The organism is Kitasatospora sp. NPDC094028, from assembly GCF_049543595.1.
Lineage (GTDB): Bacteria > Actinomycetota > Actinomycetes > Streptomycetales > Streptomycetaceae > Kitasatospora.
The window spans coordinates 258,226-314,470 of sequence record NZ_JBMVFA010000004.1 but is presented as its reverse complement, the minus strand read 5'-3'; the positions used below and the strand labels follow the sequence as shown (position 1 = coordinate 314,470).

The 56,245-nt window shown below is 73.6% G+C and carries 51 protein-coding genes and 1 pseudogene (2 of these 52 running past the window's edge); 25 read left to right on the top strand and 27 right to left on the bottom strand.

Features of this window, described 5'->3' with window-relative positions:
• The 5 genes from ACPC54_RS09235 to ACPC54_RS09215 all read left to right on the top strand — a co-directional run.
• Window positions 1-575 carry the 3' portion of a DUF1349 domain-containing protein gene (locus tag ACPC54_RS09235; protein ID WP_498962896.1) on the top strand. It extends 25 nt beyond the left edge of the window, so 575 of the gene's 600 nt are visible here — the last part of the coding sequence; the start codon falls outside the window, past its left edge; its stop codon occupies window positions 573-575.
• Between the two features lie 130 nt (window positions 576-705).
• A complete protein-coding gene (locus ACPC54_RS09230; protein ID WP_498962894.1) occupies window positions 706-1,320 on the top strand; it encodes a hypothetical protein in 615 nt (204 codons plus the stop codon).
• Between the two features lie 38 nt (window positions 1,321-1,358).
• Window positions 1,359-2,225 (top strand): N-acetylglucosamine kinase, encoded by an 867-nt coding sequence (locus ACPC54_RS09225; RefSeq protein ID WP_498962892.1) that lies wholly within the window; start codon window positions 1,359-1,361, stop codon window positions 2,223-2,225.
• A gap of 98 nt (window positions 2,226-2,323) precedes the next feature.
• The gene (locus tag ACPC54_RS09220; RefSeq protein ID WP_498962890.1) at window positions 2,324-2,986 is read left to right on the top strand and encodes a maltokinase N-terminal cap-like domain-containing protein; all 663 of its coding nucleotides are present in this window, start codon (window positions 2,324-2,326) and stop codon (window positions 2,984-2,986) included.
• A 42-nt stretch (window positions 2,987-3,028) separates the two neighbouring features.
• The gene (locus ACPC54_RS09215; RefSeq protein ID WP_498962889.1) at window positions 3,029-3,616 is read left to right on the top strand and encodes a hypothetical protein; all 588 of its coding nucleotides are present in this window, start codon (window positions 3,029-3,031) and stop codon (window positions 3,614-3,616) included.
• A 98-nt stretch (window positions 3,617-3,714) separates the two neighbouring features.
• Here ACPC54_RS09215 and ACPC54_RS09210 read toward each other — a convergent pair whose 3' ends face one another.
• Together ACPC54_RS09210 and ACPC54_RS09205 are read right to left on the bottom strand one after the other, a co-directional pair.
• On the bottom strand, window positions 3,715-3,969 hold the full coding sequence (locus tag ACPC54_RS09210) for a hypothetical protein (RefSeq protein ID WP_498962887.1): 255 nt from the start codon (window positions 3,967-3,969) through the stop codon (window positions 3,715-3,717).
• A 225-nt stretch (window positions 3,970-4,194) separates the two neighbouring features.
• The gene (locus ACPC54_RS09205; protein ID WP_498962885.1) at window positions 4,195-5,541 is read right to left on the bottom strand and encodes an SUKH-4 family immunity protein; all 1,347 of its coding nucleotides are present in this window, start codon (window positions 5,539-5,541) and stop codon (window positions 4,195-4,197) included.
• Window positions 5,542-5,750: 209 nt separating this feature from the next.
• On the opposite strand from ACPC54_RS09205, the gene ACPC54_RS09200 reads away from it, so the two are divergent.
• Window positions 5,751-8,543 (top strand): penicillin acylase family protein, encoded by a 2,793-nt coding sequence (locus ACPC54_RS09200; RefSeq protein WP_498962883.1) that lies wholly within the window; start codon window positions 5,751-5,753, stop codon window positions 8,541-8,543.
• A 116-nt stretch (window positions 8,544-8,659) separates the two neighbouring features.
• Entirely contained in the window at window positions 8,660-9,883 is a 1,224-nt protein-coding gene (locus ACPC54_RS09195; protein ID WP_498962881.1) for a threonine synthase, read from the top strand.
• Between the two features lie 112 nt (window positions 9,884-9,995).
• On the opposite strand, the gene ACPC54_RS09190 is transcribed toward ACPC54_RS09195, so the two are convergent.
• The 4 genes from ACPC54_RS09190 to ACPC54_RS09175 form a co-directional block, all read right to left on the bottom strand.
• Window positions 9,996-11,060, bottom strand: a complete 1,065-nt coding sequence (locus ACPC54_RS09190) for an ABC-2 membrane transporter-related protein (protein WP_498962879.1) — start codon at window positions 11,058-11,060, stop codon at window positions 9,996-9,998.
• The gene (locus ACPC54_RS09185; RefSeq protein ID WP_498962877.1) at window positions 11,057-11,899 is read right to left on the bottom strand and encodes an ABC transporter ATP-binding protein; all 843 of its coding nucleotides are present in this window, start codon (window positions 11,897-11,899) and stop codon (window positions 11,057-11,059) included. Before ACPC54_RS09185 ends, ACPC54_RS09190 begins: the two co-directional genes overlap by 4 nt.
• Window positions 11,896-12,312, bottom strand: coding sequence for a GntR family transcriptional regulator (locus ACPC54_RS09180; protein ID WP_498962875.1), 417 nt, complete (start codon window positions 12,310-12,312; stop codon window positions 11,896-11,898). Before ACPC54_RS09180 ends, ACPC54_RS09185 begins: the two co-directional genes overlap by 4 nt.
• A 182-nt stretch (window positions 12,313-12,494) precedes the next feature.
• The gene (locus ACPC54_RS09175) at window positions 12,495-13,928 is read right to left on the bottom strand and encodes an NsdA family TPR-like regulatory protein (protein WP_498962873.1); all 1,434 of its coding nucleotides are present in this window, start codon (window positions 13,926-13,928) and stop codon (window positions 12,495-12,497) included.
• 271 nt (window positions 13,929-14,199) lie between these two features.
• Between ACPC54_RS09175 and ACPC54_RS09170 the strand changes: the two genes are divergently transcribed.
• Window positions 14,200-17,406, top strand: coding sequence for a M28 family peptidase (locus tag ACPC54_RS09170; RefSeq protein ID WP_498962871.1), 3,207 nt, complete (start codon window positions 14,200-14,202; stop codon window positions 17,404-17,406).
• A 160-nt stretch (window positions 17,407-17,566) separates the two neighbouring features.
• Window positions 17,567-18,802 (top strand): cytochrome P450, encoded by a 1,236-nt coding sequence (locus tag ACPC54_RS09165; RefSeq protein WP_498962869.1) that lies wholly within the window; start codon window positions 17,567-17,569, stop codon window positions 18,800-18,802.
• Between the two features lie 6 nt (window positions 18,803-18,808).
• On the opposite strand, the gene ACPC54_RS09160 is transcribed toward ACPC54_RS09165, so the two are convergent.
• Entirely contained in the window at window positions 18,809-19,396 is a 588-nt protein-coding gene (locus ACPC54_RS09160; RefSeq protein ID WP_498962868.1) for a DUF1707 SHOCT-like domain-containing protein, read from the bottom strand.
• Window positions 19,397-19,524: 128 nt separating this feature from the next.
• On the opposite strand from ACPC54_RS09160, the gene ACPC54_RS09155 reads away from it, so the two are divergent.
• Complete coding sequence (locus ACPC54_RS09155) at window positions 19,525-20,466, top strand: ROK family protein (protein ID WP_498962866.1); 942 nt, start codon at window positions 19,525-19,527, stop codon at window positions 20,464-20,466.
• A 20-nt stretch (window positions 20,467-20,486) separates the two neighbouring features.
• Here ACPC54_RS09155 and ACPC54_RS09150 read toward each other — a convergent pair whose 3' ends face one another.
• The 5 genes from ACPC54_RS09150 to ACPC54_RS09130 form a co-directional block, all read right to left on the bottom strand.
• A complete protein-coding gene (locus tag ACPC54_RS09150; protein ID WP_498962864.1) occupies window positions 20,487-20,882 on the bottom strand; it encodes a DUF2267 domain-containing protein in 396 nt (131 codons plus the stop codon).
• Between the two features lie 276 nt (window positions 20,883-21,158).
• Window positions 21,159-21,710, bottom strand: coding sequence for an acyl-CoA thioesterase (locus tag ACPC54_RS09145; RefSeq protein WP_498962863.1), 552 nt, complete (start codon window positions 21,708-21,710; stop codon window positions 21,159-21,161).
• On the bottom strand, window positions 21,707-22,006 hold the full coding sequence (locus ACPC54_RS09140; protein WP_498962861.1) for a hypothetical protein: 300 nt from the start codon (window positions 22,004-22,006) through the stop codon (window positions 21,707-21,709). The genes ACPC54_RS09145 and ACPC54_RS09140 overlap by 4 nt, the downstream gene beginning before the upstream one ends.
• Window positions 22,007-22,339: 333 nt before the next feature.
• On the bottom strand, window positions 22,340-23,302 hold the full coding sequence (locus ACPC54_RS09135) for a DUF6528 family protein (RefSeq protein WP_498962859.1): 963 nt from the start codon (window positions 23,300-23,302) through the stop codon (window positions 22,340-22,342).
• A 117-nt stretch (window positions 23,303-23,419) separates the two neighbouring features.
• Window positions 23,420-23,905 (bottom strand): cysteine/serine endopeptidase inhibitor, encoded by a 486-nt coding sequence (locus ACPC54_RS09130; RefSeq protein WP_498962857.1) that lies wholly within the window; start codon window positions 23,903-23,905, stop codon window positions 23,420-23,422.
• Between the two features lie 285 nt (window positions 23,906-24,190).
• On the opposite strand from ACPC54_RS09130, the gene ACPC54_RS09125 reads away from it, so the two are divergent.
• The 3 genes from ACPC54_RS09125 to ACPC54_RS09115 all read left to right on the top strand — a co-directional run bounded on the left by ACPC54_RS09125 (window position 24,191) and on the right by ACPC54_RS09115 (window position 25,581).
• Window positions 24,191-24,394, top strand: coding sequence for a hypothetical protein (locus ACPC54_RS09125; RefSeq protein WP_498962855.1), 204 nt, complete (start codon window positions 24,191-24,193; stop codon window positions 24,392-24,394).
• 77 nt (window positions 24,395-24,471) lie between these two features.
• A complete protein-coding gene (locus ACPC54_RS09120) occupies window positions 24,472-25,125 on the top strand; it encodes a 4'-phosphopantetheinyl transferase family protein (RefSeq protein ID WP_498962853.1) in 654 nt (217 codons plus the stop codon).
• 72 nt (window positions 25,126-25,197) lie between these two features.
• On the top strand, window positions 25,198-25,581 hold the full coding sequence (locus ACPC54_RS09115; protein ID WP_498962851.1) for a barstar family protein: 384 nt from the start codon (window positions 25,198-25,200) through the stop codon (window positions 25,579-25,581).
• 10 nt (window positions 25,582-25,591) lie between these two features.
• Here the strand turns inward: ACPC54_RS09115 and ACPC54_RS09110 are convergent, their stop codons facing one another.
• Window positions 25,592-26,302 (bottom strand): polysaccharide deacetylase family protein, encoded by a 711-nt coding sequence (locus tag ACPC54_RS09110; protein ID WP_498962849.1) that lies wholly within the window; start codon window positions 26,300-26,302, stop codon window positions 25,592-25,594.
• Between the two features lie 460 nt (window positions 26,303-26,762).
• Between ACPC54_RS09110 and ACPC54_RS09105 the strand changes: the two genes are divergently transcribed.
• Window positions 26,763-28,382, top strand: coding sequence for a CehA/McbA family metallohydrolase (locus tag ACPC54_RS09105; protein WP_498962847.1), 1,620 nt, complete (start codon window positions 26,763-26,765; stop codon window positions 28,380-28,382).
• A 235-nt stretch (window positions 28,383-28,617) separates the two neighbouring features.
• Entirely contained in the window at window positions 28,618-29,115 is a 498-nt protein-coding gene (locus tag ACPC54_RS09100) for a hypothetical protein (RefSeq protein WP_498962845.1), read from the top strand.
• A gap of 169 nt (window positions 29,116-29,284) precedes the next feature.
• Here the strand turns inward: ACPC54_RS09100 and ACPC54_RS09095 are convergent, their stop codons facing one another.
• Together ACPC54_RS09095 and ACPC54_RS09090 are read right to left on the bottom strand one after the other, a co-directional pair.
• Complete coding sequence (locus tag ACPC54_RS09095; RefSeq protein ID WP_498962843.1) at window positions 29,285-30,127, bottom strand: hypothetical protein; 843 nt, start codon at window positions 30,125-30,127, stop codon at window positions 29,285-29,287.
• 243 nt (window positions 30,128-30,370) lie between these two features.
• Window positions 30,371-30,919 carry a GNAT family N-acetyltransferase gene (locus ACPC54_RS09090; protein ID WP_498962841.1) on the bottom strand — a complete coding sequence of 183 codons (549 nt, stop codon included), beginning with the start codon at window positions 30,917-30,919 and terminating at the stop codon, window positions 30,371-30,373.
• Window positions 30,920-31,005: 86 nt separating this feature from the next.
• On the opposite strand from ACPC54_RS09090, the gene gltX reads away from it, so the two are divergent.
• Both gltX and ACPC54_RS09080 read left to right on the top strand, forming a co-directional pair.
• Window positions 31,006-32,367 (top strand): glutamate--tRNA ligase, encoded by a 1,362-nt coding sequence (gene gltX / locus ACPC54_RS09085; protein WP_498963214.1) that lies wholly within the window; start codon window positions 31,006-31,008, stop codon window positions 32,365-32,367.
• A gap of 113 nt (window positions 32,368-32,480) precedes the next feature.
• Window positions 32,481-32,807, top strand: a pseudogene (locus ACPC54_RS09080) (transposase domain-containing protein); the annotation flags it as partial.
• A 114-nt stretch (window positions 32,808-32,921) separates the two neighbouring features.
• Here ACPC54_RS09080 and cyaB read toward each other — a convergent pair.
• The 4 genes from cyaB to ACPC54_RS09060 form a co-directional block, all read right to left on the bottom strand.
• Window positions 32,922-33,488, bottom strand: a complete 567-nt coding sequence (gene cyaB / locus ACPC54_RS09075) for a class IV adenylate cyclase (RefSeq protein ID WP_498962839.1) — start codon at window positions 33,486-33,488, stop codon at window positions 32,922-32,924.
• Entirely contained in the window at window positions 33,485-34,576 is a 1,092-nt protein-coding gene (locus ACPC54_RS09070) for an aldo/keto reductase (protein ID WP_498962837.1), read from the bottom strand. Before ACPC54_RS09070 ends, cyaB begins: the two co-directional genes overlap by 4 nt.
• A 12-nt stretch (window positions 34,577-34,588) precedes the next feature.
• Window positions 34,589-36,736, bottom strand: a complete 2,148-nt coding sequence (locus tag ACPC54_RS09065) for a B12-binding domain-containing radical SAM protein (RefSeq protein WP_498963212.1) — start codon at window positions 36,734-36,736, stop codon at window positions 34,589-34,591.
• 133 nt (window positions 36,737-36,869) lie between these two features.
• Window positions 36,870-37,400 (bottom strand): ATP-binding protein, encoded by a 531-nt coding sequence (locus ACPC54_RS09060; RefSeq protein ID WP_498962835.1) that lies wholly within the window; start codon window positions 37,398-37,400, stop codon window positions 36,870-36,872.
• 574 nt (window positions 37,401-37,974) lie between these two features.
• Between ACPC54_RS09060 and ACPC54_RS09055 the strand changes: the two genes are divergently transcribed.
• A complete protein-coding gene (locus tag ACPC54_RS09055; RefSeq protein WP_498962833.1) occupies window positions 37,975-39,261 on the top strand; it encodes a helix-turn-helix domain-containing protein in 1,287 nt (428 codons plus the stop codon).
• Window positions 39,262-39,297: 36 nt separating this feature from the next.
• Entirely contained in the window at window positions 39,298-40,512 is a 1,215-nt protein-coding gene (locus ACPC54_RS09050) for a hypothetical protein (RefSeq protein WP_498962831.1), read from the top strand.
• Between the two features lie 353 nt (window positions 40,513-40,865).
• On the opposite strand, the gene ACPC54_RS09045 is transcribed toward ACPC54_RS09050, so the two are convergent.
• The gene (locus tag ACPC54_RS09045) at window positions 40,866-41,324 is read right to left on the bottom strand and encodes a DinB family protein (protein WP_498963210.1); all 459 of its coding nucleotides are present in this window, start codon (window positions 41,322-41,324) and stop codon (window positions 40,866-40,868) included.
• Window positions 41,325-41,534: 210 nt separating this feature from the next.
• Between ACPC54_RS09045 and ACPC54_RS09040 the strand changes: the two genes are divergently transcribed.
• Complete coding sequence (locus ACPC54_RS09040; RefSeq protein ID WP_498962829.1) at window positions 41,535-42,347, top strand: class I SAM-dependent methyltransferase; 813 nt, start codon at window positions 41,535-41,537, stop codon at window positions 42,345-42,347.
• 280 nt (window positions 42,348-42,627) lie between these two features.
• Window positions 42,628-43,839, top strand: a complete 1,212-nt coding sequence (locus tag ACPC54_RS09035; protein WP_498963208.1) for a polysaccharide deacetylase family protein — start codon at window positions 42,628-42,630, stop codon at window positions 43,837-43,839.
• Between the two features lie 69 nt (window positions 43,840-43,908).
• Here ACPC54_RS09035 and ACPC54_RS09030 read toward each other — a convergent pair whose 3' ends face one another.
• Entirely contained in the window at window positions 43,909-46,038 is a 2,130-nt protein-coding gene (locus ACPC54_RS09030) for a transglycosylase domain-containing protein (RefSeq protein WP_498962827.1), read from the bottom strand.
• A gap of 221 nt (window positions 46,039-46,259) precedes the next feature.
• On the opposite strand from ACPC54_RS09030, the gene ACPC54_RS09025 reads away from it, so the two are divergent.
• The gene (locus tag ACPC54_RS09025) at window positions 46,260-47,075 is read left to right on the top strand and encodes a DUF4389 domain-containing protein (protein WP_498962825.1); all 816 of its coding nucleotides are present in this window, start codon (window positions 46,260-46,262) and stop codon (window positions 47,073-47,075) included.
• 28 nt (window positions 47,076-47,103) lie between these two features.
• On the opposite strand, the gene ACPC54_RS09020 is transcribed toward ACPC54_RS09025, so the two are convergent.
• On the bottom strand, window positions 47,104-48,426 hold the full coding sequence (locus ACPC54_RS09020; protein ID WP_498962823.1) for an MFS transporter: 1,323 nt from the start codon (window positions 48,424-48,426) through the stop codon (window positions 47,104-47,106).
• 591 nt (window positions 48,427-49,017) lie between these two features.
• Between ACPC54_RS09020 and ACPC54_RS09015 the strand changes: the two genes are divergently transcribed.
• Window positions 49,018-49,251 carry a hypothetical protein gene (locus ACPC54_RS09015; protein WP_498962821.1) on the top strand — a complete coding sequence of 78 codons (234 nt, stop codon included), beginning with the start codon at window positions 49,018-49,020 and terminating at the stop codon, window positions 49,249-49,251.
• A gap of 92 nt (window positions 49,252-49,343) precedes the next feature.
• Here the strand turns inward: ACPC54_RS09015 and ACPC54_RS09010 are convergent, their stop codons facing one another.
• The 4 genes from ACPC54_RS09010 to ACPC54_RS08995 all read right to left on the bottom strand — a co-directional run bounded on the left by ACPC54_RS09010 (window position 49,344) and on the right by ACPC54_RS08995 (window position 53,542).
• Window positions 49,344-50,879, bottom strand: a complete 1,536-nt coding sequence (locus ACPC54_RS09010; RefSeq protein ID WP_498962819.1) for a M1 family metallopeptidase — start codon at window positions 50,877-50,879, stop codon at window positions 49,344-49,346.
• A 222-nt stretch (window positions 50,880-51,101) separates the two neighbouring features.
• Entirely contained in the window at window positions 51,102-51,974 is an 873-nt protein-coding gene (locus ACPC54_RS09005) for a sulfurtransferase (RefSeq protein ID WP_498962817.1), read from the bottom strand.
• Window positions 51,975-52,104: 130 nt separating this feature from the next.
• Window positions 52,105-52,431, bottom strand: a complete 327-nt coding sequence (locus tag ACPC54_RS09000) for a hypothetical protein (RefSeq protein ID WP_498962815.1) — start codon at window positions 52,429-52,431, stop codon at window positions 52,105-52,107.
• 166 nt (window positions 52,432-52,597) lie between these two features.
• On the bottom strand, window positions 52,598-53,542 hold the full coding sequence (locus tag ACPC54_RS08995) for a polysaccharide deacetylase family protein (protein WP_498962813.1): 945 nt from the start codon (window positions 53,540-53,542) through the stop codon (window positions 52,598-52,600).
• 184 nt (window positions 53,543-53,726) lie between these two features.
• Here ACPC54_RS08995 and ACPC54_RS08990 point away from each other — a divergent pair, with 184 nt between their 5' ends.
• Window positions 53,727-54,587, top strand: a complete 861-nt coding sequence (locus tag ACPC54_RS08990) for an SAM-dependent methyltransferase (RefSeq protein ID WP_498962811.1) — start codon at window positions 53,727-53,729, stop codon at window positions 54,585-54,587.
• 26 nt (window positions 54,588-54,613) lie between these two features.
• Here ACPC54_RS08990 and ACPC54_RS08985 read toward each other — a convergent pair whose 3' ends face one another.
• Window positions 54,614-55,483, bottom strand: coding sequence for an Fpg/Nei family DNA glycosylase (locus tag ACPC54_RS08985; protein ID WP_498962809.1), 870 nt, complete (start codon window positions 55,481-55,483; stop codon window positions 54,614-54,616).
• A 121-nt stretch (window positions 55,484-55,604) separates the two neighbouring features.
• Between ACPC54_RS08985 and ACPC54_RS08980 the strand changes: the two genes are divergently transcribed.
• Window positions 55,605-56,245, top strand: the 5' portion of a protein-coding gene (locus ACPC54_RS08980; protein ID WP_498962807.1) for a hypothetical protein. The gene runs 37 nt beyond the window's last position; only the first 641 of its 678 coding nucleotides appear in the window; the start codon lies at window positions 55,605-55,607; the stop codon falls past the right edge of the window.

The window sequence follows — 56,245 nt, the reverse complement described above, 5'->3', positions numbered from 1 at the left end:
CCTGGCACGACGGCAGCTGGCTCAACCCGCCCGAGCGGGTCGAAGCCGCGGGCACCGATCTCCTGGTCACCGCCCGTGGCCACAGCGACTTCTGGCGCACCACCAGCTACGGCTTCGTCCGGGACGACGGCCACGCCCTGCTGGCCGGCTTCCCACCCGGCACCGCCACCGAGGTGTCCTTCCTCGCCGACTTCAGCACGCTGTACGACCAGGCCGGCCTGCTGATCCGGGTCGATCCGGAGACGTGGATCAAAGCCGGTGTGGAACTGAGCGACGGCGTTCCGCAATTGGGCGCGGTCGTCACCCGCGGCCTCTCCGACTGGTCGCTCGCCCCCGTGCCCGAGTGGCACGGACGCACCGTCACCATCCGGGCCAGCCGCACCGGGGACGCCGTCACCGTCCGCGCCCGCTGCGAGGACGGCCCCTGGCGCCTCGTCCGCCTCGCCCCGCTCGCCCCCGACGCGGCCGCCACCGCGGGCCCCTTCTGCTGCTCCCCGCAGCGCGACGGCCTGCAGGTGCGCTTCACCCGCTTCGCCCAGGGGCCGGCCGACGCCGGACTGCACCTGGACGACTGACCGGCCCTTCCGGGCGGCCGCGCACCGATCGCCCGGCTGCGGCCGGACAGGGCCTGGGCCCACTAGGCTCTCGGGGGCGGCCCTGCCCGAGCCGGGCCGCCCCGATGTCCGAGCCTCCGTGGAGCACTCCGTGTCCGACGACGCCCTGGAAGTCCGCGCCCTCGCCGAACTGCGGGCGGTCCTGACCGAGTCCAGCACCGGACACGAAGCCGCCGCGCTGCGGCACCTCGAACTCGCCGGGGCCCCGGGGACGGACGCGTACGCCCGCCACCGTGCCCTGGCATTCGTCCACCAGTGGTGCCTCCTGATCGAGCGGCCGAGCGACCAGTCCCTGCTGCGCGAGCTCATCGGGACGCCGGTCAGCCTGCGGCTCTCCGACGGGCGCGAGCTGACCGGCTTCGAGGAGATCGCCGTCTGGCACGACGCCACAGCCCACGCCACGGACGTCACCTCCCACACCATCACCGGCTGGAAGCTCTCCCAGCCCGAGGCGGAACGAGCAGAACGGGCGGAACGGGGGCGCTACGACCTCGCGATCGACTTCGCCTGGCAGGGCATCAGTCCCACCGGCCAACCGATGACCGCCCGCACCCACCACGCGTGGTCGCTGACCGAGGACGGCACACGGTTCCCCCGCCTCCACTCCTTCGTCCCGAACGTCCTGCAGCCTTTCGCCCCGGCCACGGCGGTGGACGCGCTCGCCGACCTGCAGGCCTGCCAGGCCGCCGCCTCCGACCCCGCGTAAACCCGAGCTCCCCCGCGCTCACGTCGAAGGCAGGCCCGATGACCTCACTCCACCTCGGCGTCGACGCGGGCGGCAGCCGCACCCTCGCCGTCGTCGTCGACGCCGCCGGCACCGTCCTCGGGCGCGGCGAGGCCCCCGGCGCCAACCCCGCCGGCCCGGGCGCCGACCAGGCACTGGCCCGGCTCGCGGAGGCCGTCGCGGCCGCGCTCGGGCCGTCCGGGCCCGGGCCGGTCGCCACCTGCCTGGTCGGGCTCGCCGGGCTCCCCGCCCTCGCCGACCCGGACGCCTTCGCCGCACGCTGCCGGACGGCCTTCCGGCTCCGCTGCCCCGTCCGGCTGGTGCCCGACACCGTGCCCGCCCTCGCCTCCGGCGGCGTCGACGACGGCTGCGGCACGGTACTGATCGCCGGCACCGGCACGATCTGCGTCCGCCTCGACGGCTGGCGCACCGTCGCACGCGGCGGCGGACTCGGCTGGCTGCTCGGCGACGAGGGCGGCGGCTTCTGGCTCGGGCGCGAGGCGCTCCGGCACGCCCACGCCGACCCGGGCGGCGCCCTCGGCAGCGCCGTCCGCGCGCGGTGCGCCGCCGAGTCGCCCCAGGACCTGATCCGCTGGGCCTACGCCGGGCCGCCGCGCCGGCTCGCCACGCTCGCCCCGCTGGTGTCCCGCCTCGCGGCCGACGGCGACCCGGCAGCGCTCGCCGTGGCGCACGCGGCCGCCGACCACCTGGCGGTCCTGGTCCGCGCCACCGCCGCGCCCGACCGGCCGCTGGTCCTCGCCGGCTCGGTGGCCGACCGCCCCGGCCCGATCCGCGACCGGCTGCGGCACCTGCTCGCCGACCTGGCCCCGCGGCCGCCCCGCACCGACGCCGCCACGGCCGCGGCCCGGCTCGGCCGCCACTGGTGAGGGAGCCCCGGGACGCCCCCGGACACCCCGCACCCGCGGGGTCGCGCACCGGTGAGAGGGTGTCGGGTACGCCGACCGATCGACGGAGGGAACCCGGCATGGCCATCATCTACCAGACCGAAGTCAAGCCCACCAAGCTCGAACTGCTCACCGCCTGGCTGCCCACCCGCCCCTGGTACGTCGGCGGCGGCGCGGGCCGGCCGGAGCTCGCCAAGGCCGGCGGCTTCCGGCTGGACGACCCGCAGGGCGAGGTCGGGATCGAGTTCATGGTGGCCACCGACACCTCCGGCGCCGAGCCGGTCACCTACCTGGTGCCGCTCAGCTACCGCGGCGCCCCGCTCGACGGGGCGGAGCACGCCCTCGTCGGCACCATGGAGCACGGGGTGCTCGGGCGGCGCTGGGCCTACGACGGCTGCCAGGACCCGGTGCTGGTGGCCGAGTTGCTCGCCCTGATCGAGGGCCGGGCCGAGGCCCAGGCCCAGAGCGTCTCCGACACCCCGGACCGCGACGTCACCCGCTCCTACCGCGGCCCCGGCCTCGCCGGCGCCCGGCTCACCACGGCCACCGACACCAGCGCGGGCACCGAGCTGACCGCGCCGGACGGCGGGACGCTGCGCCTGCACCGCGTCCTGCGCCCGCTCGCGGCCGATGCCGGCCTCCTGCCGCCGCACGCCACCGGCCACCTCGCGGGCACCTGGCAGCTGCCGGACGGCACCCGTGCCGAGGGCCTGTTCGCCGCCCTCGCCCCGGCCGCGGAGTAGGCGCCCGCCGGGGGCGGAGGTCACGTCGTCTACGCTCCGACCGTGCAGAATCCACCGACCGCCCCCGACGCCTTCGCCGACCTGGTGGCGGCTTTCCCTCCCCACCTCGCGGACGACGTGCGCACGGTGGCCGCCAGGCTCCCGAGCGCCTCGTACCCCGGCATGGAGCCGTTCCCGGTCGAGGTGTGCGGCGGGAGCGTCGCCATTCCGTACCGGATCCACGTGGCCGAGCCGCCCGGCGCCCCGGAGCGGTCCCTCACCGGGACGCAACGGGCGATCCTGCACTGCCTCTACACCCGGAACACCGACGGGCGGGTCCGCCAGCGCCACCTGGAGCAGGTCGTCGGCTCCACCGAGCCCTGGGTGGTCCCGTTCGTGCTCCAGCTGGTCGGCGAGTACGTGCTGGAGATCCTGGAGGCGGTCCGGACGGGGCTGCCGGACCTGGCCGACCCGGCCTCCGCCCACCGGCGGCTCTACGGGGCGTTCATCGCCCGCAATCCGCGCTTCTTCGCCCGGACGGAGCGGCGGGTGGTGAGCTACTGGGCCTGCTACCACCGGGAGCAGTACCCGGAGTTCGCGAGCTACCCGGGCAGCCTGCTGATCAGGTCCCTGCGTCGGGCCGCCGCCTGATCCGCACCCGGCAGACGGGACGGGCCCCCGGCCGATGGCCGCCCGGTGCGGCCGCGCGCTCCCCTCGTGGCGCGCGGCCGCACCGGGCGGCCCTGCTGTCAGGGCAGGAAGCGCACCTCCGGCCGGGTGGTGTCGACCAGGTGCAGCGCGACCGTGCCCACCGGGTACGGCCCGGTCGGTGCGGGCAGTAAGAGGCGCACCGGGCCCGACGCGCCCGGGGTGGAGTCGGCCCGGGCCGGCGAGGCGAGGCCGAGCGGCAGCGCCGCCCCGGCCGCGCCGGCCGCCAGCGCGGCTCCCAGCATGCGGCGACGCGTCATGGCGCTGCGCCGGTCGATGAACGGTGTGCTCGTCACGGCCCCTCCCTGGGTCTGCTGAACGGAACCGGGCGCCGGGCCGCCCCAGCGGCGGCCGGGCCCGTGGGCCGCCGCAGCGACCGACCCCCGATCGGTCGCTGCGGCGCCCACCCGGAACGCTGTCACACGCCCGGGCTCCGGATCATCAGCTCTCCGGATGCACTCCGCCGGGGCGGTAGGCCCGGGGATGTACATCTCCGGGCCCACCCGCTCCCCCGCCCGGTGTCACTCCAGCAGGCGGCCCATGTGACCGTCCTCCGCGAGCATCGGCCAGAAGTGGCCCTCGGTGGCCCAGGCCTCCGGGTCGAGCACCCGCAGCGCCTCCTCGGCCGCGCCGTCGAGGAGTTCGACCGGGTCGAACAGCGTCCAGCCCGCCGCGTCCGCCTCGCCGACCCACTGCTCGCGCTCGGCGCGCAGCCGCTCGTACGTCCACTGCGTGTAGAGCAGCGCGGAGAGGTCGCGGTGCAGGTAGGCGGCGGGCTCCTCGTCGTCGTGCCAGTCGGGCAGTTCGAGCCGGCCGGTGGCGCCGTCGAGCGCCACCACCAGGTCGTACGTCCAGCCGCCGAGGTTCACGAAGTCCGCCTGGTACGGGCGCACGCTGCTCTCGTCGGCGTCGTCGTTGTCGGCGTCGTCGTTGTCGGCGTCGTCGTTGTCGGCGCCGTCGTTGTCGGCGCCGTCATCGTCGGAGCCGCCGGCGCCCGCGGGCCCGTCCTCGTCGCCGTCCTCCGGATAGTCCTCCGGGTAGTCCTCCGCCATGAGGGTCAGCGGGCCCTCCGCGTCGACGGCGAGCATGCCCCGCCCGGTGACCGGCAGCCCGCACGACATCAGCAGCCGGCGCGTCGGCTCATGGCTGAGCTCCTCCGGCAGCTCCTCCTCGGTGAAGCGGCGCACCTCGCCACCGGTCAGCTCCGCCAGGTCCTCGACCAGCAGCGGGTCGAGGGCGTAGGCGAGGCCGCCCGGGCTCCCCGGCCGGGCGCCGAAGGCGAGCGTGCGCACCAGCAGCGCCGTCTCCCAGTGCGCGGGCCGGTCGTCCGTGCGCCGGAACAGCTCGGGGTCGGTCTCGCGCATCTGCTCGCCGACCAGCCGGGCGATGATCGGGTGGGTGAGCGGCCCGCGCCGGATGTGGTTCTCGGCCTCCGGGTCGGCGCTCTGCTCGACCAGGCCGGCGACGCCCTCGACGAAGCCGCACAGCTCGAACAGCAGCGGCAGGCCGCTGGCGAGCAGGTCCCGGTCGAGCCCGCCGGAGCCGTCCGGGTAGGCCAGGTACACCTGCCCGTCCGCACCGTCCAGCACCACCGCGGCGGGCGCCCAGCGGTTCGCCGCGTCGTAGCACGTCTCGCCCAGCACGAACAGGCGGTCGGCGCCCGCCATCGTGACGTTCTCGTACCAGGACCCGACGGTGCGCAGCTCCTGCGCCCGCAGCACCCCGAAGTCCAGGTACGCCAGGACGCTGCCGTCCAGCGTGTAGGGCTCGGCCAGGAACTCCCGGCTGGGCCCGTGGGTGAGCCCGGCGGGCAGCGGCCGCCCGCCGGTGCCCGCCGCACCCGTCGTCGTGGTCGTGTCGGTCCCCATGGCCGTGCCCTCCTCCCCCCGCCGTCCGGCAGGTGATCGTCCATCAACGCGGCCGACCATAGCCGACCCCACTGACAACGCCCGCCCCACCGGCCACCACGGTCCGTCAGCCAGGGGCGCCGGGGCCGCAATGGCATGCACGCCACTAGCCAACCGGCCAGTAGCGCCCCTACCGTCGGGTCCCCGTGGCTTCGACGGAGGAGCACGCCATGCGCCTACGCCCCCACCCCCTCCGGTTCCCGGCCGCCGCCCTCGCGGCGGCCCTGTTCGCGACGGCGGCCCCCACCGCCGCCGCAGCGCCGACCGCAACGACCGTGACCGCCGCCCCCGACTACTGCGCCGCCCGCTGCGCCGACATCCTGCCGCCCGGCGAGAACGGCAACGCCACCCTCGCCGAGATCCTGCTCAACCGGGTGTTCGGCTCCCGCCCCGCCCACACCGACGACCAGCTCGGCCCGTACGCCTCCCTCGCCTCCGGCTACCCGGGGCTGACCGAGGCCGGGCTCCACAACTTCTTCAACGACGCCTCCTTCGGCGTCCCCGCCGACCAGGTGGCCAGCAGCACCAGCCCGCGCCCGGACGTCACCATCGTGCGCGACAAGGCCGCCGGCATCCCGCACATCACCGGCACCACCCGCTACGGCACCGAGTTCGGCGCGGGCTACGCCGCCGCGCAGGACCGGCTGTGGCTGATGGACCTGTTCCGGCACGTCGGCCGCGGCCAGCTGTCCGGCTTCGCGGGCGGCGCGGGCGCCAACCGCCAGCTGGAGCAGAGCTTCTGGCAGGCCGCGCCGTACACCGAGGCCGAGCTGCAGCAGCAGATCGACGTCCTGGCGGCGCGCGGCGGCCGGGCCGCCCAGGCCCTCGCGGACGCGAACGCCTACCTCGACGGCATCAACACGTACGCCCAGCAGGCCTACAACGCCCGGACGTTCCCCGGCGAGTACGACCTCACCGGGCACATCGACGCCGTCACCAACGCCGGGTCGATCGAGCCGTTCAAGCTGACCGACCTGGTCGCCCTCGCCTCGGTGGTCGGCGCGCTGTTCGGCGCCGGCGGCGGCGGTGAACTCGCCTCCGCCCAGGTCAAGTCGGCGGCCGAGGCCGCGTACGGCAAGGACGCCGGTGACGCGCTGTGGAAGTCGCTGCGCGAGGCCGACGACCCGGAGGCGGTGCGGACCCTGCACGACGGGCAGCAGTTCCCGTACGCGACCGTGCCGGACCACCCGCAGGGCGAGGCGGTGCCCGACCCGGGCTCGGTCGTCCCCGAGCGGCTGGTGTACGACGCCACCGGCTCGGCCGGCACGGCGGCCACCGCCGCGCCCGGCGTGCTGCCCGGGAACCTGCTCACCGCGAAGCACGGCATGTCCAACGCCCTGCTGGTCTCCGGCGCGCACACCGACGACGGCCACCCGGTGGCCGTGTTCGGCCCGCAGACCGGCTACTTCGCCCCGCAGCTGCTGATGCTGGAGGAGATCCAGGGGCCCGGGATCAGCGCCCGCGGCGCCGCCTTCGCCGGGCTCAGCTTCTACGTGCAGCTCGGCCGCGGCCAGGACTACGCGTGGAGCGCCACCTCGGCCGGGCAGGACATCACCGACACCTACGCCGTCCCGCTCTGCACCACGGACGGCTCGCCGGTCACCACCGCCGCCGACTCCTACCTCTGGCACGGCAGTTGTCTGCCCTTCGACCGGCTGGAGCGCAAGGACGCCTGGGCGCCGACCACCGCCGACAACACCCCGGCCGGCTCCTACACCCTGGTGATGCGCCGCTCGAACTACGGTCTGGTGACGGCCCGCGGCACGGTCGGCGGCGCGCCCGTCGCGTTCACCTCGCTGCGCTCGACCTACCGGCACGAGGCCGACTCCATCATCGGCTTCCAGGAGTTGAACGACCCGGGCGCGGTGCACGATCCGGCGAGCTTCCAGCAGGCGGCGCAGGACATCAACTACACCTTCAACTGGTTCTACGCCGACTCCGCCCACATCGCCTACTACAACTCCGGCACCAATCCGGTGCGCGCCCCCGGGGTCGACGGCGGACTGCCGGTGCTGGCCCAACCCGCCTACGAGTGGGCCGACTTCGACCCGGCGACCAACACCGCCAGGTACACCCCGGCCGCCGAGCACCCGCAGTCCGTCGACCAGGACTACTACGTCTCCTGGAACAACAAGCAGGCCGCCGGCTTCACCTCGGCCGGCTTCGGCAACGGCTCGGTGCACCGCGCGAACCTGCTGGACGACCGGGTCAGGGCGCTGCTCAGGAACGGCGGGAAGGCGAGCCGGGTCTCGCTCACCCAGGCCATGGAGGGCGCCGCGCTGGCCGACCTGCGGGCCGAGGACGTGCTGCCCGACCTGATCCGGGTGCTGCGCAGCGCGCCGGTGACCGACCAGAGCGCGCTCACCGCCCTGCAGCAGCTGGAGGCCTGGCTGGCGGACGGCGCCCAGCGGAAGGAGACCTCGCCCGGCAGCCACGGCTACGCGGACGCGGACGCGATCCGGGTGATGGACGCCTGGTGGCCGCTGGTCGCCGAGGGCGTGATGCGGCCGGGGCTCGGTGATCCGCTGTTCACCGCGCTGACCGGAGCGCTGCAGATCAACGAGTCGCCCTCGGGCGGGCAGAGCGGTCCGGGCGGCGGCTCGACGAGCGTCAACGAGTCCTCGCCGCACCGGGGTTCGGCCTTCCAGTACGGCTGGTGGAGCTACCTCGACAAGGACCTGCGCGGCGTGCTCGGCGATCCGGTGGCGGGGCCGCTGGCCCGCCCGTTCTGCGGCGGCGGCGACCTGGCGGCGTGCCGGGGCGTGCTGCTGGACACCCTCAAGCGGGCGGCCGCCCAGACCTCCGCCCAGGTCTACCCGGGCGACTCGGGCTGCCAGGCCGGGGACCAGTGGTGCGCCGACTCGATCGTCCAGCGCCCGCTGGGCGGCGTGACGGACGCGGCGAGCACCTGGCAGAACCGTCCGACCTACCAGCAGGTGGTGCAGTTCCCGTCGCACCGGTGAGCCGACACCGGTGACGCAGGCCGGCCGGTGACCCGCCCGAACCGGGGCGGGGCACCGGCCGGCCTGCCGACCGAAAACCCTTCAGGTAGCACCTGATCTACCGTTACGATCCTTACATGCTGCCCACGTCGGATTCCCTCGCCACCGCCCAGCGCTCGCTCGGCGACCCCGCCCTCGACTACCCGCTGCTGCCCCCGCTCACCACCGGCTGCCCGCGCACCGGCACCGAGGACGTCTCCTACCCGGTCGAACTCGACTACGCCTACGACAAGCTGGACGCGGCCGCCCTGTTCGCCCCGACCGCCGCCCGCACCGGCCTGGAGCGCTGGGCGCCGCTGCTGCCGCCGCTGCTCGCCCCCGGCCTCGGCGAGGGCGCCACCCCGCTGATCGAGATCGCGCCGAACACCTACGTCAAGGACGAGTCCCGCAACCCGACCTGGAGCCACAAGGACCGGCTCAACCGCTGCACCACCAGCGCCGCCCTCGCGGTCGGCGCCCCCGGCATCGCGGTGGCCTCCTCCGGCAACCACGGCGCCTCGGCGGCCGCCTACGCCGCCCGTGCCGGGCTGCGCTGCGTGGTGTTCGCCGGGCCCGACCTGCCGCCCGCCGTCGACTCCTTCCTCACCGCCTACGGCGCGGTGGTGCTCCCGGTGCCGTGGGAGGCGCGCTGGCCGCTGATGCGCCAGGCCGTCGAGCGGTACGGGCTGCACCCGGTCAGCAACCTGACCGCCACCCACACCGGGCACCCGTACGGGCCCGAGGGCTACAAGACGGTGGCGTACGAGATCTACCAGGACGTGGGAACCCCGGCCGCGGTGTTCGTGCCGACCGGCTACGGCGAGCTGCTGTACGGCGTCTGGAAGGGGTTCGCCGAGCTGCACCGCCTGGGCCTGGCGGACCGGGTGCCGCGGATCTACTCCTGCGAGTCGGCGGCGGGCGCGCCGCTGGCCGCCGCCATCGACCGCGGGCTGCCGGCCGCGCGGGTGGAGGTCGGGGCGACCTCGGCGTACTCGATCGCCTCACCGGTGGGCGGCTACCGGGGCGTGGTCGCCCTGCACGGGAGCGGCGGCCGGGCGCTCGCCCTGACCGACCCGGAGCTCGCCGAGGCCCGCGACGAACTCGCCCGCAGCGGCCTGTGGACGGAGCTGTCCGCCGCCGCGGGCCTGGCCGGGCTGCGCAGTCTCGGTGCGGCCGAACTGCCGGACGACGGGCCACTGGTGTGCATCTCGACGTCCAGCGGTTTCAAGGATATCGGGGTCGGCGGGCGCACCACCGCCCTGGTCGCCCCGGAGTGGCCGGAGGTGGAGCGCCGGTTGCGCGCCGCCGGGATCGCCGACTGACGGCCGCGGGCGCACGGCCCCGGGCAGGCCGACGGACCGCAACGCCCCGGTCCCGCCGCACCTGGTTCACCCTGAAGCGAGCCACCCGCCCCGGGCCGGTCACCCGGGCCGGTCACGCGCCGGCCCGGGCCCGGCGGGCCAGCCACCAGGCGACGGCCAGGGACACCACCAGGACGGTGAGGTTCATCCCGTTCTCTATCAGGTGGAAGGTCCCGAGCCGGTCCGCCGGCTGGTAGCTCTGCTGGATGCCGACCAGCCCGTGCTGCCGCAGGCAGCCGGTGAACGCCGCGTCCCGCCCGTCCTGGATGCTGCCGCACCACTGGCCCATCACCTCGTTGTACGGGTGGACGGCCCCGGCGACGTCCACGAACGGCGCCTTGCCGCCGTCGAGCAGCAGCTCGTTGGGCACCGGCCCGAACGGGTCGCCGCCACCGCCCCGTTCCGGGCCGAGCGGGAGCGTGCGCGTCACCGGGTCGAGCAGGTGCGGGCGCAGCTGCTCCATCAGCGAGGTGCGCGCGCCGAACGCGCCCAGCACCACCGCGAACGCGGGCAGCAGCCGGCGCAGCACCGCACCCGCCGCCACGCCGAACATGCCCCAGCCGAGGGCGAGGGTGAGCGGCAGCCAGCCGCCGGCCTGGAAGAGCGTCCCCTCGAACAGGCTGCGCCGGTCGGCGAGGTGGACGAGCTGGGCGAGGTGCAGGCACTCGGCGGCGAGCGCGGCGGCCAGCGCGCCGAGGACGGTGCCGAGCACGGCGAGCTTCCCGAACAGCCAGCGCTGCGGGCTGACGTCCTGGGACCAGGCGAGCTGCAGGGTCCGCTGCTCGTGCTCCCGGGCCAGCAGCGGCACACCGATGAACATGCCGAGCATCGCGGGCAGGAAGACCACCAGGTTCAGCTGGTAGCCGGCGATGTCGGCGGCGTCCTTGATCCGGCCGAGCCGTTCGTCGGCGACGGCCTTGGCGCAGTCCGGCCCGTGGCACAGGTCGAGCGCGCTCTGCAGCTCGGCGGCGTTGACGGCCATCCAGATCAGCACGACGGCGGTGACGGCGACGGCGCCGATCAGCTGCGCCCGGTGCTGGCGCCAGGTGAGCCAGAGGACGCCGCGCCACAGGTTCCCCCGGGCGGCGGGCGCGGGCCGTACGGCGGCGGGCGGCGGGGTGGTGGCGGGCGCGCTCACAGTCCGGTCTCCCCGATCGAGGTCCTGAGGTAGCCGAGCACGATGTCCTCCAGGGTGACGGGGTGGGCGCTCCAGCCCGGCGCCTCCAGCGGGGTGGCGGGCCCGAGCAGGGTGCGGCAGAGGTAGGTGGACTGCCGGGCGGTGTGGGTCTCGTGGACGATCTCGCCCTCGACCGGCGGCCGTTCGGCGCGCGGGCCGGTGAGCCGCAGGTGCTGGTCGAGCAGGCCGTCGACGTCGCCGTCGAGGAGGTTGCGGCCGTGCGAGAGCAGCAGTAAGTGGTCGCCCACCCCGGCGAGTTCGGCGACGACGTGGGTGGAGAGCAGGACGGTCATGCCGGTCTCGGCGACCTCGCCGAGCAGTTCGCCGGTGACGGCCTTGCGGGCGACGGGATCGAGGTTGGCCAGCGGCTCGTCGAGCAGGAGCAGCGACGGGCAGGCGCCGAGTGCGACGGCGAGCGCCACCTGGGCCTGCTGGCCGCCGGAGAGCTTGCCGCAGCGCCGGTCGAGCGGGATGCGGAAGCGCTCCAGCCAGGCGAGCGCGCGGGGCTGGTCCCAGACGTGGTTGGTGTGGCGGCCGAAGTTGAGCATGTCGGCGACGGAGAAGTCGCGGTAGAGCGGCTTGTCCTGGGAGAGCAGCACCACCCGGCCGTCCGCCCGGTACTCGCCGGCGGTGGGCCGGAGCATGCCGCTGACGATGCCCAGCAGGGTCGACTTGCCGGCGCCGTTGGCTCCGACCAGGGCGACCACGCCGCCGGCCGGGAGGGTGAAGCCGCAGTCGTCGAGGGCGGTGACGCCGCGGTACCGCTTGGTCAGTCCGCGCACTTCCAGGGCCGTGCTCATGCGTCGGCCCCGTGGCGGGCGGTGCGCTGGGCGGCGGCCGGTTCCTCCGCGAGCACGGCGGTGACGAGCGCCTTGACGTCCTCGTCCTCCAGCCCGGCCTTGCGGGCGTCGGAGACCCAGCGGGCGAGCCCGGTGCGCAGCCGCGCCATGTCGTGCGGCTCGACGGCGCCGAGCGAGCCCGTGACGAAGGTGCCGGAGCCCTGCCGGGCCTCGACCAGGCCGACGTGTTCCAGTTCGCGGTAGGCCTTGAGCACGGTGTTGGCGTTGATGGTGCACGCGACGACGACGTCGCGGACGGCGGGGAGGCGGTCGCCGGGCTTGAGCAGCCCGAGCCTGAGCGCCTCCCGGACCTGCCGCACCAGCTGGGCGTAGGCCGGGAGGCCGTCCGTCCGGTCCACATGGAATTCGATCACGGGGCTTCTCCTCGGTGGTTGAGGCCTGCCCCTGAATTGTTATGGTCAACTAGAACACTAGTCAATCACTACAGCGAAACACCTCCGATAGCGACCGTCCATCAGAAATCGGGCAACACGCGGTGCTTGCCGGCCAGCGCCGTCGAGGCGTCGGAGCGTCAGACGGGAGGAGTGCCGTCGCCTCAGAACCTGGCGGCCTGCGGCCGGGCCGCCGCCAGCCGCTCGCGCAGGCCGCGCAGCTCGTACCCGACCAGCGCGGGCAGGCCGGCCACCGGCCCGGCCTCCAGGGCGGGCCCGAGCAGGTCCAGGGCCGTCTGCGGGTCGTGCGCACAGGCATGGCAGTCGGCCACCCGGACGGTGAACAGCAGGCGGCTGGCCGGGAGTTGGGCCGGGCCGAGCAGGTCCAGCGCGGTCTCGGCGGCGACCAGGGCGCACCGGGCCAGCCGTGGGTCGTCGACCGCCGCGGCGAGGTCGCGCAGGGCGGCGGCGGCCGCGGCCTCGACCCGCATCCGCATCGAGGCGATGGTCAGCCAGGGCGCGTCCGCCTCGTCCCGGGCGCCGATGTGCTCCAGGTGCCGCCGGGCCCGGTCGATGTGCCGCAGGGTGCCCCGGACGTCCCCGGTCAGCGCGTGCGCGCGGGCCTGGCCGATCCGCCCCATCGCGCCGGCCCAGTGCCGGCCGGGGGCCGCCCGGGCGATCTCGCGGGCGTAGCCGAGGGCGGTGGCCGGGTCGCCGTCGAGCCGGGCCAGGGTGCTGAGGTCGCTGAGCGTGCCGACCGAGGTGGCCTGGTCCCCGGCGAGTTCGGCCCAGCCGAGGGCGCGGTCGAAGCAGGCCATCGCGGTGGCGTTGCGGCCGTCCTGCATCCGCAGCGCGCCGGCGGCATGGGCGTGCTCGGCGGCCAGCCGGGCCAGCGCGCGGCGCTGCGCGGCGGGGGCGACGGCGAGCCGGGCGAGCACGGCCCGCAGGGTGCGTTCGACGGCGACGACCAGCCCGGGCCGGCCGCCGGTCTCGCCGGCCCGCAGCTGGGCGGCGAGCCGGGCGGCCAGGGCGTGCGCGGTGTCGGCGTCCAGCGGCAGCGCAGCACCCGGGCGGGCCGCGCAGAACTCGGCGTGCAGGGCGGCGACTTCGGCCGGTTCGGGGACGTCGCAGCCCTCGGCGTCGTGCAGCGGGCAGAGCAGTCCGTAGTCCGGCAGCCGGCCGGGGGGCCGTACGGGCGCGGCCTTCCCGGCGCCCGCCGCGGCGGCGGGCGGCAGCGGCCCGTCCGGCAGCGGCGCCCGCAGCAGCCCGGGCGCGAGCGGCTCCAGCACGGGCAGTCCGGCGGTCTCGGCGCGCAGGCAGACGGTCTCGGCGCGCAGGCAGGCGGCTCGCAACTCGCCGCCCGCGCCCAGCAGTTCGTCGATCCGGTCGGCGATCCTCGGGGTGACCCTGCGGGCGCCGTGCTCGATCTTGCTGACGGCGGTGTGGTCGTAGCCGATCCCGGCGCCGAGTTGGGCCTGGGTCAGTCCGGCCCGCCGCCGCCAGTGCCGCAGCAGGGCGCCGAACTCCCGCCAGGCGTCCGCCTCCCGGCCGCCCGGCCGGGGTGCCCGCGGGTCGGGGCCCGTTCGGTTCCGCTCCACGAGCAGGACGGTACTGGACGGTGCGCGATCCGTACATGACATGGTCTCGACCAATTCTTGATCAGGTCTCAACCACTGGAACAAAAGCCCGGCTTGACGGAATTTGCCAACCCTATGCCGAGCGCGCACCAGCCATTGACCCGGGCATGACGCCATGTGAGGGTTCGGGCACCCGAGCGCGGACGGCCCCGCACGGCCGTCCCCGGAAGCGGCCTGCGGCGGATCCGGCATGCCGTCCGCGGTCGAGGACCCCCACGTTCGAGGAGCCTCGATGCAACGCAGAGTGTCCGCAGGACGGTTGCTCACCACGGCGACCACCCTGACGCTTCTGGTCGGCACCATAGCCGCCACCTCCGGGCCGGCCACCGCCGCGCCCACACCCGCACCGGCCCCGCCCAGCGCCCTCGCCGTCGCCGTGAACGCCGCCGACGCGGCCACCGCGGCCGGCCTGGACTCGCTGGCCAAGGGCCCCGACGAGACCTACGAGCGCCGATCCGTCACCCCGTGGCTCGGCGGCCTCTACTCCGTCTCCTACGAGCGCAGTTACCACGGCATCCCCGTGGTCGGCGGCGACGCCGTCGTGCTCGCGGACGGCCAGGGCAAGGTGCACGCCTCGCAGTCGGCCGCCCCCGGGCCGGTCGGCGGCTCGACCACCCCGAAGGTCAGCGCCGCCGACGCCGAGCGGACCGCGCGCGCCCAGCTGCCCGCGGTCGACTCGGTGGCCCAGCGCCGCCTGGTCGTCCGGGTCAAGGACGGCACCGGCCGGCTCGCCTGGGAGACGGTGCTCAAGGGCCGGACGGCGAGCGCGCCGAGCAGCCTGCACGTCTTCGTGGACGCCGCCACCGGCGAGGTCGTCGACCGCTACGACGACGTCGAGGCCGGCACCGTCAACAGCAAGTGGAACGGCCCCGCCCCGCTCACCATCAGCACCACCAACTCCGGCGGCTCGTACTCCCTGACCGACCCGAACCGGCCCGGCCTGAACTGTTCCGACTACGGCACCGGCCAGGTCTTCCGCAAGTCCTCCGACTCCTGGGGCAACGGCGACCCCTCCAGCAAGGAGACCGGCTGCGCCGACGCCATGTTCGCGGCCCAGAAGGAATGGGACATGCTCCGCGACTGGCTCGGTCGCAACGGGCACGACGGCAACGGCGGCAGCTGGCCGATCAAGGTCGGCCTGAGCGACGTCAACGCGTACTGGGACGGCAGCTCCGTCTCGATCGGCCACAGCCAGGCCGGCGAGTGGATCGGCTCCCAGGACGTCGTCGGCCACGAGTTCGGCCACGGCATCGACCAGTACACCCCCGGCGGCGCCAACAACGAGAACGGCCTCGGCGAGGGCACCGGCGACATCTTCGGCGCGCTCACCAAGGAGTACAACAACGAGCCCGCGCCCTACGACTACCCGGACTACCAGGTCGGCCGGAAGATCAACCTGGTCGGCAACGGCCCGATCCGCAACCTGTACCAGCCCTCCCTGGTCAACAACGACCCGGACTGCTACTCCTCGTCCATCCCCAGCACCGAGGTGCACGCCGCGGCCGGCCCGCTGAACCACTGGTTCTACCTGCTGTCCAACGGCTCCACCGGCGCCAACGGCAAGCCCACCAGCCCGACCTGCAACGGCTCCTCGGTCACCGGCATCGGCATGAAGCAGGCCGGCCAGGTCTGGTACGGCGGCATGCTGCTCAAGACCAGCGGCATGACCTACAAGCGGTACCGCACCACCACCCTGACCGCCGCCAAGAACCTCGACCCGACCTGCACCTTCTACAACCGCACCAAGGCGGCCTGGGACGCGGTCAGCGTCCCGGCGCAGAGCGGCGACCCGAGCTGCACGCCGTCCGGCAACAACGACTTCTCGCTCAACCTCGGCCCGGCCTCCGGCTCCGTCCAGCCCGGCTCCTCGACCACCGCGACGATCGGCACCGCGGTGACCTCGGGCACCGCGCAGACCATCGGCCTGACCGCCACCGGCGCCCCGACCGGGGTCACCGCGACCGTCTCACCGTCGTCCGTCCAGGCCGGCTCCTCCGCCACGCTGACCCTGTCGGCGAGCAACTCGGCGGCGGCGGGCACCTACACGATCACCGTCACCGGCACCGCCGGCGCGGCCACCCACACCGCCCAGTACACCCTGACGGTCGGCGGCGGCGCGCCCAACCCGGGCACCCCGCCCACCATCGACGTCGCCAAGATCCAGGCCGACCTGAGCCAGCTGAACAGCATCGCCGGCCAGAACGGCGGCAACCGCCTGGCCGGTAGCGGCGGGCACACCCAGTCCGTGGCGTTCATCAAGGCCAAGCTCCAGGCGGCCGGCTACACCGTCGTCGAGCAGACCTGCACCTCCTGCACCTACCGCTCCAACAACCTGATCGCCGACTGGCCGGGCGGCCCGTCCGACCAGGTCACCATGTTCGGCGCCCACCTGGACAGCGTCTCGGCCGGCCCCGGCATCAACGACAACGGCTCCGGCTCGGCCACCCTGCTGGAGAACGCCCTCACGCTCGCCCAGCAGAACCCGTCCCTGAGCCGCCACGTCCGCTTCGCCTGGTGGACCGGCGAGGAGCAGGGCCTCCAGGGCTCCAACTCCTACGTCGGCCAGCTGAGTTCCGCCCAGCGCTCCGCGATCAAGGGCTACTACAACTTCGACATGGTCGGCTCGCCCAACGCCGGCTACTTCATCAACAACATCTCCTCCAGCGCCGCCGCGCCGATGAAGGCGTACTGGGACTCGCTGAACCTCCAGCCGGAGGAGAACACCGAGGGCGTCGGCCGCTCGGACGACTACTCCTTCCAGCAGGCCGGCATCCCGACCTCGGGCTACGCGGCCGGCGCCGACGCCGTCAAGACCTCCGCCCAGGCGGCCAAGTGGGGCGGCCAGGCCGGCCAGTCCTACGACTCCTGCTACCACCAGTCCTGCGACACCACCGGCAACGTCGACGCGACCCCGCTCGGCCGCAGCGCCAACGGCGTGGCCTACACCATCTGGAAGACCTCGGTCGGCGGCACCACCCCCGCCAACGACTTCTCCCTCTCGGTGAACCCGGCCACCGCCACCGTCAAGCCCGGTGACTCCACCAGCGCCACCGTCTCCACCGCCACCACCTCCGGCTCCGCCCAGACCGTCAGCCTGACGGCCACCGGCGCCCCGGCCGGCGTGACGGTCTCGCTCAGCCCGACCTCGGTGCAGACCGGCGGCTCCTCCACGCTGAACATCAGCACCTCCGCCGCCACCGCCGCCGGCACCTACAGCATCACCGTCACCGGCACCGGGTCGGCCACCCACAGCACCGGCTTCTCGCTGGTCGTGGGCGGCGGCGCGCCCAACCCGGGCGGCACCTGGACGCCCGGCACCACCTACCAGGTCGGCGACGTGGTGACCTACAACGGGGTCGGCTACCGCTGCGTCCAGGGTCACACCGCCCAGGTCGGCTGGGAACCGCCGATCGTCCCCGCCCTGTGGGAGGCGATCTGACCGGCCCGTCCGGTTGACGCCTGACACCACCCGAGCCGCTGCGCCGCGATCCGTTTGAGGGGACGGATCGCGGCGCAGCCGTCTACCCTGCTCACGGACAGTCAGACGGGTGCGGGCGCATCGACCCACCCGCACCCGACCGAGCCGAGGAGCCCCCCAGGTGATCCAGCAGACCCGCGCCGTACCCGAGTTGGCCCCCGAGGCGGTCGAGCAGTGGCGCGCCGCGGGCACCGACCTGGTCGACCTGCTGGACCTCGCCCGGCGCACCCACGGCGGCCTGGCCGGCTTCCGGCTCGGCCCGCACCCGACCGTCCTGGTCACCGACCCGGCCGCCGTCCAGCACGTGCTCGGCCGCCACCCGGACCGCTACGTCAAGCGCCCGCACCGCGCCCGGATGCTGGTCGGCGACGGCGTGCTGTCCGCCACCGGGGACGCCTGGAAGCGCCAACGGCGGCTCCTGCAGTCCCAGTTCACCGGCACCGGGATGCGCCGCTACGAGCAGCGGATCGCCGCCGCCGCCCGCCGCACCGCCGAACGCTGGGCCGGCTACCGGCGCACCGGCGAGACCTTCGACGTCGCCGAGGAGATGCGCGGCTTCGCCCTGGACACCGTCTGGCGCGCCCTCACCGGGCTGCCGCTGGACGACCGCACCGACGCCGAACTGCGCGCGGTGGAACGGGTGGTCGCCGCGATGCCGACCCTGCCCGGGGACGCCGAGGACGCCCGCCGCGCGGTCGCGCCCGACCTCGCGCTGATCGACGCCGTCGCGCAGGCCGCGATCGACGCCGCCCGCACCGCCGACACCCCGGAGCCCGGCGTGCTGCGCACCCTGCTCGACGCTGGCGACCAGTACCCGGAGTACACCGACACGCTGATCCGCGACGAACTGGTCACCCTGCTGGTCGCCGGGCACGAGACCACCGCCAGCACCCTCACCTGGCTCTTCCTGCTGCTCGACCGCTTCCCCGAGGCCCGCACGGCCGACCCGCGGGCGCTGGTCGAGGAGACCCTGCGGCTCTACCCCTCCGCCTGGATCCTGCCCCGGTACGCCGTCGAGGACGACGTGGTCGAGGGCCACCGGATCGCCGCCGACACCGACGTGCTGGTCTGCCCGTACCTGATGCAGCGCGACCCGCGACTGTGGCCCGACCCGCTGCGCTTCGACCCGGCCCGCTTCTCCCCTGGCGCCGCCCGCCCCGCCCACGTCGGCGCGTACGTCCCGTTCGGCCTCGGCGCCCGCGCCTGCCTGGGCACCCAGTTCGCGCTGCGCGAGACCACCGCGCTGCTCGAACTCCTGCTGCCGCTGGGCCGCCTGGAGTTCCAGTCGGTGCCCCGGGGCAACGCCTACAGCATCACCGTCCGCCCGGACGGCCCGACCCCGGCCGTCCTGCGCTGACGGGCCTCATCCTCGGCGGGACTGCTTGATCCGGACGTAGCCGGAGCGCGGGTGCCCGATCACGGTGACGACCGGGAATCCCGGATCGGCCTCGGTCCGGGCCTTGCTGACGATCTGCCCGGTGTTGGTGCTCGACCGGCCGATCCGGACACCCCAGCCCTGGGGGACGACCAGCTTGATCTGGCCCGCGCCGCAGGTCGCCTCGACGGTGACCTCGCGGTGCGGGCAGACGGCCGAGGTGAAGTCCAGCACGATCAGGCCCATCCCGGTCTCGGCGACGATCCGGCGCGGCACCTCCCACACGCCCTTCTGCAGGATGTGCCGCATCCTGGTCCGCAGCACCAGCGGCTCGTCCGCCGCCCCCGCCGGCTCCTCGCGCGGCGCCAGGTCGGCGACCAGCGAGTCGAGTTGGCGGTACGTCCGGGACGCGAAGGCGAGCTCCAGCCGCTCGTCCAGCTCGGCGAGGTCGATCCGCCCCTCACCGGCCGCGATCCGCAACTGCTCGGCCACCGCCTCGCGGTCGGCGTCCCCCGCCCGGGCGTCGACCCCGGCCTCCGGCACCGTCCGGACGGTCGGCAGCTGCTCATCGCTCATGCGCCGACTGTACGGCACACCGCCGACGCGATCACCGGCCTGATCTACGCTGTGCGCGCCGTCCTTGAGCCCGTCCTTGAGTCCGTCCTTGAGCCCCCGCCCCCTTCGAGACCCTGGAGCCCGCCGCGATGACCCCCACCCCCGCCGGCCCGCTGTTCGCCGCCGTCGACATCGGCGGCACCAAGATCGCCGGCGCGCTGGTCGACGGTGCCGGACGGCTCCGGCACCGGCACCGGCTGCCCACCCCCGCCCGGGCCGCGGGCACGGACGTGCTCGCGGTCGTGCACCAGGTCCTGGACCACCTCGCGGCCACGGCCGACTGGCCCGCCGTGACGGCCCTCGGGATCGGCAGCGCCGGCCCGGTCGACCTCGCGGCCGGCACCGTCAGCCCGGTCAACATCCCCGGCTGGCGCGACTTCCCGCTGGTCGCCGAGGCCGCCGCGCACCCGGCGGTGGCCGCCCGCGCCCTGCCCGTCCGGCTGGCCGGGGACGGCGTGGTGATGGCCGCCGCCGAGCACTGGCGGGGCGCGGCCCGGGGCGCCGCGGACGCGCTCTGCCTGGTGGTGTCGACGGGCGTCGGCGCCGGGCTGGTGCTGGACGGCGCGGTACGGCCGGGGCGCAGCGGCAACGCGGGCCATCTCGGCCACATCACCGTCGAGTTGGACGGCGAGCCGTGCCCGTGCGGTTCGCGCGGCTGCCTGGAGGGCATCGCCAGCGGCACCGCGATCGCCCGCCGGGCCCTCGCCGCGGGCTGGCGGCCGGACGGCGAGGACCGCTCGGCCCGGGCGGTGGCGGCCGCGGCGGCGGGCGGCGAGCCGGTCGCGCTCGCCGCCTTCGACCGCGCGGCGCAGGCGCTGGCCGCCGGGATCGCCGCCACGGCCGCGCTGGTCGACCTCGGCCGGGTGGTCGTCGGCGGCGGGGTCGCCGAGGCCGGGGACGTGCTGTTCGCGCCGCTCGCCCGTCACCTGGACCGCTACGCGGCCCTGCCGTACGTACGCGGCCTGGACGTGCGCCGCGCCGAGCTGGGCACCGACGCGGGGCTGATCGGCGCGGCGGCGCTCTGCCGCTGAGAGGACACGCCCTGGGCCCCTCAGGCCCGCTGCGGGTGCCCGAACAGCAGGTCGTAGCCGTCCGGAAGCTGCTCGACCACCCGGTCGACCAACTGCCCGGGCACCAGGTCCGCGAGGGTGCTGAGCACCGCCCCGATGTCCCACTGCGCGGTGGCGACCGTCGCGCCGTCGATCCAGCCGACCACGGCCTGGACGAAGCGTTCGGCGGTCAGCGGTTCGCAGGCGGGGCCGGAGTCGCGCAGCGGTCCGGCGTAGGCCTCCGGCAGGGCGTCGGCGAGTTCGGCGCGCTCGGCGCCCACCAGGTGCTCGCCGAGCAGCCCGAGCACGACCCGGGTGGCGTGCTCCGCCTCGGCCTCGTCCCGGTACTCGCCGCGTTCGACGACGCGGGCGAGGAAGTCCTCCCGGCTGATGGTCATCGCGTCCTCCTTCCGGTCGAGGGCGACCGGCGGGACCCCCGCGTGCCCGACCCCCGTGGGACGCTCCGGGGCCCGTCCTGCTCAGCGTACTGCGGCCCGCCGACGACGAGACCGGTCGAACGGCCCGGGAAGCGGGGCCGGAAGTCGGGCCGGGAGGGGCGACCGGACGGGCGGATCGACGCCGTTGTCGATCGCGCCGCCGGTCCGTGCCGCGGCCGGCACGGGACGCCGCCGGGCCCCGGGGTCCGAGGGGCCGTGGGCGGCCGAAGAGGCGGCTCAGCCCGCCGAGGTGCGGCAGCGCCGGCGCGGGCGCAGCGGCGATGACACTCTGCCACCGCTGCGGGCCGGGACCCGCTGGGCGGGCACGGCGGACGGGGCGGTGGCCGCCGCCTCGGCGGCCCGCGCGTCCTCCGGCATAAAGCCCGCGAGAAAGCGTCGCTCGCTCGGGCTGAGTTTGCGCGACCGGCCGGATTCGCGGTCCCGGGCGACCACGACGGTGCGCGCCCGCATAAAGGTGCGCGGCTCGCGGAGGACATTCACCTCGACGTGCGCGGAACTCCGGCCGAGCCGTTCGACGGTCAACCGCACGGACAACGGCTCGGGCTGGTGGTGCAACTGCTCGAGATAATCGATCTCGTGCCGCGCGATAATGAATCCGGACGGGAACAGGGATTCCCGGACGGCGGTCGCGTGGTGGCGGAACAGGTCGTAAATCCCCTCCTGGATGTAGCCGACCAAGCGGGCGTTGTTGATGTGCCCGTTCTCGTCGACGTCGCTCCAGCGGGTGGAGCAGGACAGCACGTGCCCGACCGGGCTCGACGCGCTCACTGCTCCGTCAGCCCGGCGCCGGCCCCGGCCGGGAGCAGGGCGCGCCGCAACCGGGCGTAGTAGCCGGAGTGTTCGGCCGCCATCCGCGCCGCGGTCCAGCCCTCCTCGGCGGCCTCGGCGGCGGCCTGCACGACCAGGCTGTCGAGCACGGCGTCCACCGACCGGCACAGGTCGGCGACGGCGGCGAGCCGTTCGGTGACGTCCACGCCGCCGGTGGCGGTACGGGCCGGAAATGCGGCGAGCGAGTCCACGGCGAGCTGCAGGTCGTCGATGACCTCCGACCGGCTCTCCGCCACGGAATTCCCGATGCGCCGTTCTGCTGGTGCGTTCTGCCTGTTCCGCATCTTCGACATGATTTTCTCCATGACTGTATTCCGACAGTGACTGCCATGACGGCCCGCTGGCTGGTGAACGAATGCACCGTATCGGCGTTCGGCCCCCCGACGCCTTCGACGCTATCCCAGTCGGCGCGGGTCGGCAGATGGTTTCCGGAGGTGGACCGGAAACTGACTTCCATTGGAGTAGTTTGCCGGGGTACACAATATGCCCCATCAGCCGAATGCCTTCGCCGAATCGGGTGGTATCGCCGACCCGGGCCGCAAAATCGACTACCGAGCGTCACCGATCTGCTAAAGAGCACTCCACCACCTCGCCTTGTACAGCCGCGTGCCGCGCAGCACCCGCAGGCCCTCGGGCCGGTGCAGGGTGATCACCGAGGTGCACCAGTCGCACGGGCCCTCGTGCTCGGGGGCGACGGTCAGCAGCCGGCCGGTGAAGGGCTCGTCGCCGATGCTCTTGACGTCCCGCTCGGCGGCCGGATCGGCCGGCCGGACGGGGGTGAAGCGGTCGGCGGCCGGGTCGTACCGGTACAGGTGCCGCAGGGTGCTCACCCAGAACCGCCCGGGCTCGGCCAGCACCGGCGCGAGGTCGTGCCCGCCCCGGTCGGGCAGTGGTACCCGGCGGACCGGGGTCAGGGCGGGCGCGGCCGGGGTGCCGCCGACCCGCAGCGCGACCAGCGCGTCGTCGCCGAGTGCCCAGAGCAGTCCGGTCCGCCCGTCCCACTGGACGCCGTGCGCGCCCGGCAGCGGGTACCCGGCGTACCGGGCGTCGCGCGGGCCCTGGGAGGCCGCGTACAGCCGGACCCAGCCGCCGGCGCTCGCCACGACGGCGACGTTGCCGTCCGGCAGCAGTTCGATGCTGTGCGGGTTGGCGGCGGCGCCGAGGTCCGCCGCCCAGCGGACCCGGCGGGTCGCGGTGTCGACGACGACGGCGAGGCCGCCGGAGGCGGTGGCGATCAGGTGCCGGCGGCCCTGCCGGACCCGGCTCTTGGCCTCGTCCGGGTTGCTCCAGCTCCGGTCCGGCCGCAGGTCGGCCAGCCCGGGCTCCCGGTCGGCGCTCCAGCTCCACCACACGGGCAGCCGGTCCGGCCCCTGGTAGGCCATCAGCTCCTCGGCGCTCTGCAGCACCAGCACCCGCCGGGAGCCCTGGTCGACGGCCGCGACCGCCCATCCGGGCGACTTCGCGGCGGCCTGCCCGCCGGGCGCGCACAGCAGCAACACGGCCCCCACGGCCGCCAGGGCTCTTCCGCGCACGCCCCCACGCTGCCGCCTCGGCACCGCCCGCGCACCACGGCACGCCGCCGAACGGCCGGACGCCCGCCCGCCCCCGCGGCGCTGCGGGTACGGGCGGGCGCCGGCTCGGCGGCCCCGTCAGCCGAGGGTGTCGGCGGCGACCGGGGCGGAGAGCTCGACGGTCTTCCCGTTCGAACCCGTCTTGACGAACTGCCAGGTGAGCCCGCTGATGACGCCCTTGTCGAGCGGGGCGAGCCTGGCGAAGGCGGGCTGGCTGAGGTCGATGTGGGTGGCGTCGCAGGAGGGGCACTGGTCCTTGACCGGGACGGTGACGGTCTTGCCCTGGTACGTCACCTTGACCGAAATGCCCTTGCAGAGCGGGTCGTTGTTGGGGTTGGCGGAGGTCCACCAGCTGCGCGGGACGGCGACCAGCAGCTGGCTGGAGGCGTTGATCTGGGTGCCGCAGGCGCCGTAACCGGCGTCGGTGTAGTAGGTCGCCTTGCCGGTCATCGGCTTGTTGATCGGGATGGCCGCGCTCGCGCTGCCCGCGGTCAGGGCGAGGAGGGCGGCGGCGGCGAGCGGTGCGCCCGCGAGGATCCTGAGGTTCTTGCTGATGGCGCGCATGGTTCCCCTCCGGTCGGTCAGTCGAATGACGTGCTCATGACAGGGAGAACGCCGATAGCGCACGGGGGTGCCACCGGTCCGGGCCGGCTCGATGCGCTATCGGACAACAGGAACGTATGCAACCGATGCGGACACGGTCCAGACCTCTGCCGTGTTGGCATGAACACAAGGCAGAGATCTTTACCAATGCCCCCGAAGAGGCGAAGATGCGTGACCCCGCGGCAGCCCGACGAGTTGACACCACGTCACACCCGGAACCCAGCCCGCCCCCGGAGGCCCCGCCAGATGCGCACCGCACTCGCCGCCCTGCTCCTCGGCACCGTCCTGCTCCCGGCTGCCGCCGCCTCCGCCGCACCGGCCGCCGCCGACGCCCGGCCCCGCGAGGTCAACCAGGGCTACAGCATCCCGGTCGGCGGCGTCACCGACCTCGGCGCGCTCCCGGTCCTGGGCAGCCTCGGCCTGGACTTCGCCCGGCTTCTGGGGCAGTAGGGGCAGCAGCCGTCCGTCTGGCGATAGGCTCGTCCCGCGCGGCGATCCACCCGCGCGCGAGCCCGAGGGGGGAACGCATGATCGGGGACCTGCTGCCGGACGTGGTCGCGACCGAGGTGGCCTACGACGACCCGCCGGAGGCCCGGCTGGAACCCGCCGAGGCCGCCGTGGTCGCCCGGGCCGTGGACAAGCGCCGCCGCGAGTTCACCACCGTCCGGCACTGCGCCCGCGCCGCCCTCACCCGGATCGGCGTCCCGTACCGCCCGCTCGTGCCCGGCCTGCGCGGCGGCCCGAGCTGGCCGGACGGCGTGGTCGGCAGCCTCACCCACTGCGACGGCTTCCGCGCCGCCGCCGTCGCCCGGGCCGGCGAGCTGGCCTCGATCGGCATCGACGCCGAGCCGGCGCTGCCGCTGCCCGAGGGCGTCCAGGAGGCGATCGCGCTGCCCGCCGAGCAGCGGCGGCTCGCCGAGCTGAGCGCCGCGCGGCCGGACGTCCCCTGGGACCGCATCCTGTTCAGCGCCAAGGAGTCCGTCTACAAGGCGTGGTTCCCGCTGACCCTGAAGTTCCTGGAGTTCAGCGAAGCCGAGCTGACCCTCGACCCGGACGGCACCTTCACCGCCCGCCTGCTGGTCCCCGGCCCGGAGGTCTCCGGGCGGCGCCTGGACGGCTTCGACGGCCGCTGGGCGGTGCGCGACGGCCTGCTCGCCACCGCCATCGCCGTCGCCCCGTAGCGGCCGTAACCGCCGTCACGCCGGGGCCGTTCGGGCGTTCGCCGGACAGGCCCGCGGCATATGCTCGGTCCTGTGACGGTGACTTATGTGATCGACGGCGGTGAGATCCGCACCCTGGACGACTTCTGGGACGCGGTCGGACGGACGATCGGCGTCGACGGCTACTTCGGCCGCAACCTCGACGCCTTCGCCGACTGCCTGCGCGGCGGCTACGGCACGCCCGACGACGGCGACTGGGTCATCGAGTGGCGCGACCACGAGGCCTCCCGGCGCAGCCTCGGCTACCCGGAGACCGTCCGCCGGCTGGAGCAGCGGCAGACCCGCTGCCACCCGGCCAACCGCGAGCACGTGGCCGCCGAACTGGCCGCCGCCCGGGCCGGGAAGGGGCCGACCGTCTTCGACTGGCTGGTCCGGATCATCGAGGACGAGCACCCGGGCGGCCTGCGCCTGGCGTGACGCCCACGCGTCAGAACACCTCCGACAGCCGGACGAACCGCCGCCCCGCCGCCAGCATCCCCGGCACCGCCGCCGCCACCCCGGCGGCGGTGCCGCCGCCCGGGTGGTTCATGTGCCCGATCACGATCGCACCGACCGGGGCCCCCGCCACCTCCCGCCGCACCTCGGCGGCGCTCAGGGTGGCGCCGCCGTCCCCGTTGACGGAGAAGCCGGCCACCCGTTCGCCCAGGTCGGCGACCACCCTGGTGGCCACGTCGTCGTAGTGCGCGGTGCCGGAGCGGAAGAACCGGGGCGGCCGCCCGAGCAGCCCGGTGAGCTGCTGCGCGTTGCCCGCGATCTCGTCGTACACCTCGCCCACGTCGCGGGTGCCGGCGATGCCGTAGGCGGAGCGGCCGGTGACCGAGAGCGGGCGGTGCGCGGTGCCGTGGTTGCCGATCTCGAACAGCGGGTCGGCGGCGAGCCGGGCGAAGACGTCCGGGTTGGCGTCGATCCAGCGGGCGTTCAGGAACAGGGTGGCCGGGACGGCGTGCTCGCGCAGGAAGTCGATCAGCGCGGCGTCGTAGCCGTTGCCGCCCGCGCCCCCGCAGGCGTCGAAGGTGAGCGCCGTCGCCCGCTGCCCGTCCGGCAGCTCGGTGACCACCCCGGGGACCTCCAGCCCCCAGTCGGCCGGGCTCGCACCGCCGTAGCGCCGCACCACCTCCGCCCGGGTCGGCTCCTTCACGGCGGACGGTGCGGCGGACGGTGCGGCGGAGGGCGCGGCGGTGGGTGCGGCGGTGGCCGCCCCGGTCGTCGGCGCGGCACCCGACGAAGGCGCAGCGGTGGCGGCAGCGGTGGCGGTCGGCGACGCCGACACCGGCGCGGCGGCGGACGGACTCCCCGGTGCCGCCGCCGGCCCCGCCCCGCCCCCCGAGGCCCGGCACCCGGCCAGAGCACCCCCGGCCACCGCCGCCAGCAGCGCCCGCCGACTCAGCCCCACACCCGCCTCCGTTCCACGCCCGGCTTCCGGTACCCACGAACCATGTACCGATGAATCGTCACACCGCGCAACTCCGCTCCACCGGCCCACCCCCACCCGGCCCCCTTCACCCGCTCGCCCCGCCCCGGTGGGCCGCGCCTCACCGCCGGTTCACCCCGCGGGGTAGGTCCGCGAGCGACCCGACCGCCGCCCCCCGGAGGCCCCGATGCCCACCGACCCCGCAGCCGACCCCGCAGCCGAGCCCACATCCGCGCCCGCGCCCACCTCCGCGCCCCGGCCCGACCGCCGGACCGTCCTGCGCGGCGCCCTCGCCCTCGCCGCGGCCACCGCCGCCACCACCGCGGCGGCCGGCACCGCGGCGGCCGGCACCGCCGCGGCCGCCGACGCCCCCGCCGACCGGACCTTCACCCTCACCGGCCACCTCCCCACCGGCTCCCCCGACTTCGTCCACCTGCCGGTCGAAGTCCCGGACGGCGTCCGGGAGATCGCCGTCTCGTACGGCTACGACAAGCCGCCGGTCCCGGCCGGCACCCCCGGCAACTCCTGCGACATCGGCATCTTCGACGAGCGCGGCACCGACCTCGGCGGCGACGGCTTCCGCGGCTGGTCCGGCGGCTTCCGCACCGAGTTCAGCGTGGCCGCGGACACCGCGACCCCCGGCTACCTGCCCGGCCCGATCAACCCGGGGACCTGGCACATCGTGCTCGGCCCCTACCAGGTGGCCCCGCAGGGCCTGGACTACCACGTCCAGGTCACCCTGCGGTTCGGCGAGCCCGGCCCGGAGTTCACCCCGCACTACCCGCCGGAGCGCGCCCGCGGCCGCGGCCGGGCCTGGTACCGCGGCGACTGCCACCTGCACACCGTGCACTCGGACGGCCGGCGGCTCCCGGAGGAGGTGGCCGCCGGAGCCCGCGAGGCCGGCCTGGACTTCATCGTCTCGACCGACCACAACACCAGCTCCTCGCACGCCGTCTGGGGCCCGCTGGCCGGCCCTGACCTGCTGATCCTGACCGGCGAGGAGGTCACCACCCGCAACGGCCACTGGCTGGCCCTCGGCCTGCCGGCCGGCGAGTTCGTCGACTGGCGCTACCGCTCCCGCGACGAGGAGTACCCGCGCCTCGTCCGCGAGGTCCACCGCTCCGGTGCCCTGGTGGTGCCCGCGCACCCGTACTGCCCGTACGTCGCCTGCCAGTGGAAGTTCGGCTACGAGCAGGCCGACGCCGTCGAGGTGTGGAACGGGCCCTGGACGTACGACGACGAGTCGGCCGTCGACACCTGGGACTCCCGGCTCGCCGTCGCCCTGCGGCACGGCCGCGGCTGGACGCCCGCGATGGGCAACAGCGACGCGCACAGCGCCCCGCAGGTGATCGGCTCGCCGCACAACGTCGTGCTCGCCGAGGACCTGACCCGGGACGCGATCCTCGACGGACTGCGCGCCGGGCGCAGCTGGCTCGCCGAGTCCGCGGCCGTCCGGCTGGACCTCACCGTCACCGGGCACGGCCGCCAGGCCGGCATCGGCGAGGAGCTGACCGTCCCCGCCGACGCCCCGCTGGACGTCCGCCTCACCGTCTCCGGGGTGCCCGGCGGCACCGTGCGGCTGCTCACCGACGAGGGGCAGATGCACCAGGAGCCGCTGGCCGCGGACGGCTCCGGCACGGTGGTGTGGCGCACCACCGCGTCGCTGGCCGCGTACGTCCGCGCCGAAGTCCGCCACCCGAAGGCGGACGGCACGGCGGGCAAGGGCAACTCGATGGGGCCGGACCTGCCGTGGGGGCCGATGGCGGCCCTCACCAACCCGGTCGTGCTGCGCGTCGAGGGCCGCTGACCGGCACCGCGGCGGCCGCACCGGGCCTCCGCGGCGGGGCGGTGCGGCCGCCGCGGGCCGGGAGGGGGGAGGACTCCGGGCACCCGGTTGGACTAGGTTGATCCCCGAACGCATCAGTCGTAGGGACGAGGCGGTCGGTTGTCCGTATCCGGGCGGACCGGCCGTCCCCCCGTGCTCCGACCGCCTCGCCCCGGCTTCCCGTCCCCGTCCCCGGCCCGCGAAGGGATCAGCAGCTGTGAACCGTACGACCGTAGGTGGGCCGGAACTCGGAGGCGGTCGGGGAGCCGGGGGCGTCCTCGTCCTCGTCGACCCGTCCGGGGACGGGCACAGCCCGGTCGCGGAGCTGCTGGCGGCGCGGCTGGACCCGAGCGTCCACCTGCGGACGGACGACTTCCTGAAGGTCATCCGCACCGGGCAGCTCCCGCCGCACCCGCCCGAGGTCCGGCGCCGGAACGCCACCGCCCTCGCGGCCGCCGCCCAAGCCGCCTTCGCCTACGCCACCGGCGGCTACCAGGTCGTCGTCGAGGCCGCGGACGTCCCGCCCACCCTGGACACCTTCCGCCGCGAGAGCCGCACCACCGGCGCCGCCCTGCACTACGTCGTCCTCCGGCCCGCCGCCGCGGACTCCCCCCTCGCCCGGCACAGCCTCGACGCCGCCGCGCTCACCCCCGAAGCCACCGCCGACACCATCCTCACCGCCCTCGCCGACCGCACCCACCTGCTCGGCTGGTGACGGGCCCCGACCCGCCGCCGGGTGAACACCCGCGCATCATCCCCTTATCGAGTAGCCTCACCACCGTTCCCCACCATCCACCCCCCACCCGCCTGCCGGCGGGTGCCCGCCCCTGCCCTCGCCGCGTGCCGGGCGGCACGCGGCGCTCGGACCGGCGGGACAGCAGCTCTCAGGCGGCCATGTGCGCAGGCCGACCGCCGGCCAGTGCGGAGCGCAAGGCGGTTCGGACTCTGGCAGCACCTGCGGCCGCCACGTCCGCCCCCTGGCCGACCATGGGGGTTCGGGCTGCCAGGCCCGCGCACGGGCGACAGATACCCGGCCGGGGCACGGGGTCGTGACACTTGGCGCACTCGGCGTACCGGGCTGCTGCCGCTGCGGCCGGGGCCGGCGGCATCTTGTGCTCCAGCCGGTAGCGGAGCACCGCCGCCGCCGAGTGCATCGCGACGGGCAGCCCCGGCAACAGGGCATGGGCCAAGTCGGCGGGCGTACTGCCGCGCGCCAGCCACTGCACGACCAGCGGCGCCAACTCCCGCGCCTCGGCCTCGCCCAGGCGCAGCCGCGGCTCGGGCCGGATCACCCGGAACAGAGTGGCCACCGCCGCGCGGACCTGCTCATCCGGGAGGGCGACCGTTTCTTCGGGGTTCTCGGGAGGCTCCTCCCGTCCGCCCGGGTCGCTTTGATCGGCTGGGCCCGTGGGGAGGGCGGGTTCTTGGCGCCGGTCCTTTACAACAGTGCTGCCAGTACAGCCGGTGGCCGCCCGACCGGGCGCCGGACGGGCGGCAGCCGGTGCGAACCATGGCGTGTCGTACACGTGAGTCTCGGTGCGGATAGTGCCGTCCGGCATGCGGATCTTCTCGACGCGGTAGAAGCCCGCGTCGGTCAGCTCCTTCAGAGCCTTGCGGATCGCGCCGCGCCCCTGCGGGCTGGAGTCGGCCATGTGCCGACCGTCCTCCCGCCAGCCATCGGGGCGGGAGAGGAGGTCCACAAGCAGGCCGCGGGCGGTGTAGCTCAAACGCCGGTACTGGAGTAGGGCGTTGGGTAGCACGGTGAAATGACGTGCGTGTTGGGTACGATGTACGCGCATCGGGAGTTGCTGCTCCTGTTGCCGGACCCCGGGGTGTTGCTGCACCGCCGGGGTCGCCTATTTTCTGTTGGAGTACGGAACGTACCACGTCACTTGACACAGCGTGAGGCTTTTGCGGAATTTCGGTGCGGGAGCAGCGATCCCTGCTCCCGCCGGGTCAGGTCCAGCGTTTCACGACCTGCCGAAAAGCCTCATGGCGCGCGCATTCTTCTCGAAGCCGAGCGAACGGTACAACTGCGCTCCGTCCGCGCTTGCGTTGAGGCTGACCAGCCCACAGCCCTGGTCCCAGAACCAGGCCAGGAGGCTGGTCGTGACCGCCCTACCGTTCCCTTGGCGGCGGTAGCCGGGTGCCGTCAGGACAAGGTGCACATATCCGGTCCGGCCGCTGTATGTCGGCCCGGGCGGCGCTTTGTAGATGCTTCCGAGCGCGACCGAGGCGAGAGAATCGGCTGGCCCGTCGACGACGAATCCGGCCATGTCCTCAGCGCGGGCAAGCCCGTCCACCAGGTAGGCGGTGAGGTCCTCGAACCACCGGCCAGTCGGGGCAGCCTTGATCATCTCCGCGCGGAGGCGGGCTATCGACAGCGCATCTGCGCCTGTCGCTCTCCGTACATCCACACCGGCTCGTCCTTCGATCGGATGAACTCGCGATACGCCTCTGGACGCCCCGGCGCCGCTCCTGTCCATCATCAGGTCAACATCGATCACGGTGAACGGCAACTCGAATCCACGGGCGCCGCTACCGTGTTCGCATGACCGTTGCCTCCTCGCCTGTCCGCGTCCGCTTCGCTCCGAGCCCTACTGGCATGTTCCACGTCGGTGGAGCCCGTTCGGCGCTCTACAACTGGGCGACCGCACGACAGCGCGGCGGCAGGTTCGTCCTGCGGATCGAGGACACCGATGCGGCTCGTAATCGCGAGGAGTGGACCGAGGGGATCATCAGCGCGCTCGCGTCCATCGGCATCTCGAAGGCGGACCCGGCGTTCGAAGGCCCCTACTTCCAGTCGGAGAACGAGGCCCGGCACCGCGAAGCCGCCGCCGAGTTGTACGAGGCCGGCCTCGCGTACTACTGCGACTGCACGCGCGAGCAGGTGACCGAGCGCACCGGCTCCCAGCAGCTCGGCTACGACGGGTTCTGCCGCGAGCGCGGCCTCGGCTTCGAAGCCGGGCGGGCGCTGCGGTTCCGCACCCCGGACGGCGGGGTCACTGTGATGGTCGACCTGATCCGCGGCAACCCCGAGTTCCCCAACGCGGCCATCGAGGACTTCGTGGTCGCGCGGGGCGACGGCAGTCCGGTGTTCCTGCTGGCCAACGTGGTCGACGACCTCGACGAGGGCATCACCCAGGTCATCCGCGGCGAGGAGCACCTCTCCAACACCCCCAAGCAGCAACTGCTGTGGCGCGCCCTGGGCGCCGAGCCCCCGGTGTGGGCGCACCTGCCGGTCATCGTGAACGAGAAGCGGCAGAAGCTGTCCAAGCGGCGTGACAAGGTGGCTCTGGAGGACTACCTGACCGAGGGCTACCTGCCGGAGGCGATGGTCAACTACTTGATGCTGCTGGGCTGGGGCCCGAAGGACGACGTCGAGATCCGGCCGTACCCCGAGCTGGAACAGCTCTTCCGCGTGGAAGACGTGAACGGCTCCTCGGCGTTCTTCGACATCAAGAAGCTGGCCTCGTTCAACGGCGAGTACCTGCGGGCACTTCCGGTCGACGAGTTCGTGGCGGCGTGCGCGCCGTGGCTGTCCGCACCTCGGGCCCCATGGCCGGCGGAAGCGTTCGATCCGGCACAGTTCGTCGCCGTGGCCGGCCTGGCGCAGACGCGGATCTCGGTGCTGTCGGAGATCACCGCCTACGTCGACTTCCTGTTCCTGGACGAGCCGCTGCGCGACGAGACGTCGTGGGCGAAGGCCATGAAGGACGGGGCGGCGGACCTGCTTCGGGAAGCGCGGCGGCGCCTGGCCGAGGCCCAGTGGGACACGGCCTCACTCAAGGCGGTCATGGAGGAGACAGCGGCCGTCTTCGGGTTGAAGCTCGGCAAGGCCCAGGCGCCGGTGCGGGTGGCAGTGACCGGCCGGACGGTGGGGCTGCCGCTGTTCGAGTCCTTGGAGGTGCTCGGCCGCGAGAGGACCCTGATGCGGCTGGACAAGGCGCTGGCCGAGCTGGCGTGATGCCCGGGGCCCGCACACCCTGGTGATGGGCGGCTTCGTCAAGTCGCCTGAAAAGGGACGGAGCTCCCTGCTAGAACCGTGTCGGCCAAGATCACTGTTCGGCTAGGAGCTCCGTGGGTGCCCAGCCTGTCATCTCTCGTGAGGTTGTGGTTGCCGCTGGGGCGTTCGCGCCCGGCCATCTCGGCGAGTTGACCCGGATTGTCCCATTCGAGATGGTCGACGAGGCGCTGGCGCAGACCGGCAGGGTGCAGGCCCGGGTCCGGGACCTGCCGTCGCGGGTGGTGGTGTACCTGCTGCCGGCCGGGTGCCTGTTCCCCGGGCTGGGCTGGCGGCAGGTATGGCAACGGATGACCGCCGGCCTGGACGGCCTGCCGGTCGCCGACCTGACCGGCGGCGCTTTCGCCCAGGCCCGCAAGCGAGTGGGGACCGAGCCGCTGCGCTGGCTGTTCGACCTGCTGCGCGGCCCGGCCGCCGGAACCTGGTGGTTGCCCTTCCTCGCAGCTGTCGAGGCGGGGCCGTTGCCTGTGGGGCATGGACCCGCCTCGGACTGCGGATCAGGCCGCGGTCGGCGCGATCCCCAGCGTCAGGTGCGGGTAGCCGGCGTGGATGCGCTCGCCCAACTGGATGCCCAGCCCGGCGACGAACCCCTCGATCTTGGCCGTGGCCTCCTCGACGGTGTCGGCCTCGCCCTTGAACTCGAACTCGATGAACTCACCGAGGCCGACCACGGAGTCGAAGGCCACCGCGACGCCGTCCACCGTCCACTCCTCGCGCACCTTGTCGACCGTGGTCAGCTGGGTGAAGTCGAGCGCCCCCAAGAGGCGAGTGACCGCCTCGGCGTCCTCCACCGTCGACTCGAACTCGTCGCAGTGCGTCTTGATCGGCTCCTCCAGCGGGTACCACCGCTTGAAGTTGAGCGACGCCGCCTGGTCCTCGACCCGCACCCGCAGCCACTCCGAGATGACCTCGCCCGCCAGGAAGTCGCGGTGGGGCGCGTTGTAGTAGGTGTCGACCTGGCGGGAGGCCTCGCCCCGCTTGGCCCCACGGGCCGCCAGCGTGGCCTTCAGATCCTCTGGCGAGCTCAGCAGCTGGAACTTCTGCTCGACCTCGATGTACTTCATGCGCCGTGCTCCTGACGAGTCGCCATCGGGCTGGTGGGATGGGTCGGGGCCAGCATGCCCCGGACGGACGCCATGACGGACTGAACCCAGCCAATGTCGTCCGGGCTCAAGGGCTCACCCAAACAGGTGAGGTTGCTCGTGATCTGCTGGGCGGTGCGAAAGCCCACCAGGACGGCCGCGTTCGGGTCTCGTCCCAGTGCGTACCGCAGGGCCACCCGCGTCAGATCAGCTTGGCTGGGGCCGAAGCGCTGCCGCAGCACCTCCAGCCCCGACTGGATGGCCCGTAGGCCGCCGGTCGAAAACCGCGGGTCGTTGTGGCGGTGGTCGCCCGGCGGGAAACGGGGCGGGGCCAACGGGTCGTACGCGCCAAGGAGCAGGCCTTGGCCCAGTACCTGCTTGAGCAACAGGCCGACCCGGCGCTGGCGGGCAAAGCTGAAGATGTCCGTCTCGCCCGGCCCGCACACCGGGCTGAGCAGGTTGTAGCGAACCGAGAGGAGATGCGGCTGGATGCGGTCGAACAGGGCCAGGAAGCGGGCAGTCTCAGCCGCCCGCGGGTGGCTGGGGTCGGCGGCCCACTCGGCGGCGAACTCGTGGGGCGCCCGCATCCCCACGGCCCGGATCAGCCCCTCGCGCCGCAGCCGCTGGACCAGGTCCACCGCCTCGTCCAGGTAGCGGTCGTCCGGCCCGAAGTCGCCCGAGTGCAGGCAGTACAGGTCGAGGTAGTCCGTGCCGAGGTTGCCGAGGCTCGTCACCAGTTGCCGGCGCATCTGAGCCGCCTGATAGGGGTGGACCGCCGTGCCGGCGAAGTAGCCCACCTTGCTGGAGATCGTCAGGCGGCTGCGGTTGACCTGTCGCAGCAGCCGGCCGACCAGCCGCTCCGACCGGCCCAGACCGTAGACGTCGGCCGTGTCGTACAGGGTGACGCCCAGATCGTGCGCCCGGACCAGGCCTGCGAAGGCCTCGGCCTCATCCACCCCGGCCCAGCCAATCGGCACGCCCCGGTTGGTGGCCAGCCCGCCAATGGTCCAGCAGCCGGCCCCGAGGGCCGACACCGTGCGGTTCAGCCCCGGCAGCAGTCGTCGCTCCATTGGGGTCCCCCTTCACGTGCCGCACGGGGCGGCGGCGTTGATCAACCGCCACTCGCCGGCCTCGGCCCACCGGCCGTGCTCGCGGGCCAGCACCTGCCAGTGATCGGCCGGCAGCGCCCGGCTGACCTCGACCACCACACCCGCCATGCGCTCGGTCAGCGCGGCCAGCTCGGTGTCCAACATCCGGCGCAGCTGCGCACCCAACGTCGCCGTCCGGTCGACCGCGGCCAGCGGCGTCTCCTCAATGGCCCGGATCATGTGGCCGAAGACGGTGTAGGCGGCGTCCTTGAGCACCACTCGGGCGGCTCGGACGACCTGGCGCGGCTGGCCGTCCAGGATCTTCTCCAGCGACTTGAACGTGTAGTCCAGGGCGAAGTTACGGTCCACCCACTCCTGCGCCAGCTCGCTGGCCACACCGATGCGCCAGTCAGCGAATTCGGCGTCCACTCGGCCCATGGAGGGCCGGGCATCGCCCGTCAGGCCGGCGGCCTGGGCACGCTTGGTGTAGGCCGCCCCGATCAGGCACTCCATCGAGACGAGCATGTAGGAGATGCCCGAGTGGAACGGCCGGCCGGTGGTGCGAGCGGCCACCCAGGCCGGGTCCTGGACGCCAGCCACAATCGCCTCGACCGGCAGGTCCGGTTGGGGTTTCAGTAGCAGGTCGGTGCGCCCCTGGAAGGCGTACGTCGCCTTCAGCTCCTCGAACGTCATCAGCTGGTCGAAGGTGATGTAGGTGAACCGGGTCGGTACCCCCAGAGCGGACAGGGTGCGGATGGCCAGGGCGTTCTGCTCGGCCCCCGTCTCCTTGTTGAACCGCTCCAGGATCGAGTCGACGCCCGACTCGACGCCGAACAGGCAGCGGCGTAGCCCCCGCTCGACCAGGCCGCGCCACAGGGCGGCCCGCTCCATGTGCCAAGCGCGGTTGCGGTCGGGCCGGGTCACCTGGTCGATGCGGCAGCTCGTCTCCCACTTGAAGCCGGCCTGGTGCAAGGTGCCGGCCATCTCCAGCGCGCGGGGGACCGCGTCCTCGCCCCGCCCGATGAACTCCTCATCCACCAGGTAGAGCGTGCGCGAGATGTCGGGGTGCTGGTCGAAGACCCGGCCCATCTCGCTCAAGATCCGGGGGAAGGCGTCCGGTCCCGCTCCCGACCAATGGCCCTTGTGCCCCCGGGGACAGAAGGAGCAAAAGTTGGTGCAGCCCCGGGAGGCTTCCAGCTGGGCAACGCCGCGGTGCGCGAAGGTGTCGGGCAGCAGGTCGAGTTCGGGCAGGATGTCGCTGGGGGCGCCGGCGACCGGCTTGGCCGTGTGCCGCTGGATGGTCAGCGTGCCCGTGCCGCGGGCCGTGCCGTTGAAGCCCAAGCCGGGGATCTGCCCGCGGTCGATGTCGCCGTGCCAGAAGGCCAGCACCTGCTGGATCGTCGCCTCGCCGGCCCCGCGGGCGATGAGCAGCTGCGGGTACTGCTCCAGCAGCAGCCGTTCGTTGCGGGCGGTCAGGCTGCCGCCGGCCACCACCAGGGGCGGCTCCGGCAGGGCAAAGGCTGCGTCCAACAGCTCGGTCATGAGGTCGTGCTGGCCGAAGGTGGCCGAGATGCCGAGGATGTCCGGCGGCTCCTGGCCGAGGCGCCGGACCAGGTCGGGCAGCGTGACGCCGAGCTGCATGTCGGCCAGCATCACCTCGCCCGTGAGCGTCGACCGGGCGGCCCGTGCCAGATCGGAGATGCCCAGCGGGAACCGCGGCAGCGGGAAGTACTCCGGGTGGTACAGGGCCGCCAGCAACAGGCGGGGCCGGCTGAACCGTTCGCTGGCGTAGTCGTCCATGGTCGCCAGCGACAACCAGCTGTCCGGCGCCTCCAGCTCGAAGTGCCCCTGGGTCCAGGCCGGCCACCGCCGGCTGTGGTGGGCCTGCCCCGACAAGTCGGCCGCCAGCCACCGGCCGTCCGCCCGTTCGATCAGGACCAGGCGGCGGTCCAGCGTGCCGGTGAGGTGGATCCGCCCCGCCCGGCCGGCCAGGCGCTGGTCGAGGTAGGCCCGCAACGCGTGCGGCGCCACCAGCAGCCGGTCGATCTCAGCCGCGGAGGTGGCCGGCGGATCGGCCAGGGCTGCCCGCAGGGCTTCCTGGAGCCGGTCGGCTGCCAGCGAGGCGGGACGGGCACTGCACATGCTCACGGGTGCCTCATTTCTTCGGTTGGGTTGGTGGGAACGAAGGCGTGCTGGCTCGCCGGCCCGGCGGCGAGGCCGGGCTGGTGCGGTTAGGGGGGCAGATCAGGCGGGGGCGGTAGCCCCAGCGCCGCCGTTACAGGCCCCGTAGACCGACGAGGGTTCGGGCCACCAGCAGTGGCGGCGCCTGGTCCGGCTTGGGCGGATTCAGTTGCTCCGCCGCCGGAGCCGTCAGCAGCAACTCGGCCCAGACGACCTTGCCGTCCGCCAGCCGGGGGAAGTAGTGGCCCCAGCGGGTGCTCATGGCCGCAACCAGGAAGATGCCGCGCCCGCTCTCGGCATCGTCGCCGACCATCTTGAGGACCGGCGGCCGGCGGTCGTAGTCGTGGACGAGCAGCAGCAGCCGGGACGGGCCCCGCTGGAGCGTGACCGTGATGCTCTGCACCTCGGCCTGCTGGGAGTACGGCGACCGATCCTGTCCCTGCCCCGAGTGGCGCACGGCGTTGGAGGTCAGCTCCGACACCAGCAGCTCGGCGGTATCGATGTGATCGGCGGGCACCCGCCAGCGGCGGAGCACGTCAACCACATGCCGCCGGGCCCACGGCACGGCGTTGGGGGTGTCGGCCAGCGCGAGCTGGCTGAATTCGGAGCTGACTGACGTGGGCACAGGGTGCCTCTCTGAGACGGCAGGAGGGTGCTGAGCTCACCGCGGCATCGCGACCACGTCCGCGGTGAGCGAAGACCAGTGTGGGCGCGGCGTCCGAGCCGGGCCATGCCGAAAAGAGGTGCTGCATATACGCGGGATGCATAGATCGACGGGCACGGTCCGCAACGGTCCATATACTGCTGGTCAAGAGCGATTCGGGACCGGCATGGCGGGGATCGGGCGGCCGACAATGGCGACGGCGAACACAGCAGCGGGACAGCAGTGCCACCGGTGCGGAGCCCGGCTTGCTGCCGATCACCCGGGGCGGCTGTGCTCGCCCTGCCAGGCCCTGGGCCGATCATCCCCCGCTCCCCAACCACCCGTTGTGACGGCCGAGTTCTGGAACACCGAGCCTCTGCGTGTCGCCTTCGCCGCCCGCCACATGGGACGCGTGTTGCGTCAGTACCGTGCCCATCCGGACCACACAGGGCGTCATGGTCCGCGAGGCGTCCCCCAGAGCCTGCTCGGTCAGTGGCTGGGCCTAACTCAAGCGCAGATCAGTCGCATTGAGACGGGGCCACCGGTGACTGACCTGGTGAGCCTGGTCCACTACGCCCGTGTTCTCGGGGTGCCGGCCGCGCGGTTGTGGTTCAGCCTGCCGGAGGCCGTGCCCGCGCCGCGGGTGGAGCCACGGGCGGTCGACGATGAACGGCTGGCCGTTGCACCCGACGTGCACCGCAGTCAGGAGGACTGGCGCACTACCCGCCGCTACCTCAACAGCCACCGTGCTCGGCTGGCCGCCACCGCGAGCCAGCTCTACCCGGCAGACGCGCGTCTGGCGAGCGCCCCGCTGCTGACCACCGCCTCGTGGTGGCCGCCCGAGCCGGTGCTGCTTGACCACGTTCGACTGACGTGGACGGGCAGCCCCAAGCTCCCGCTGGTCGACGGCAGCGAGCCCGAGGCCGGCCAGGCCTTGCCGCTGCGCGCGTCCGGCCGCTCCTTCGATCGCTACACCCAGGCCGTGCGCTACATCGACGCGCCGTCCCTGTTCGAGAACCGCCCCAGTTACCGGCTGACCGGCATCGACTGGACGGCAGCCGGCAACGGGGAACTGTCCTTCGGCCTGGCTACCTACTTCGACAAACTCGACGTCTCCGAAGCCCTTGGGCACGAGTTCGCGGCGGCCGCCCAGCGAGCTGACCCGGCGGTGGGTTGGGGCGCGCTTCCGCTGCGCCGGCTGATCAACGACCCGTTCGATCTGGAACTGCGGGCCGTGGTGCCAGCCATCACCACGCTGCTGCTGCGCGTCCGGCCGTCCGGCGAGGCCACCTTCCTGCTCCACTGGCGAGATCCGGAGAAGGTTGCGACCGCCGGGGGTTTGTATGACACCATCCCCGCCGGGGAGTTCCAACCCAGCACCGTCATGGGTGACCCCGCCGGCCCCGACTTCGACCTGTGGCGCAACATCGTTCGCGAGCTCAACGAGGAGCTCCTGGGCGCGCCGGAGTATGACGGCTCCAGCAGCCGGCCGCTGGACTACGAGCGCTGGCCGTTGTACCGGGCGCTCCACCGGGCCCGCTCCACCGGGCACTTGCGGGCGTACTGTTTCGGCGTTGGCTGCGACGCCCTGACGCTGGCCGCCACCATCCCCAGCGCCGTCGTCATCGCCGACTCTGTCTTCGACGAGCTGTTCGGCGAGGTGGTGCGGACCAACGCCGAAGGCGTGACGGTCACCCGCTGGAACGGTCAAGACACCACCGCCGGGATCCCGTTCACCGAACAGAACATCACCCGGTTCCTGACGAGCGAACCCATGGCCCCGCCCGGCGCGGCATGCTTGGCTTTGGCCTGGAAGCACCGCGACTTGCTGCTCGGCTCGTAGGTCGCCGGCAGGCCGCCATACCCTCGAAGGAGCACAGTGTCCACCACCCCTCAGCCGGAACCGGCCATCACGCCGGAGGCGAGTCAGGCCGCGTGGCGACAGGTCCGGGACTACTTGAACCGCAGTCGGTTCGAGCTGACCCAGACGGCCATGGCTGGCCGGCCTCCCCATGCGTTCGCCCCTGGTGGACGGGTGTTGGCACGCAAGCACTGGATTCCCGAGACGCCCGTACCTCTGGAGCAGGTCAGGTTGCGGTGGCAGGAGCAGACGCCTCTGGCCCCGATCGACGGCAGTGGCGCCGAGCTGGACGTCACCCGTGCCCGGCGGGACGACGGCACCCCGTACACGTTCTACTCCGACGCTGTCCGTGACCTGGCCAAGCCGCGGCTGTTCGAGAACCGAGGCTGCTACCGGTTGCTGGAGGTGGCCGAAGACGCGACCGAGCCGACGCTGACCTTCGGCCGCGGCCACTACTTCGACGTCATCAACGTCTGTGAGGCCGCAGCTCACGAGTACGCTGCCGCCGCCCTGGCCGCGCCGGGCCAGCCGGTGACGGACCCGGGCGCCACGCCGTTTCGGGCGGCCATCGGCGACCCGACTGACCTCGATCGCCGGCCGGTCATGGCCGCCGTCAGCACGCTGGCCATCCGCTACGACCGACAGACCGGCTCGGCCGAGTTCGTCCTGCACTGGCGGGACCCCGCCAAGGTCGCGAGTGGCGGCGGGCTCTTCCAGGTCATGCCGGTGGGGATGTTCCAGGCCTCCCACGATGCATCGTGGAATGAGGCCAACGACTTCGACCTGTGGCGGGCCATCGCCCGCGAGCTGAGCGAGGAACTGCTCGGCAGCAGCGAGGACTACGGCAGCGACACCGTCCCCATCGACTACGAGGCCTGGCCGTTCAACCAGGCCCTGAGTGCAGCCCGATCAGCCGGAACCCTACGGGTGTACTGGCTGGGGCTGGGCATGGACCCGCTCACGCTCGTCACCGACATGCTGACCGTCGCCGTGTTCGACGCCGAGCTGTTCGACGCGACCTTCGCGCGGATCGTCTCCACCAACGACGAAGGCCACCGGGTGCAGTTCGAAGACGGCACCGGGCAGGCCGTGGGGATCCCCTTTACGGCCGAGCAAGTCGAGCGCTTGACCTGTCGCGAGCCGATGCAGCCGGCCGGGGCGGCACTGCTCCAGCTGGCGTGGCAGCACCGCGAGGTGATCCTGAGCGGAGCTGCCAGCCCGCTCGGGGCTTGAACCGGCGGCCCCCAATCAGCAGCTGACCCACGACGACCTGCTGCGCCGCCGCGTTGAGAGCCGTGTCACCCTTCTCGTCAACCCGCTCGCCGGGGACGGCAAAGTCCAGCGGCTCTACGAGACGTGGGGCTACCAGGCGTTCAACGCTCAACAGCCCTGTCCGCATCTCGTTCGGGGGAAAGTTGGCCGACAGTGGGCGCCGTGTGCCGCCCGGCCGGGCGGCACACGGCCAGGGCCGGGGCGGGCACCCGCCGGCAGGCGGGTGGGGGGTGGATGGTGGGGAACGGCGGTGGACTGCTCAACGCCGCGGATGGATCGCGGGTGTACGCCGCGCCGACTGCCGCGTCCCCCCGCTACGCCCCCACGGTGCCGTCGATGGCCTCGCGCAGGAGGTCGGCGTGGCCGTTGTGGCGGGCGTATTCGTGGATGAGGTGCAGCATGACCAGGCGCAGGGAGACGTCGGCGTCCCAGCGCGGCTGGTGTCCGGTGACGTCGAGAGACGGTGCCTCGCGCTCGATGCGGCGCGAGTGCTCGGCCTCGGTCTGCCAGGCGGCGAAGGCCGCGGAGGGAGTGGCCTCGGTGAGGTCGAAGGCCGCCTCGTAGTCGCCGTCCCCGGACCAGACCAGCGGCAGGTCCTCGCCGTTGATGACCCGGCGGAACCAGGTGCGCTCCACCTCGGCCATGTGCCGGACGAGGCCGAGCAGGGTGAGGGTGGACGGCGGGCTGGAGCGCTGCCGCAGCTGGTCGTCGGTCAGGCCGGCGCACTTCACGGCGAGCGTGGCGCGGTGGAAGTCGAGGAAGCCGCGCAGCATCTCGCGCTCGCCGCCGATCAGCGGCGGGACGGGGCGGTCGTCGGGAGTGTTCACGGCTCCGGACGGTAGCGGACCGGGCCGCCCCGGCACGAATCTCTTCCGCACACCACCAGGCCGTCACGTTCCGTGTTCGAGCCGGTACCAGTTTGGGTACGTACCCCGGCGCGCCCGAGGGACGGGCGCCGACCGAGTACGGAGACCCGACGCCCCATGGACCACAACCACATCCCGCCGACCGTACGCCGCACCTACGGCACGGACGACCTGTCGGCAGCACCGTCGTTCGCCGGCGGCTTCATCAACTTCGGCGACTGGCGGGGGATCGACCTCACCGCACCCACCCAGGAGGACCGGGTGCACAGCCAGGAGCAGTTGTACCGGCGGACGCTACGGGCCTTCCCCGAACCGCGCGAGCAGCTGCGGCTGGCCGAGGTCGGCTGCGGCCGCGGACTGGGCGCCGCCCTCGCGCTGCGCGAGTTCCGCTTCGCCTCCGTCACCGGGATCGACATCCACCCCGACCAGATCGAGCGCGCCCGCGCCGTGAACGCCCGTGCCCTCGCCAGCTACCCGGACCGGCTCGCCTACACCCTCGGTTCGGCCGACGAACTCCCGTTCCCCGACGCCTCCTTGGACGGCGTCTACTCGGTCGAGGCCGCCCAGCACTTCCGCGAGCTGTCCGGCTTCGCCCGCGAGGCCGCCCGCGTCCTGCGCCCCGGCGGCCGGCTGGTCGTCACCACCTTCTTCGCCGCCGCCGGCCCCGAGGTCGCCGAGCGGCTCAAGATCCTGCTCGCCAGCTTCGCCGACGGCCTCGACGTCCCGCACTCCCTCGACGGCTTCGCCGCCGACCTGACCGCCGCCGGATTCGCCGCCGTCGACTCCGAATCCATCGGCTCGGACGTCTGGCCAGGCTTCGACCGCTACCTCGCCGACACCGTCCCCACCGCCCACTGGTCCCGCAACTTCCTCCCCGCCTGGCGCGACGGCCTCCTCGACTACCAGCTCCTCACCGCCACCCGCCGCTGACCCCGCCCCGCCGCCCGCCGCCTCCGCCCCCGCTGCCGCCTCCGCACGGGAAGTCGACCGGTCCGACTTCCCGTGCAACCTCCACAAGGTGTCACCGCATCAAACAGAGTGTGCGACACGGCCGTTCGCCCACCGGTCGGATATGGACTCACCTCGACACAAACCGGTCGAAAGTGTTCTGATGATCGCACCATAAGGATCATCGGGGACCGGAGGGACTGTGCGGACCGTTCGAGGCGTGGCCGTTCTGCTGACCATAGGTGTCGTCGCGACCGCCACCATGGCCACGGGAGACACCCCCTCGCAGGGCAGACCGGCCGCCGCCGACCCCGCACCCGCGGACGCCGCCACCGGGCCGGGCGCCACCCCGCCGCCCACCACCACCGCCCCGCTCCCCACACCGGCACCGACGCCGACCTGGGACGGCCAGGTCAAGGTGCTCGGCGACGGATCCACCTCCTTCACCGGCCCGCAGCCCAAGCAGCCCAAGCCCGAAAAGCTGAAACCCGGCGAGAAGCCGCCGCAGTTCGTGGTGTTCTCCTGGGACGGCGCCCTGGAGGGCGACGACCACCTGTTCTCGCGCTTCCGCAAGCTCGGCGCGGAGAACAACGCCCAGATGACGTTCTTCCTGAGCGGCCTCTACACCCTGCCCAAGTCCAAGGCCTCGCTCTACCGCCCGCCGCAGCACCGGGCCGGCGAGGCCTCCATCGACTTCGCCACCGACGCCCACATCAAGGACACCCTGGAGCAGCTGCGCCTCGCCTGGCAGGACGGCAACGAGATCGGCACCCACTTCAACGGGCACTTCTGCAACGCCAAGGGCGGCGGCGACTGGAGCACCGAGGAGTGGAAGAGCGAGCTCGACCAGGCGGTCTCCTTCGTCACCAACTGGAAGACCAACACCGGCTTCAAGGACCTCCCGCCGCTGCCCTTCGACTACACCAAGGAGCTGGTCGGCGGCCGCGCCCCCTGCCTGGAGGGCCAGAAGGCGCTGCTCCCGGCCGAGAAGGCGACCGGATTCCGGTACGACGCCAGCTCGCCGGGCGAGTTCCAGGTCTGGCCGGTCAGGAAGGAGGGCATGTGGAACTTCCCGCTGCAGCTGCTGCCCTTCCCCGCCAAGGAGACCCAGGGCCTGTCGATGGACTTCAACTTCCTGGCCGGCCAGTCCGGGAGCAGCGTCAAGGGTGATCCGAAGAAGTACGCCGCCTGGGAGAAGGAGGCCCGGGAGAGCTACCTGGCCGGCTTCGAGCGGGTCTACTACGGCAGCCGGGCCCCGCTGTTCATCGGGAACCACTTCGAGGACTGGAACGGCGGCATCTACATGCAGGCCGTCGAGGACGTGATGAAGAGCGTCTGCCGGCGGGAGGGCGTCCGCTGCGCCTCCTTCCGGCAGGTCGCCGACTGGCTGGACGCCCAGGACCCGAAGGTGCTCGACAGGCTGCGCGGGCTGGACCCGGGGCAGCCGGCCGACTGGTCGCGCCTGGTCAACTGAGCGCGCGGGGGCCGGAGACGGTCCGGGCCCACCGGGCGCCTGGCCCGTCTCCGGCCCGACCGCCCACCCCTACCGCTGCTCCGCGCCGCGCGGCCCGCCCGGCCCGCCCGCCGTCTTCATGTACGAGGTCCAGATCCGGCCGGGCAGCGCGGAGTCCGGCGTCTCCGGGGCGGCGCCGCCGACGCCCTCCAGCGGGAGCAGCTTCATGTCCTTCAGGTCCGCCCGGAAGACGGTGACCGCCGTGGACACCTGCCCGTTGTAGCCGACCATCCAGCCCGCCCGGCGGTCCGGGGTGGTGCCGGGCTTCGCGGCCAGGTCCGGGCCGGCCTCGGCCACCGCGGCGGCGCTCCCGGTGCGCACCGCGCCCTTGAGCGCCGCGTCCACGTCCGCGGCGACGGCGGGGGTCAGAGCCCGGACGGCGGTCGGCAGCCGCAGGTCGACCGGCGCGCCGCCGCGGGTGATCCGCAGGACCGAGTACGGGTCCGTCCGGCTGCCGCCCGCGGCGAAGGCGGCGTAGGCGTCGGCGGCCCGGATCGCGCTCGGGGTGGAGTTGCCGGTCCCGAAGGCCGGCACCAGTTCGCCCATGCTGGCGGGCGCCAGGCCGAGGTCGGCGGCGGTCTTCTGCACCTGGTCCAGGCCGACGTCCATGGCGAGTTGCATCATCGGCCCGTTGACGGACTGCTCGACCGCGCTCCGCAAGGTGACCCGGCCCCAGTCCCGCTTCCCGTCGTTGACGGTCTTCACGATCTTCCCGTCCCGCCCCCAGTACGGCCCTTCCGGGGTCATCACGTTGACGCCGTTGTCGCCGTCGTAGGTGGTGGTGGGCAGCACTGCGGTCCGGTTGCCGCCCCGCTGACGCTGGACGCCCTGGCCGAGCCCGGCGGCGTACACCAGCGGGGTGAAGGCCGAACCGAGCGGCACGGTCGAGGTGTTGGCGTTGTCGAAGCCCTGTTTGAGGTAGTCGGGGCCGCCGTAGAGCGCGACCATCCTCCCGTCGAGGGCGACGGAGGCGGCGCCGACCCGCAGGAGCTTGTCGGCCTCCCGGTGGTCGGGGTCGATCCCCTTGGTGGCGTCCTGCACCGCGGCGGCGAGGGCGGTCACCCTCGGCTTCTCGAAGGTGGTGAAGACCTGGTAGCCGCCGAGGTCGAACTGGGCCGCGGTGACGTCGCTGTGGCTCTCCACGTAGTTCCTGGCCATGTCCACCAGGTACCCGACCTGCCCGCTCAGCCCGGCCGACTTCGGCTGGGGCCTGGGCTCGGGGAACACCGTGTAGGTGGCGCGCTCGGTGGCGGAGAGCCTGCCGGTCTTCACCATCCGGTCGAGGATCCAGGCCCACCGCTCCTCGGCCCGCTCGTGGTTCTCCGGGCTGAGCGCCGGGTCGAACTGCCCGGCGCCCTTCAACAGGGCGGCCAGGAAGGCGCCTTCGCTGGGGTTGAGCTCCGAGACGTCCTTGCCGTAGTACGCCGCCGCGGCCCGCTCGATGCCGTAACTGCCGCGCCCGAACCAGCTGGTGTTCAGGTAGCCGGCCAGGATGTCCTGCTTGCTCATCCGCTCGTCGAGCTTCATCGCGATGACCATCTCGCTGAGCTTGCGCGACATGGTCTGCCGCTGGTTCAGGTAGATGTTCTTGACGTACTGCTGGGTGATGGTCGAGCCGCCCTGGGTGTCGCCGCCCGCGGCCATCTGGTAGACGGCGCGGCCGATGCCGGAGAAGGAGATTCCCGGGTCCGAGTAGAAGGTCTCGTTCTCGGCGGCGAGCACCGCCCACTGCACCGGCTCCGGCACCTGGCCGAGCGGGACCTCCTGGCGGTTGATCTGGCCGACCCGCGCCATCTCGGTGCCGTCCGCCCAGAAGTAGACGTTGTTCTGCTGGGTGGCGAAGGCGTTGAGGTCGTCCGGGACGTCGGTGGTCGCGTAGAACCAGGCCAGCCAGCCGGTCAGCGCCGCCGCCCCGGCCCCGGCCGCCAGGAGCAGCTGGCGCCAGGACGGGAGCCAGCGCCGGACCCCGCGCCGGCCTCTGCGCGGGTAGTCGATCCACCGCCGCGGGCGCCGGCGCGCCTGCTCCTTCTCGCCCTCGGCCCCGTCGCCTTGGTCGGCACGCACAGTCCGCTCTCCGTTCCGCTCGCGGGCAGACAATCCCCCCTGAACGGATAGATGCGGTGGCTCGGCGCTTGGACAGGCACGGCGCGGGGTGATCATGCTCACAGCCGATCGGGGAACCCGGGTGACGCCGCATCGGTCGGGTGCCGCGTCACCGGACGGATGACCCGTCCGGCGCAGCGCGGCGCGCGGGGCGGGCGCGGTGCTGCGATCTTCGGAGGGCACCCGGCCGCGCCCGACCGCCGGGTCCCGTCGTCCAGCAGTCGCCCCGCCGCGCCGCCCTCGCGCCGGCGCGGCGCCCCGAGACCGTGGAGGCCCGGATGTGGCAGGCTCCCCCCGCCCCCGTCAGCCGTGAGTGGCTCCCGGTGCTGGACATGCCGGCGCCCGGCCCGCAGAACCGCTGGACGGTGCTGCTGCGCGCGCTGCTGCTGGTCCCCCAGTTCGTGGTGGTGTGGGTGCTGTCGGTGGTGGCGTTCTTCGTCACCGTCGTCGGCTGGTTCGGCGCCCTGCTGCTCGGCCGGCTGCCGAGCCTGGTGGCGGACTACCTGACCGCGTACGTGCCGTACGAGACCCGGGTCACCGCGTACCTGATGCTCACCGTGGACCGCTACCCGCCGTTCCGCTTCCACGCGCCCGAGTACCCGGTGCAGGTCGAGCTGCGGCCCGGGGAGCTGAACCGGCTGGCCGTCCTGTTCCGCATCGTCCTGGTGATCCCGGCCGCGATCGTGCAGGGCCTGGTGAACGCGGGGTGGTGGCTGGTGGCGTTCGTCAGCTGGCTGGTGGTGCTGGTGCTCGGCCGGATGCCGCAGCCGCTCTACGAGGCGACGACGGCGATCCTGCGCTACCGGCTGCGCTTCACCGCCTACCTGGTGATGCTGTCCTCGGCCTACCCGAAGCGGCTGTTCGGCGAGGAGCCGGGCAGCGAGCCGCAGGGCCCGGTGTCGGCGACCCGTCCGCTGGTGCTGAGCGGTGCCGGGCGCGGGCTGCTGGTCGTCTTCGTGATCCTCGGCGTGGTCTCCTGGACGACGAGTTCGGTCACCACGTCGGTGAACTCGGACGACGACAACGACAACGGTGTCGGCCCGGCCCGGCACGTCGTGGGGCCGCTGGTACCGGGCCCGGCCGACCGCTCCTGAGCCCCGGGGGCCGGCGGCCCCGCCCCCGCTACCCGGCGACCGGCACCCCGCCCCCGTCCGCCCGCTCCGGCTCCCCGGCCGGGCGGGCGGCCCGGCGGGCGGCCGCGTCCAGGGCGTCGAGCCGGCGCAGGCTGGCCCGGCGCTGGAGCAGCCCGAGGCCGCTGGCCGCGCCGCCGAGGGCGAGCCAGCCGACCGGGCCGGCGGCCATCACCGCACCGGTCAGCAGCAGCGGCCCGGCCGCCCTCTGCACCGACTGGGACATCCCGGCCACGCCCAGGTAGGAGGCGCCGGCGCCCGCCGGGGCGAGGCTGACGGCCAGCTCCCAGGAGGTGACCGAGCGCATCAGCTCGGCCAGGGTGACGAGCATCGCGGCGGCCAGCAGTGCGATCGAGGCCGTCCAGGCGCCGCCGCCGGTGGCGAGCGCGATCAGCCCGCAGCTCGCGAGCAGGGTGAACCCGTACCAGCGGACCGCCGCGGCGGCCCCGCGCGGGCCGTCCGCCCAGGCGGAGACGCGCAGCTGGAGCGCGACGACGAGCACCGTGTTCAGCACCAGGAAGACCGGCACGACGGCGTGCGGCGCCCCGGTGTGGTGGACCAGCCAGACCGGCAGGCCGACGTTGAGGACCGAGTCGTCCAGGCTCAGCGGCATGTCCATCAGGACGAACAGCAGGTAGCCGCGGTCGCGCCAGGGGCTGCGGTTCGCGGCGGCCGTCGCCTGCCCGGCGTCGGCGGGGGCCGCCACCACCAGGCCGCGCCCGGCGGGCTCCCGGGTGCGCCGGACGAGTTCGGCGGCGAGCAGGTAGGAGAGCGCGTTGCCGAGGATCAGCACCTGGTAGGCGGTAGTGGTGCCGAACGCCAGGCCGATCGCCGAGATCCCGGCGCCGAGCCCGTAGCCGGCGTTGGCGATGCTGCGGAACAGCGCCTGGTAGGTGCCGCGCTGCTCGCCCGCGACCCGGGTGGCGAACAGCATCTCCAGGGTCTTGGCGGAGCGCTCGGCGAGGCAGGTGACGGCGACGACGGGCAGCAGGGTGACGAAGTCGTGGACGACCAGCATCAGGCCCATCGTGCCCAGCCGCAGCAGATGGCTGGCGATGAGCAGGCCGCGCACCGGGAAGCGCTCGGCGGCCCGCCCGGCCAGCGGCGAGCCGGCGATCCCGGCGACCGCCGCGACGCCGAGCAGCAGGCCGAGCTGCTTCTCGTCGAGCCCGCAGACGAAGGTGAAGTAGAGCACCGAGGCGGCTGCCCAGACGCCGGTGCCGGTCCGGTCGACGCCCTGGGCGAACAGCATCATGCGCGCGTCCCGCCCGCCCGGCGGCCTCCTCAGCTGTGCGATCAGCCCGTTGTCCCGCATGGCCGTTCCCCCTGGTCGTTCCGCGAGCTCGCGCCGCGGACTTGTTCCTCGAACATCAATCTCGACGTCAAGATACTTCATGTCGAGAGACTTGCGGAACCCCCGTTTTCACCCCTCGACTCCCGCGCCACCGGTGCGCCACACTCTCCCCGGCAGAATCCGCAGCACCCGCAGCACCCGCGCTCCCCACGCACCGGCACGACGCATCGATCCCCCACCGCCGCACTGGAGAGCCACCGGTGACGCACCGTCAACTGCTGGAGATCCCCTTCTCGTCCGGCCGCTCCGGCTCCGGCCCGGCCACCTGGGGCCAACGGGCCTTCTGGGACACCGTCCGCCGCCTCGACCCGGCCGACGCGCCGCGCTACAACCTCACCGCCGCCGCCCCGCTCGACCCCGGCCTGCCACTGCCCGCCCTGCTGGACGCCCTGGCCCGGCTGCTCCACCTGCACGACTCGCCACGCCACCGCGATCGGCGCCTACCGGCACGCCTACTACGACCGGCTCGCGCTCGCGACCGAGATCGAACGGCTGACGGCCGAGGGCGTCCCGCTCGCCGACCGGTCCTGCGTCTTCAACGACGTCCGCCAGGTGCTCCCCGCCGGCGGCCCGGAGCCGGCGGGCGGGCCGAGCACCCTCGGCCGGCCGGTCGAGTTCGAGCCGCGCCCCGGCCTCAGCTACGCCCTGGACGCGCTGCACTCCGCCGGGGCGCTGAGCCTGGCGATGACGGCCGACCCCGCCGTACTCCCCCGCCCCGAGATGGCCCGGTTCCTGTACGGCGTCGAGGAGTTGATCCTGACCGAGGACCGCACGCCGAACAGCTGAACGACCGGACGACGGACAGCCGGACGACGGACAGCCCGGCCGCCCGCGCGGTCAGGAGCGCGCGGGCGGCCGGGCCGTCGATCCCTCGGGGGTCAATGCGCCTCGTCGTGCACCGAGTTGGTCTCCTGGATCTTCTTCCACGACTTCGGCTCCACGACCGCCTGCCCGCCGTCCGCACCGGAGGCGCCGGCCGCCCCGGGTGCCAGCGAGGCCGCGGCGGGCGCGCCCGCCGACCCGGCGGCCGGCTTCGAGGCGGTGAACAGCCAGGTGGTGAAGAGGTCGCCGAGCTGCTGCCCGGACACCTTCTCCGCGTACGCCTGGAACTCCGGGATGGTCGCGTTGCCGTACTTGCGCTCGGTCGGCCAGCCCTTGAGGATCCGGAAGAACGCGTCGTCCCCGACCTTGTCGCGCAGCGCCTGGATGGCCACCGCGCCCCGGTCGTACACGGCCCCGGCGAACTGGTTGTCCGGCCCCGGGTCGCCCGGCTTGACGGTCCAGAACGGGTCGGAGGCCGGGTGCGAGGCGTAGACGTAGTCCGCGAGCTCCTGCGCGGTGCCCTCGTTCTCGTGCTCGGACCAGAGGAACTGCGCGTACCGGGCGAAGCCCTCGTTCAGCCAGATGTCGCTCCAGCGGGAGAGCGAGACGCTGTCGCCGTACCACTGGTGGGCGAGCTCGTGGACGACCACCGAGGTGTTGGCGCCCTTGGCGAACTGCCGGGGGCTGTAGAAGACCCGGGTCTGGGTCTCCAGGGCGAAGCCGGTGGGGACGTTGGGCACGTAGCCGCCGACCGAGCTGAACGGGTAGTCGCCGAAGATGCCGCTCAGCCAGTCGACCAGCTCGCCGGTGCGCTCGACGCTGGCCTTCGCCGCGTCGGCGTTGTCGCCGAGGTCCTTGCTGTACGCGTTGTAGACCGGCAGGCCGCTCGGCGTGGTGTCGGTGGTGACGTCGAACTTGCCGACCGCGAGCGTGGCCAGATAGGTGGCCTGCGGCTTGTTCTCGCGCCAGCTGTAGCGGGTCCAGCCGGCCTGGGAGCTGGTGCCGGTCAGCACGCCGTTGCTGATCACCTGGTTGCCGTCCGGCACCAGCACCGAGACGTCGAAGGTGGCCTTGTCGCTCGGGTGGTCGTTGCTGGGGAACCACCACCAGGCCGACTCGGGCTCGCCGGCCGCCACCGCGCCGTCCGGGGTGCGCAGCCAGGCGGTGAAGCCGTACCTCTTCACGGTGGACGGCACGCCCTTGTAGCGGACCACCACGGTGGCCTGGGCGCCCTTGGCGAGCGGCCGGGCCGGGGTGACCTCCAGCTCCTGCTCGCCGCTGGTGGCGAAGGCGGCGGGCCGGCCGTTGACCCGGACCTCGGAGACGTTGAGCGCGAAGTCGAGGTTGAACCGGGAGAGGTCCTGGGTCGCCGTGGCGAGGATGGTGGTGGTGCCCTCCAGCTCGTCGGTGGCGGGCTGGTACTTCAGCCGGATGTCGTAGTGGGAGACGCGGTAGCCGCCGTTGCCGTAGGTCGGGTAGTACGGGTCGCCGACCCCGGCGGCGCCGGGTTGGAAGTCGGCCGCCGAGGCGGGGACGGCCAGCAGCAGGCTCAGGGCGGCGGCAGCGGCGGAGACGATCAGTCTCTTGCGCAACGTGGTCCTCCAGGATCACCGGAACGAGGGGTTGGAGCGATGCTGGATCGATCCATGTCCCGGTGAGACCCGAACCACTCTCGAATTATGAGATGTTCATGATAAGAAACAGGCCGAAATCGCGCCGCCGCACGGCCTTCACCGCCCCCACGCGTCCGTTCACGTCACTCGGGTCGCGCAGGCCCCGGCCCGGGCCCCGCCCCGGCCCCGCCCGATCCCTGCTCAGGCCCCCAGCGCGACCGGCGCCCGCACCAGCGAGCCGTACTCCGTCCACGAGCCGTCGTAGTTCTTGACGTGCGGGTAGCCGAGCAGCTCGGTCAGCGCGAACCAGGTGTGCGCCGACCGCTCGCCGATCCGGCAGTACGCGATCACCTCGCGCTCCGGCTCGACGCCCTTGCCGCCGTACAGCGCCCGCAGTTCCTCGGCCGGGCGGAACGAGCCGTCGTCCCGGGCCGCCTGCGACCAGGGGACGTTGATCGCGCCGGGGATGTGCCCGGGCACCTGGGCCTGCTCCTGCGGCAGGTGCGGCGGGGCGATCAGTTCGCCCCGGAACTCGGCCGGCGAGCGGACGTCCACCAGCACCGAGTCGGCGCCGGGCTTGGCGAACACCTCCGCCTTGGCCAGCACCTCGTCGCGCATCGCCCGCAGCTCCGGGCGCTCGGGCCCGGTCAGCCGGTAGGAGGTGTGCTGGTAGTCCATCACCTCCTGGGTGAGCTCCCGCCCCTCCAGCTCCCACTTCTTGCGCCCGCCGTCCAGCAGCCGCACCGGCCCGAAGCCGCGCAGCCGCAGCAGCCAGTAGGCGTAAGCGGCGAACCAGTTGTTGTTCCCGCCGTACAGCACGACGGTCGTGTCGTCCTCCACCCCGGCCGCCCGCAGCAGGTGCTGGACGCCGTCGCGGTCCGCGTAGTCGCGCCCGACCCGGCTGTGCAGGTCGGCGTTCCAGTCCCAGCCGACCGCGCCGGGGATGTGGTCCCGGTCGTAGGCCGTGGTGTCCTCGTCCACCTCGACGACCCGGATCGTCCCGTCGTCCAGGTGGTGGGCCAGCCACTCGGTGCCCACCAGCGCCTCGGGGTGCGCGTAGCCGTTGCCGGTCATCCCAGGCCTCCTTCGGCTCTGCCCGGGCGGCGGCGCCCGATGACGGGCACGGCGGGGCGCCGGCGACCGGGCCGGACAGTTCGAACGTACGCCGACCGTCCGGCCCGGGCCACCCCAAAGTCCCCTCCGGTCAGGAGAAGACGACAGAGCGCAGCTTCAGCCGGTCGCCGAGCCGCTTGCCGGGGTTCATCACGTAGAAGGTGTCGCCGTTGCAGTCGAAGTCGAGGAAGACCGTGGCCGTGGAGCTGGTGAAGTTCTCCGGCGCGAAGGCCGGGTCCTTCTCGGTCGCCCCGAACAGGTTGATGCACTTGCCGCTCTCCGGGTCGGCGATCCCGGCCGGGACACCCGGGCCGACCTTGTAGAGGAAGTCGCCGACGGCCGCGTTGGCCGAGGTCGGGACGGCGACGACGAGGGCGACGGCGCTGGCGGCGGCGACAAGGGCATTGCGAAGACGCATGGGTGAGGGCCTTTCAGGTGGTACCCGGTGGTACCTGGTGAATTGGTGCGAGATCACCCTAGAGGCCGAAAATCCGCAGAAACGGTTCTCCCGATCCACCCGATCGGGTGGTTTGAACATCAAAGCCGGTACCCGACCGCCGCGGGTACCGGCGGAATCGGGGCTCTCAGTTCGGCGGCGCCGTGAAGTAGTACCCCGAGTCGATCAGCACCGGCAGGTACGCCTTCAGCGCCGCCACCGTCTGCGAGCGGTCCCCGCCGCCGTCGTGGTTGAGCACGATCGCGCCGGGGCGGACGTCCTTGAGGACCCGGTCGGTGATCACCGAGGTGCCCGGCCGGGCCCAGTCGCGCGGGTCCACCGACCAGCCCATGTTCCGCAGCCCGAGGTCGGCGGCCACCTTGAGCGACACCGGGGACCAGTCGCCGCCGGGCGCCCGGAACCAGGTGGGCAGCCGCCCGGTGGTGCGGTGCAGCAGGTCGGAGGTGCGCTCCAGCTCGTCCCGCACCTTGCCCTCGGACAGGTGCCGCAGGTCCGGGTGGGTCCAGGTGTGGTTGGCGATGTGGTGGCCGCGGTCGGCGATCTCCCGCACCAGGGCCGGGTGTTCGGCGGCGTTCTCGCCGACCAGGAAGAAGGTCGCCCGGATGCCGTACTGCTGGAGCAGCGCCAGCACGGTCGGGGTGTGCCGCGGGTCCGGGCCGTCGTCCAGGGTCAGCGCCACCACCCGGCGCTCCGCGTCCAGCTCGTACACCGGCTTGTTCTCCGCCGCGCTGAGCACCTTGTGGACGGGCTCCACGGACGGCGCGGCGGAGGGGGGCGGCGTCGCGGAGGGGGACGGCGTCGCGGCCCCGGAGGGCGGGGCCGGGGAGGGGGTCGCGCCCGGCGAGCCCGGGGGCGGCGAGCCGGACGGCCCGGCCCACTGCGAGGGCGAGCCCGCCGGCACGGCGCCGACCGCGCCGGCCGCCGCGGCCTCCGGGCTGGGCGGGGCGGCGGCCCCGGTGCCGTCACCACCGCCGCCGAAGGGGTTCCGGCAGCCGGCGGCCGCACCGACAAGCGACATCCCGGCCGCGACCAGCAGCAATCTTCGCGAAGTAATCTGACGATCAGACAGCATTCTTGATACTTCCCCCACCCGCCGCCGCCCCTGACCGGCGGTGACCCCGACAGGCCCGATCACCACTCCGACGGACCAACCGGCGGATCTCCCCCGATGCTCCGCGACCGGAACCCGGGCTTCCCGCCGGCCCCCGCTACGCTGCACTCCCCAGTGTGATGATGAGCCATCAGAGGACGCGGCCATGACGACAGGTCAGGACTTCCCCCACCAGGCCCCGCAGGACGAGGAAGCCGTCGAACCGAGCGCGTGGGAACGCTTCGGCGTCGACACCAGCGCCCCGCACTCGGCCCGCGTCTACGACCACTGGCTGGGCGGCAAGACCAACTTCCCGCCGGACCGCGCCATGGCCGAGGCCATCGAGGAGGCCGTGCCGAGCGTCCGGGAGATGGCCAAAGCCAACCGCGCCTTCCAGGGCCGGGCCGTCCGCCACCTCGCCCGGGAGCACGGCATCCGCCAGTTCCTCGACCTCGGCACCGGCATCCCCACCTCGCCGAACACCCACGAGATCGCCGAATCGGTCAGCCCCGGCACCCGGGTCGTCTACGTCGACAACGACCCGATCGTGCTCGCCCACGCCCGCGCCCTGATGGTCTCCAGCCCGCGCAGCCGCACCACCTACATCCACGCCGACCTGCGCGAGCCCGAGAAGCTGTTCGCCGACCCTGCGCTCACCTCGACCCTGGACCTCACCCGGCCGGTCGGCCTGCTGATGATCGCCGTCCTGATGCTGATCGCCGACGAGGACGACCCGTGGGGGCGGGTCGCCGCACTGCGCGACGCCCTGCCGGCCGGCAGCTGCCTGGCGCTGACCACGCCCACCCAGGACTTCGACCCGGAGGCGGTCGGCAGGGTCGCCGCGGCCGCCCGGGCCGGCGGGATGACGCTGGTGCCGCGCAGCCACGACGAGGTGCTGCGCTTCTTCGACGGCTGGGAACTGGTCGACCCGGGCCTGTCCCCGGTACTGGCCTGGCGCCCGGACGGCGAGCCGCCGGCCGACCCGGAGGCCGCCTACTACTGGGGCGGCGTCGCGATCAAGCGCTGAGCCGACCGCGGACCGGCGGCCGCGCGCTACTTCAGCAGCCGCGACATCCGCCGGTCCGCGAGCGGCTTGCCGCCGGTCTGGCAGGTCGGGCAGTACTGCAGCGAGGAGTCCGCGAAGGACACCTCCCGCACGGTGTCCCCGCAGACCGGGCACGGCAGCCCGGTGCGGCCGTGCACCCGCATCCCGAGCTTCTTCTCCGCCTTCAGCTCCCCCGCCGCCAGCCCGCGCGAGCGCTCCACCGCGTCGCGCAGCGTGCTGCCGAGCGCGGTGTACAGCCGCGCCGTCTCCTCCGGCGTCAGGCTCGCGGCCGTCTTGTACGGCGACATCCGGGCCGCGTGCAGCACCTCGTCGGAGTAGGCGTTGCCCACGCCCGCCAGCACGCTCTGGTCCCGCAGCACGCCCTTGATCCGGCGCCGCTCGCCCGCGAGCAGGGCGGCGAAGGCCTCCAGGGTGAGGGCCGGGTCCAGCGGGTCCGGGCCGAGCCGGGCCACCCCGGGCACCTCGGCCGGGTCGTGCACCACGTGGACCGCGAGGCCCTTCTTCGTCCCCGCCTCGGTGAGGTCGAAGCCCGCGCCCTCCTCGCCCTCCAGGCGCAGCCGCAGCGCCAGCGGGTTCCGCGGGCTCGGGCGCGGCGGCTCGGCGGGCAGGGCGTCCTTCCAGCGCAGCCAGCCGGCCCGGGCCAGGTGCACCACCAGGTGCAGCCCGCCAGCCTCGATGTCCAGGAACTTGCCGCGCCTGGTCACCCGGCCGACGGTGCGCCCCTCCAGCGCGGTCACCGGCGGGTCGTAGGTCTTCAGGGCACTGATCGCCACCGGCTGCACCCGGGCGATCACGCGCCCGGTCAGCCGTTCGGACAGGAAGGCGCTCAGCGCCTCCACCTCGGGCAGCTCCGGCATGCGCCCAGTCTGCCCCCGTGCCGCCGCGGCCGCACCCGTAAAGGGCGGATAAGCCCAGCTCAGCGCGGGTGGTGAGGCTCTTCACAGCGGACCGTCCGGAAGACCGTTTCGGTTTCAACCTGTGGCAGACTCGACCGCCATGGACATCGGCCCGGTCACCAGGACGCTGCGCGCGGCGGTCTTCGCCGCGCTGCTCGTGCTGCTCGCCGGGCTCGGCCAGGTGCTGGTCACCGGCCGGGCGCTGCCGCTCGGCACGCTGGTCCCGGCCGCGCTCGCCGTCTTCGCGGCGGCGTTCGCCCTGGCCGGCCGCGAGCGCGGCTACCCGGCCGTCGCGGCGGTGTTCCTGCCGCTGGAGCTGGGTACGGGCGCGCTGTTCGACTACGCGCAGGCCAGCTGCCCCACGCTGCCGCCCGAGGCCGTCCACGGCTTCCGGCCGCTGCTGTGCGGCGGCGGCTCGCTCGGCGGCTTCCTGCTCGGTCACGGCCTTTCCGCACCGGTCGGCGCTCTGCTGCTCCTGCTGCTGCACACCGTGCTCGCCCTGGCCGGTGCCTACGCGCTGCGCCGCGCGGACGCCGCGCTGACCGGGCTGGCCCGGGCCGTGCGGACGCTGGGCGCGTTCCTGCACCGGCACCTGCCGGCGGCCGCCCGCTGGCTGCGGCTGCTCGCCGCGCCCGTCCCGGACCGTCCGGTGGCCCGGGTGCCGTTCCCGCGCGCCAGCCGGGTGCTGGTCCCCGCCGAGGACGCCGTCGTCCGTCCGGCCGT

What these genes read in the sequence shown, in the direction of transcription:
- ACPC54_RS09225 (WP_498962892.1), top strand. Translation starts at nt 1,359, where the DNA reads ATGACCTCACTCCACCTCGGCGTCGACGCGGGCGGCAGCCGCACCCTC.
- ACPC54_RS09220 (WP_498962890.1), top strand. Translation starts at nt 2,324, where the DNA reads ATGGCCATCATCTACCAGACCGAAGTCAAGCCCACCAAGCTCGAACTG.
- ACPC54_RS09205 (WP_498962885.1), bottom strand. Translation starts at nt 5,541, where the DNA reads ATGGGGACCGACACGACCACGACGACGGGTGCGGCGGGCACCGGCGGG.
- ACPC54_RS09200 (WP_498962883.1), top strand. Translation starts at nt 5,751, where the DNA reads ATGCGCCTACGCCCCCACCCCCTCCGGTTCCCGGCCGCCGCCCTCGCG.
- ACPC54_RS09195 (WP_498962881.1), top strand. Translation starts at nt 8,660, where the DNA reads ATGCTGCCCACGTCGGATTCCCTCGCCACCGCCCAGCGCTCGCTCGGC.
- ACPC54_RS09185 (WP_498962877.1), bottom strand. Translation starts at nt 11,899, where the DNA reads ATGAGCACGGCCCTGGAAGTGCGCGGACTGACCAAGCGGTACCGCGGC.
- ACPC54_RS09170 (WP_498962871.1), top strand. Translation starts at nt 14,200, where the DNA reads ATGCAACGCAGAGTGTCCGCAGGACGGTTGCTCACCACGGCGACCACC.
- ACPC54_RS09160 (WP_498962868.1), bottom strand. Translation starts at nt 19,396, where the DNA reads ATGAGCGATGAGCAGCTGCCGACCGTCCGGACGGTGCCGGAGGCCGGG.
- ACPC54_RS09155 (WP_498962866.1), top strand. Translation starts at nt 19,525, where the DNA reads ATGACCCCCACCCCCGCCGGCCCGCTGTTCGCCGCCGTCGACATCGGC.
- ACPC54_RS09150 (WP_498962864.1), bottom strand. Translation starts at nt 20,882, where the DNA reads ATGACCATCAGCCGGGAGGACTTCCTCGCCCGCGTCGTCGAACGCGGC.
- ACPC54_RS09130 (WP_498962857.1), bottom strand. Translation starts at nt 23,905, where the DNA reads ATGCGCGCCATCAGCAAGAACCTCAGGATCCTCGCGGGCGCACCGCTC.
- ACPC54_RS09125 (WP_498962855.1), top strand. Translation starts at nt 24,191, where the DNA reads ATGCGCACCGCACTCGCCGCCCTGCTCCTCGGCACCGTCCTGCTCCCG.
- ACPC54_RS09120 (WP_498962853.1), top strand. Translation starts at nt 24,472, where the DNA reads ATGATCGGGGACCTGCTGCCGGACGTGGTCGCGACCGAGGTGGCCTAC.
- ACPC54_RS09105 (WP_498962847.1), top strand. Translation starts at nt 26,763, where the DNA reads ATGCCCACCGACCCCGCAGCCGACCCCGCAGCCGAGCCCACATCCGCG.
- gltX (WP_498963214.1), top strand. Translation starts at nt 31,006, where the DNA reads ATGTTCCACGTCGGTGGAGCCCGTTCGGCGCTCTACAACTGGGCGACC.
- cyaB (WP_498962839.1), bottom strand. Translation starts at nt 33,488, where the DNA reads ATGAAGTACATCGAGGTCGAGCAGAAGTTCCAGCTGCTGAGCTCGCCA.
- ACPC54_RS09070 (WP_498962837.1), bottom strand. Translation starts at nt 34,576, where the DNA reads ATGGAGCGACGACTGCTGCCGGGGCTGAACCGCACGGTGTCGGCCCTC.
- ACPC54_RS09065 (WP_498963212.1), bottom strand. Translation starts at nt 36,736, where the DNA reads ATGTGCAGTGCCCGTCCCGCCTCGCTGGCAGCCGACCGGCTCCAGGAA.
- ACPC54_RS09045 (WP_498963210.1), bottom strand. Translation starts at nt 41,324, where the DNA reads ATGCTGCGCGGCTTCCTCGACTTCCACCGCGCCACGCTCGCCGTGAAG.
- ACPC54_RS09040 (WP_498962829.1), top strand. Translation starts at nt 41,535, where the DNA reads ATGGACCACAACCACATCCCGCCGACCGTACGCCGCACCTACGGCACG.
- ACPC54_RS09035 (WP_498963208.1), top strand. Translation starts at nt 42,628, where the DNA reads ATGGCCACGGGAGACACCCCCTCGCAGGGCAGACCGGCCGCCGCCGAC.
- ACPC54_RS09030 (WP_498962827.1), bottom strand. Translation starts at nt 46,038, where the DNA reads ATGATCACCCCGCGCCGTGCCTGTCCAAGCGCCGAGCCACCGCATCTA.
- ACPC54_RS09025 (WP_498962825.1), top strand. Translation starts at nt 46,260, where the DNA reads ATGTGGCAGGCTCCCCCCGCCCCCGTCAGCCGTGAGTGGCTCCCGGTG.
- ACPC54_RS09020 (WP_498962823.1), bottom strand. Translation starts at nt 48,426, where the DNA reads ATGCGGGACAACGGGCTGATCGCACAGCTGAGGAGGCCGCCGGGCGGG.
- ACPC54_RS09005 (WP_498962817.1), bottom strand. Translation starts at nt 51,974, where the DNA reads ATGACCGGCAACGGCTACGCGCACCCCGAGGCGCTGGTGGGCACCGAG.
- ACPC54_RS09000 (WP_498962815.1), bottom strand. Translation starts at nt 52,431, where the DNA reads ATGCGTCTTCGCAATGCCCTTGTCGCCGCCGCCAGCGCCGTCGCCCTC.
- ACPC54_RS08995 (WP_498962813.1), bottom strand. Translation starts at nt 53,542, where the DNA reads ATGCTGTCTGATCGTCAGATTACTTCGCGAAGATTGCTGCTGGTCGCG.
- ACPC54_RS08990 (WP_498962811.1), top strand. Translation starts at nt 53,727, where the DNA reads ATGACGACAGGTCAGGACTTCCCCCACCAGGCCCCGCAGGACGAGGAA.
- ACPC54_RS08985 (WP_498962809.1), bottom strand. Translation starts at nt 55,483, where the DNA reads ATGCCGGAGCTGCCCGAGGTGGAGGCGCTGAGCGCCTTCCTGTCCGAA.